The sequence below is a fragment of the Kineosporia sp. NBRC 101731 genome, from assembly GCF_030269305.1.
Classification (GTDB): domain Bacteria; phylum Actinomycetota; class Actinomycetes; order Actinomycetales; family Kineosporiaceae; genus Kineosporia.
Genome location: NZ_BSTC01000013.1, coordinates 57,672 through 114,009 on the forward strand (window position 1 = coordinate 57,672; position 56,338 = coordinate 114,009).

The 56,338-nt window shown below is 69.3% G+C and carries 54 protein-coding genes (2 of these 54 only partly in view); 42 read left to right on the top strand and 12 right to left on the bottom strand.

Going from position 1 to position 56,338, the window contains the following annotated elements; all coding sequences use genetic code 11:
• Nucleotides 1–429, bottom strand: partial view of a hypothetical protein gene (locus QSK05_RS28395; protein ID WP_285600425.1) — the 5' portion only. Its footprint begins 45 nt before the window's first position; 429 of the gene's 474 nt are visible here — the first part of the coding sequence; it begins with the start codon at nt 427–429; the stop codon falls past the left edge of the window.
• Nucleotides 430–553: 124 nt separating this feature from the next.
• Between QSK05_RS28395 and QSK05_RS28400 the strand changes: the two genes are divergently transcribed.
• On the top strand, nt 554–1,675 hold the full coding sequence (locus QSK05_RS28400) for a calcium:cation antiporter (protein ID WP_285600426.1): 1,122 nt from the start codon (nt 554–556) through the stop codon (nt 1,673–1,675).
• Here QSK05_RS28400 and QSK05_RS28405 read toward each other — a convergent pair.
• Both QSK05_RS28405 and QSK05_RS28410 read right to left on the bottom strand, forming a co-directional pair.
• Entirely contained in the window at nt 1,666–2,301 is a 636-nt protein-coding gene (locus tag QSK05_RS28405; protein ID WP_285600427.1) for a response regulator, read from the bottom strand. The genes QSK05_RS28400 and QSK05_RS28405 overlap by 10 nt on opposite strands.
• Complete coding sequence (locus QSK05_RS28410) at nt 2,289–3,443, bottom strand: sensor histidine kinase (RefSeq protein ID WP_285600428.1); 1,155 nt, start codon at nt 3,441–3,443, stop codon at nt 2,289–2,291. Before QSK05_RS28410 ends, QSK05_RS28405 begins: the two co-directional genes overlap by 13 nt.
• 111 nt (nt 3,444–3,554) lie before the next feature.
• Between QSK05_RS28410 and QSK05_RS28415 the strand changes: the two genes are divergently transcribed.
• The 4 genes from QSK05_RS28415 to QSK05_RS28430 all read left to right on the top strand — a co-directional run bounded on the left by QSK05_RS28415 (nt 3,555) and on the right by QSK05_RS28430 (nt 9,463).
• The gene (locus tag QSK05_RS28415; RefSeq protein ID WP_285600429.1) at nt 3,555–4,724 is read left to right on the top strand and encodes a serine hydrolase domain-containing protein; all 1,170 of its coding nucleotides are present in this window, start codon (nt 3,555–3,557) and stop codon (nt 4,722–4,724) included.
• Nucleotides 4,725–4,820: 96 nt separating this feature from the next.
• Nucleotides 4,821–5,216 (top strand): hypothetical protein, encoded by a 396-nt coding sequence (locus tag QSK05_RS28420; RefSeq protein WP_285600430.1) that lies wholly within the window; start codon nt 4,821–4,823, stop codon nt 5,214–5,216.
• 369 nt (nt 5,217–5,585) lie between these two features.
• The gene (gene dnaE, locus QSK05_RS28425) at nt 5,586–9,140 is read left to right on the top strand and encodes a DNA polymerase III subunit alpha (protein ID WP_285600431.1); all 3,555 of its coding nucleotides are present in this window, start codon (nt 5,586–5,588) and stop codon (nt 9,138–9,140) included.
• On the top strand, nt 9,137–9,463 hold the full coding sequence (locus tag QSK05_RS28430) for a DUF6300 family protein (RefSeq protein ID WP_285600432.1): 327 nt from the start codon (nt 9,137–9,139) through the stop codon (nt 9,461–9,463). Before dnaE ends, QSK05_RS28430 begins: the two co-directional genes overlap by 4 nt.
• 93 nt (nt 9,464–9,556) lie before the next feature.
• Here the strand turns inward: QSK05_RS28430 and QSK05_RS28435 are convergent, their stop codons facing one another.
• Complete coding sequence (locus QSK05_RS28435) at nt 9,557–10,444, bottom strand: LysR family transcriptional regulator (RefSeq protein ID WP_285600433.1); 888 nt, start codon at nt 10,442–10,444, stop codon at nt 9,557–9,559.
• Nucleotides 10,445–10,540: 96 nt separating this feature from the next.
• Here QSK05_RS28435 and QSK05_RS28440 point away from each other — a divergent pair, with 96 nt between their 5' ends.
• Nucleotides 10,541–11,326 carry an inositol monophosphatase family protein gene (locus QSK05_RS28440; protein WP_285600434.1) on the top strand — a complete coding sequence of 262 codons (786 nt, stop codon included), beginning with the start codon at nt 10,541–10,543 and terminating at the stop codon, nt 11,324–11,326.
• 2 nt (nt 11,327–11,328) lie between these two features.
• A complete protein-coding gene (locus QSK05_RS28445; RefSeq protein WP_285600435.1) occupies nt 11,329–11,925 on the top strand; it encodes an NAD(P)-dependent oxidoreductase in 597 nt (198 codons plus the stop codon).
• Between the two features lie 60 nt (nt 11,926–11,985).
• Here QSK05_RS28445 and QSK05_RS28450 read toward each other — a convergent pair whose 3' ends face one another.
• Both QSK05_RS28450 and QSK05_RS28455 read right to left on the bottom strand, forming a co-directional pair.
• Entirely contained in the window at nt 11,986–12,801 is an 816-nt protein-coding gene (locus tag QSK05_RS28450; protein ID WP_285600436.1) for an alpha/beta fold hydrolase, read from the bottom strand.
• A gap of 38 nt (nt 12,802–12,839) precedes the next feature.
• A complete protein-coding gene (locus QSK05_RS28455; protein ID WP_285600437.1) occupies nt 12,840–13,256 on the bottom strand; it encodes a MarR family winged helix-turn-helix transcriptional regulator in 417 nt (138 codons plus the stop codon).
• 121 nt (nt 13,257–13,377) lie between these two features.
• On the opposite strand from QSK05_RS28455, the gene QSK05_RS28460 reads away from it, so the two are divergent.
• Together QSK05_RS28460 and QSK05_RS28465 are read left to right on the top strand one after the other, a co-directional pair.
• On the top strand, nt 13,378–14,235 hold the full coding sequence (locus QSK05_RS28460) for an oxidoreductase (RefSeq protein ID WP_352302991.1): 858 nt from the start codon (nt 13,378–13,380) through the stop codon (nt 14,233–14,235).
• Between the two features lie 183 nt (nt 14,236–14,418).
• Nucleotides 14,419–15,255 (top strand): patatin-like phospholipase family protein, encoded by an 837-nt coding sequence (locus QSK05_RS28465; protein ID WP_285600439.1) that lies wholly within the window; start codon nt 14,419–14,421, stop codon nt 15,253–15,255.
• Here the strand turns inward: QSK05_RS28465 and QSK05_RS28470 are convergent.
• Together QSK05_RS28470 and QSK05_RS28475 are read right to left on the bottom strand one after the other, a co-directional pair.
• The gene (locus QSK05_RS28470; protein ID WP_285600440.1) at nt 15,252–16,280 is read right to left on the bottom strand and encodes a TIGR03617 family F420-dependent LLM class oxidoreductase; all 1,029 of its coding nucleotides are present in this window, start codon (nt 16,278–16,280) and stop codon (nt 15,252–15,254) included. The genes QSK05_RS28465 and QSK05_RS28470 overlap by 4 nt on opposite strands.
• Nucleotides 16,281–16,346: 66 nt before the next feature.
• Entirely contained in the window at nt 16,347–16,877 is a 531-nt protein-coding gene (locus QSK05_RS28475; RefSeq protein ID WP_285600442.1) for a YceI family protein, read from the bottom strand.
• 149 nt (nt 16,878–17,026) lie between these two features.
• Here QSK05_RS28475 and QSK05_RS28480 point away from each other — a divergent pair, with 149 nt between their 5' ends.
• From QSK05_RS28480 to QSK05_RS28525, 10 genes are read left to right on the top strand one after another with little or no spacing between them, the layout of a single operon-like run.
• Nucleotides 17,027–17,692 (top strand): response regulator transcription factor, encoded by a 666-nt coding sequence (locus tag QSK05_RS28480; protein ID WP_285600443.1) that lies wholly within the window; start codon nt 17,027–17,029, stop codon nt 17,690–17,692.
• A gap of 42 nt (nt 17,693–17,734) precedes the next feature.
• A complete protein-coding gene (locus QSK05_RS28485; RefSeq protein WP_285600444.1) occupies nt 17,735–17,983 on the top strand; it encodes an acyl carrier protein in 249 nt (82 codons plus the stop codon).
• Entirely contained in the window at nt 17,980–19,074 is a 1,095-nt protein-coding gene (locus QSK05_RS28490) for a beta-ketoacyl synthase N-terminal-like domain-containing protein (protein WP_285600445.1), read from the top strand. The genes QSK05_RS28485 and QSK05_RS28490 overlap by 4 nt, the downstream gene beginning before the upstream one ends.
• Before the next feature lies 1 nt (nt 19,075).
• The gene (locus tag QSK05_RS28495; RefSeq protein WP_285600446.1) at nt 19,076–20,284 is read left to right on the top strand and encodes an MFS transporter; all 1,209 of its coding nucleotides are present in this window, start codon (nt 19,076–19,078) and stop codon (nt 20,282–20,284) included.
• A 16-nt stretch (nt 20,285–20,300) separates the two neighbouring features.
• A complete protein-coding gene (locus QSK05_RS28500) occupies nt 20,301–21,467 on the top strand; it encodes a nucleotide disphospho-sugar-binding domain-containing protein (protein WP_285600447.1) in 1,167 nt (388 codons plus the stop codon).
• Between the two features lie 48 nt (nt 21,468–21,515).
• The gene (locus QSK05_RS28505) at nt 21,516–22,109 is read left to right on the top strand and encodes an NADPH-dependent FMN reductase (protein ID WP_285600448.1); all 594 of its coding nucleotides are present in this window, start codon (nt 21,516–21,518) and stop codon (nt 22,107–22,109) included.
• Between the two features lie 5 nt (nt 22,110–22,114).
• Entirely contained in the window at nt 22,115–22,867 is a 753-nt protein-coding gene (locus QSK05_RS28510; RefSeq protein ID WP_285600449.1) for an NAD-dependent epimerase/dehydratase family protein, read from the top strand.
• On the top strand, nt 22,864–23,835 hold the full coding sequence (locus QSK05_RS28515; RefSeq protein ID WP_285600450.1) for a Gfo/Idh/MocA family protein: 972 nt from the start codon (nt 22,864–22,866) through the stop codon (nt 23,833–23,835). Before QSK05_RS28510 ends, QSK05_RS28515 begins: the two co-directional genes overlap by 4 nt.
• Nucleotides 23,832–24,779: a 3-oxoacyl-[acyl-carrier-protein] synthase III C-terminal domain-containing protein gene (locus QSK05_RS28520; RefSeq protein WP_285600451.1), complete on the top strand. Its 948-nt coding sequence runs from the start codon at nt 23,832–23,834 to the stop codon at nt 24,777–24,779. The genes QSK05_RS28515 and QSK05_RS28520 overlap by 4 nt, the downstream gene beginning before the upstream one ends.
• The gene (locus QSK05_RS28525; protein ID WP_285600452.1) at nt 24,779–25,435 is read left to right on the top strand and encodes a hypothetical protein; all 657 of its coding nucleotides are present in this window, start codon (nt 24,779–24,781) and stop codon (nt 25,433–25,435) included. Before QSK05_RS28520 ends, QSK05_RS28525 begins: the two co-directional genes overlap by 1 nt.
• A gap of 10 nt (nt 25,436–25,445) precedes the next feature.
• Here the strand turns inward: QSK05_RS28525 and QSK05_RS28530 are convergent, their stop codons facing one another.
• Nucleotides 25,446–26,249, bottom strand: a complete 804-nt coding sequence (locus QSK05_RS28530) for a TetR/AcrR family transcriptional regulator (RefSeq protein ID WP_285600453.1) — start codon at nt 26,247–26,249, stop codon at nt 25,446–25,448.
• Between the two features lie 122 nt (nt 26,250–26,371).
• Here QSK05_RS28530 and QSK05_RS28535 point away from each other — a divergent pair, with 122 nt between their 5' ends.
• The 17 genes from QSK05_RS28535 (at nt 26,372) to QSK05_RS28615 (ending at nt 44,166) form a co-directional block, all read left to right on the top strand.
• Entirely contained in the window at nt 26,372–27,805 is a 1,434-nt protein-coding gene (locus tag QSK05_RS28535) for an MFS transporter (RefSeq protein WP_285600454.1), read from the top strand.
• Between the two features lie 213 nt (nt 27,806–28,018).
• The gene (locus tag QSK05_RS28540; protein ID WP_285600455.1) at nt 28,019–29,278 is read left to right on the top strand and encodes a beta-ketoacyl-[acyl-carrier-protein] synthase family protein; all 1,260 of its coding nucleotides are present in this window, start codon (nt 28,019–28,021) and stop codon (nt 29,276–29,278) included.
• The gene (gene fabG, locus QSK05_RS28545) at nt 29,275–30,006 is read left to right on the top strand and encodes a 3-oxoacyl-ACP reductase FabG (protein WP_285600456.1); all 732 of its coding nucleotides are present in this window, start codon (nt 29,275–29,277) and stop codon (nt 30,004–30,006) included. Before QSK05_RS28540 ends, fabG (QSK05_RS28545) begins: the two co-directional genes overlap by 4 nt.
• The gene (rfbB, locus tag QSK05_RS28550) at nt 30,003–30,980 is read left to right on the top strand and encodes a dTDP-glucose 4,6-dehydratase (protein ID WP_285600457.1); all 978 of its coding nucleotides are present in this window, start codon (nt 30,003–30,005) and stop codon (nt 30,978–30,980) included. Before fabG (QSK05_RS28545) ends, rfbB begins: the two co-directional genes overlap by 4 nt.
• A gap of 4 nt (nt 30,981–30,984) precedes the next feature.
• Entirely contained in the window at nt 30,985–32,334 is a 1,350-nt protein-coding gene (locus tag QSK05_RS28555) for an NDP-hexose 2,3-dehydratase family protein (protein WP_285600458.1), read from the top strand.
• A 22-nt stretch (nt 32,335–32,356) separates the two neighbouring features.
• On the top strand, nt 32,357–33,841 hold the full coding sequence (locus QSK05_RS28560) for an FAD-dependent monooxygenase (protein WP_285600459.1): 1,485 nt from the start codon (nt 32,357–32,359) through the stop codon (nt 33,839–33,841).
• A 20-nt stretch (nt 33,842–33,861) separates the two neighbouring features.
• Nucleotides 33,862–34,188 (top strand): TcmI family type II polyketide cyclase, encoded by a 327-nt coding sequence (locus QSK05_RS28565; protein WP_285600460.1) that lies wholly within the window; start codon nt 33,862–33,864, stop codon nt 34,186–34,188.
• Nucleotides 34,185–35,453 (top strand): beta-ketoacyl-[acyl-carrier-protein] synthase family protein, encoded by a 1,269-nt coding sequence (locus QSK05_RS28570; RefSeq protein ID WP_285600461.1) that lies wholly within the window; start codon nt 34,185–34,187, stop codon nt 35,451–35,453. The genes QSK05_RS28565 and QSK05_RS28570 overlap by 4 nt, the downstream gene beginning before the upstream one ends.
• A complete protein-coding gene (locus QSK05_RS28575) occupies nt 35,450–36,652 on the top strand; it encodes a ketosynthase chain-length factor (RefSeq protein WP_285600462.1) in 1,203 nt (400 codons plus the stop codon). The genes QSK05_RS28570 and QSK05_RS28575 overlap by 4 nt, the downstream gene beginning before the upstream one ends.
• A 25-nt stretch (nt 36,653–36,677) precedes the next feature.
• Nucleotides 36,678–36,944, top strand: a complete 267-nt coding sequence (locus QSK05_RS28580; protein ID WP_285600463.1) for an acyl carrier protein — start codon at nt 36,678–36,680, stop codon at nt 36,942–36,944.
• Nucleotide 36,945: 1 nt separating this feature from the next.
• Nucleotides 36,946–37,728 carry a 3-oxoacyl-ACP reductase FabG gene (gene fabG / locus QSK05_RS28585; RefSeq protein ID WP_285600464.1) on the top strand — a complete coding sequence of 261 codons (783 nt, stop codon included), beginning with the start codon at nt 36,946–36,948 and terminating at the stop codon, nt 37,726–37,728.
• Between the two features lie 29 nt (nt 37,729–37,757).
• On the top strand, nt 37,758–38,720 hold the full coding sequence (locus tag QSK05_RS28590; RefSeq protein WP_285600465.1) for an aromatase/cyclase: 963 nt from the start codon (nt 37,758–37,760) through the stop codon (nt 38,718–38,720).
• An 11-nt stretch (nt 38,721–38,731) separates the two neighbouring features.
• Nucleotides 38,732–40,252 carry an FAD-dependent monooxygenase gene (locus QSK05_RS28595; RefSeq protein ID WP_285600466.1) on the top strand — a complete coding sequence of 507 codons (1,521 nt, stop codon included), beginning with the start codon at nt 38,732–38,734 and terminating at the stop codon, nt 40,250–40,252.
• Between the two features lie 375 nt (nt 40,253–40,627).
• A complete protein-coding gene (locus QSK05_RS28600) occupies nt 40,628–41,392 on the top strand; it encodes an SDR family oxidoreductase (RefSeq protein ID WP_285600467.1) in 765 nt (254 codons plus the stop codon).
• A gap of 4 nt (nt 41,393–41,396) precedes the next feature.
• A complete protein-coding gene (gene fabD / locus QSK05_RS28605; protein ID WP_285600468.1) occupies nt 41,397–42,338 on the top strand; it encodes an ACP S-malonyltransferase in 942 nt (313 codons plus the stop codon).
• Nucleotides 42,339–42,388: 50 nt separating this feature from the next.
• Nucleotides 42,389–43,960, top strand: coding sequence for an acyl-CoA carboxylase subunit beta (locus QSK05_RS28610; protein ID WP_285600469.1), 1,572 nt, complete (start codon nt 42,389–42,391; stop codon nt 43,958–43,960).
• Nucleotides 43,957–44,166, top strand: a complete 210-nt coding sequence (locus QSK05_RS28615; RefSeq protein WP_285600470.1) for an acyl-CoA carboxylase subunit epsilon — start codon at nt 43,957–43,959, stop codon at nt 44,164–44,166. Before QSK05_RS28610 ends, QSK05_RS28615 begins: the two co-directional genes overlap by 4 nt.
• Here QSK05_RS28615 and QSK05_RS28620 read toward each other — a convergent pair.
• Together QSK05_RS28620 and QSK05_RS28625 are read right to left on the bottom strand one after the other, a co-directional pair.
• The gene (locus QSK05_RS28620; RefSeq protein WP_285600471.1) at nt 44,161–44,895 is read right to left on the bottom strand and encodes a response regulator; all 735 of its coding nucleotides are present in this window, start codon (nt 44,893–44,895) and stop codon (nt 44,161–44,163) included. The genes QSK05_RS28615 and QSK05_RS28620 overlap by 6 nt on opposite strands.
• Before the next feature lie 3 nt (nt 44,896–44,898).
• Nucleotides 44,899–45,969, bottom strand: a complete 1,071-nt coding sequence (locus QSK05_RS28625; protein WP_285600472.1) for a sensor histidine kinase — start codon at nt 45,967–45,969, stop codon at nt 44,899–44,901.
• Between the two features lie 408 nt (nt 45,970–46,377).
• Between QSK05_RS28625 and QSK05_RS28630 the strand changes: the two genes are divergently transcribed.
• From QSK05_RS28630 to QSK05_RS28645, 4 genes are all read left to right on the top strand, one after another.
• Nucleotides 46,378–47,160 carry an AfsR/SARP family transcriptional regulator gene (locus QSK05_RS28630; RefSeq protein ID WP_285600473.1) on the top strand — a complete coding sequence of 261 codons (783 nt, stop codon included), beginning with the start codon at nt 46,378–46,380 and terminating at the stop codon, nt 47,158–47,160.
• Nucleotides 47,161–47,162: 2 nt separating this feature from the next.
• The gene (rfbA, locus tag QSK05_RS28635) at nt 47,163–48,065 is read left to right on the top strand and encodes a glucose-1-phosphate thymidylyltransferase RfbA (protein WP_285600474.1); all 903 of its coding nucleotides are present in this window, start codon (nt 47,163–47,165) and stop codon (nt 48,063–48,065) included.
• The gene (locus tag QSK05_RS28640) at nt 48,062–49,810 is read left to right on the top strand and encodes an acetyl/propionyl/methylcrotonyl-CoA carboxylase subunit alpha (protein ID WP_285600475.1); all 1,749 of its coding nucleotides are present in this window, start codon (nt 48,062–48,064) and stop codon (nt 49,808–49,810) included. The genes rfbA and QSK05_RS28640 overlap by 4 nt, the downstream gene beginning before the upstream one ends.
• A gap of 165 nt (nt 49,811–49,975) precedes the next feature.
• Entirely contained in the window at nt 49,976–54,217 is a 4,242-nt protein-coding gene (locus tag QSK05_RS28645) for an AAA family ATPase (protein ID WP_285600476.1), read from the top strand.
• 111 nt (nt 54,218–54,328) lie between these two features.
• Here QSK05_RS28645 and QSK05_RS28650 read toward each other — a convergent pair whose 3' ends face one another.
• Entirely contained in the window at nt 54,329–54,931 is a 603-nt protein-coding gene (locus QSK05_RS28650; RefSeq protein WP_285600477.1) for a dihydrofolate reductase family protein, read from the bottom strand.
• 302 nt (nt 54,932–55,233) lie between these two features.
• Here QSK05_RS28650 and QSK05_RS28655 point away from each other — a divergent pair, with 302 nt between their 5' ends.
• Nucleotides 55,234–55,989: a histidine phosphatase family protein gene (locus QSK05_RS28655; RefSeq protein WP_285600478.1), complete on the top strand. Its 756-nt coding sequence runs from the start codon at nt 55,234–55,236 to the stop codon at nt 55,987–55,989.
• A gap of 115 nt (nt 55,990–56,104) precedes the next feature.
• Nucleotides 56,105–56,338, top strand: the beginning of a protein-coding gene (locus QSK05_RS28660; RefSeq protein ID WP_285600479.1) for a phosphatase PAP2 family protein. Its footprint extends 1,623 nt past the window's final position; the window shows 234 of its 1,857 coding nt (coding positions 1–234); the start codon lies at nt 56,105–56,107; its stop codon lies off the right edge, out of view.

The following is a 56,338-nucleotide window of genomic DNA, read 5'->3' on the forward strand; positions in this document are numbered from 1 at the left end:
GAGATCCCACTGGCCGTTGTTGTCTTCCCAGGTGGTCACGACCTCGCCCACGGCTTCCTGGCCCAACACCACCGGATTCCTCTGCGGCGACCGGTCGGCGTAGTAGTCGTCCACGTCTTCGATCTTCCCGGTGATCCGCAGCGCGTCCTGGAGGGTTCCGTCGGTGGCGACCCGGATGTACGCCACTCTCCAGGACGTCTGGCTGAGGTCGCGGTCGACCAGTTGGGAGCCCAGCACCAGCTCGTCGTCCACCTCGAAGATCGTGTTCGGCCCGTCGACGAGCAAGGGCCCGCTCCCGTCGTCCACGATGAGCAGGTGATCGCTCACCACATCATGCTCACCGCGAAGAAGGGCGGGTGTCACCCAGCCCGGCTCGCGGTCGAGGTCGACCTCTTGGATGAAGTTCCCCCAGGCATACAGTGCATACATGCCAGTGGATCTTAGTCCGGGCGGAACCGCGGCACCGACCGGTTCGGCGCCGAGACGGCACCTTCCGGTCCCGGTCCGAACGGATGACCTGGGGTTCTGGACCGCGACTCGATAGGTTGACCGGATGAGCGCCGCTACCGTCCGAGAGCGTTTGCAGTGGCCGCTGCTGACGCCGCTCCTGGCCCTGCTGGTGCTGTGCCTGACCTGGTTCTGGCACGACGACTGGCCGGCCCTCACCCTGGTGACGGTGGCGCTGATCGGCTCGATCGTCGCCGCCGTGCACCATGCCGAGGTGGTGGCCCACAAGGTGGGTGAGCCGTTCGGGTCGCTGATCCTCGCCGTGGCCGTCACCGTCATCGAGGTCGCGCTGATCGTGCTGCTGATGACCGGGGGAGGGAAGGGCGCCAGCACCTACGCCCGCGACACCGTGTTCGCCGCCGTGATGATCACGTTCAACGGCATCGTCGGCCTTTCCCTGGTGGTCGGCGCGCGCAAGCACAACATCGTCAGCTTCAACGCCTCGGGCACCGGATCCGCCGTGACCACCGTCGTCACCCTGGCCGGAGTGGCCCTGGTTCTGCCCAGTTTCACCACCTCGGCCGCCGGCCGGGAGTATTCGCCGTCCCAGCTGGCCTTCGCCGCGGTCGCTTCCCTGGCTCTGTACGGCGCGTTCGTCTTCACCCAGACCATCCGCCACCGCGACTTCTTCCTGCCGGTCTCCAGCGACGACACCGGCCAGGCCACCGGTCTGCTCGACCTGGACGGCGACGGTCACGCCGACCCGCCCCCGGCCCGCCAGGCGTGGACCAGCCTCGGCCTGCTGATCGTCTCGCTGGTGTCGGTGGTCGGGCTGGCCAAACTGCTGTCACCCACGATTGAGGACGTCGTTGCTGACTTAGGGCTCCCGTATACGGTTGTCGGGGTGGTCATCGCACTGTTCGTGCTCGCCCCGGAGTCGATTGCCGCCACCCGCAACGCCGCCCGCGATCGGGTACAGCTCAGCCTGAACCTGGCCTACGGTTCGGCGATGGCGTCGATCGGGCTGACCATCCCGGCCGTCGCGCTGGCGATGATCTGGCTCTCCGGGCCGCTGGAACTGGGTCTCGAACCGATCCAGATGGTGTTGTTCGTCCTCACCATCGTGGTCACGGTGTTCACCGTGGTGCAGGGCCGGGCCTACGCGCTGCAGGGTTTCGTTCACCTGGTGCTGCTGGGGGCGTGGCTGTTCCTGTCGGTTCATCCCTGATCGTCGAGATACCGCAGCACTGCCAGGACCCGCCGGTGACCACTGTCGGTGGGGGCCAGGCCGAGCTTGGTGAAGATCCCGCCGATGTGTTTGTGCACGGCGTTGTCGGTGATGAAGAGCCGGCCGGCAATGGCCTGGTTGTCCATCCCTTCGGCCATCAGCGCGATCACCTCACGCTCGCGCGGGGTCAGGGCCGTGATCGGGTTGCGGGCCAGCAACTGTGACACCACCTCCGGATCCATGACGGTGCCACCGCCCGCGACCCGTAGGAGGGCGTCGGTGAACTCGCTGACCCGGCTGATCCGGTCTTTCAGCAGGTAGCCCAGGCCGCCTCCGGCGCTCAGGAGCTCGCCCGCGTACTGCTGCTCGACATACTGGGAGAGAACGAGAATCGGCAGACCGGGATGACGTCTGCGGGCCTCGAGCGCCGCGCGGATCCCTTCGTCCCGAAACCCGGGTGGCAGACGGACGTCCACCAGGGCCACGTCCGGATTCTGCTCATCGACCGCCCGCAGAAAGGCAACGGCGTCGACGGTGAGCGCGGCCACCTCGAAACCGGCTTCGGCCAGGAGGAGTTCGAGCCCGCTCGCGAGCAGGACGTTGTCCTCGGCGATCACCACGCGCACGGCAGGTCCACCTCGATCAGGGTCGGGCCGCCGGCCGGGCTACTGATCGCGAACCGGCCGTCCAGCGCCTGAACCCGGTCGCGGATCCCGCTCAGGCCGCTGCCCTTGGACGGATCGGCAGATCCCGCCCCGTCATCCCTCACCCGCACCTTCAGGTGCCCGGCGAGGGTGACGGCGACCTCGGCCGAGGCGGCGCCGCTGTGCCGGACGATATTGGTCAGGGACTCGGCCACCACGAAATAGACGACCGACTCCACCGCGGCGGGAAGGCGTCCCAGATCGTCGAGAGTGAGCCGGGTGGGCACCGAGCATCCGGCGGTGAGTGCCACCAGGGCGCCGTGCAGGCCGCGGTCGGACAGAATCGGCGGATAGACGCTCCGCAGAACCGTGCGCAACGACTCCATGGCGATCCTGATCTCGTCGTGCGCCTCCCGCACGAGCGCACCCAGCCGTTCGTGATCGTCCCGTGCGTGGGCCTTCTCCGCCACACCCAGACGAACGGCCACAGCCACCAGGTGAGCCTGGGCGCCATCGTGCAGATCCCGCTCGATCCGGCGCAACTCACTCACGTGCGCGTCGAGCACGTCGGCCCGGGTCTCGGTCAGTACCGCCACCCGCCGGGTCAGTTGCTCGGTGGCCGAGGGCGTCAGGATCTTCAGGCAGCAGCGGGCGTAGATCCGTCCCACCGGCCCGAACGCAGCTGTCGCAACGGCGGCGAGCAGCACGAACTGGAGCGGGCCCAGCACCAGGGCGACCGACCAGCTCCGCACCGGAGTCTCGACGAACAAGCGCGGTGGGTCCGAGGCCGGGAGAGCCCACCAGAATCCGGTGGCCACCACCGCCACCAGCGCATTACCGACCACGAGCAGGGCCGCCAGCCCGGTCGCGGTGCCCGCGGTGGCCTGGACCAGGACCCAGGCCAGGACCCGCGACCGGCGCGGGAGCGTCATCGGCCCGTCCGGGGATCGCAGTAACCGACGTGCCCTGGTCTGCTGCCGGGCCGCCAGTTTCCGGGAGAAACCGTGATGCCGGAGCAGGGGGAGCGTGAGAGCACCGGCCGGGCCCTCCACCAGCTTCGTCTGCAGGTACACCCAGCCCCGTACGGTCTCGACGCACCCGCGCCGTATGTCGTCCCCCAGCACCTGCCCAGTGTGGGCCCACGATCCCGGTCGCAGCACTACAGCCAGCTGTAGCCCGCCCCCTACAGGCCGGGGTACTGCTCGGGCCGGATCCGGAAAACTACGGTGCAGAACATGAAATCACTGCAGAACAGAGGACGTCGAGGTCTGGTTGCGCTGGTCGTGGCACTGGCGTTCACCGCACTTGCGAGCAGACTGGCCGCGGCCGGCCCTTCTCCGCAGCAGACTCAGCCGCAGACTCAGTTGCAGAGGGATGCCGATGGCATCCGGGCCCTGGGCGTGATCGGCGTGCAGGCCGAGGTCCGGGACCGTGCCGGTTCCCGGATCGTGACCAGCGGCCGGGCCGATCGGCTCACCGGCGCACCCGTGCCGGTGCAGGGCCGGTTCCGGATCGCCAGCGTCCGTAAGGCCATGGTGGCGGTGGTGGCTCTGCAACTGGTCGGCGAGGGGCGGCTCGGTCTGGACGATCCGGTGGGGACATGGCTTCCGGACACCGTCCCGGGTGAGGAGGGCCGGAGGATCACGGTTCGGCACCTGCTGCAGAACACCAGCGGTCTGCACGACGACCAGCCCGGTTACGAGACTCCCCAGGGGTACCTCGAACAGCGCTACGACGTGCACACCCGCGACGAACTGATCGCCCGGGCGCTGCGGCACCGGCCGGACTTCGCCCCCGGTACCGGATGGGCCTACTCCAACACCGGATTCCTGGTGCTGGGAGCCGTCGTGGAGAAGGCCGGGAAGCGTCCGCTGGAACGACTGACCCGCGAGCGCATCGCCCAACCGCTGGGCCTGAAGACCCTCAGCTGGCCGGGGATCTCGCCGTTGCTACCCGCCCCGCACGCTCGTGCCCACCAGGTCTTCGGGAACGGCGCCGTGGTGGACGTGACCGAGCAGGTACCGAGCGATCCGGACGCGGTGGTCGGCTCCACACGCGACCTGACCATCTTCTTCCAGGCCGTACTCGACGGCCGTCTCCTGCCTCGTCCTCAACACGAGGCCATGCAGCGGACGGTTCCGGTCACGCCCGAGATCGACGCCTTCATGCCCGGTGCCCGTTACGGGCTGGGCCTGATCAGCCGCCCCCTGGCCTGCGGAGGTGTGTACTGGGGCCACGACGGGGGCGACGCCGGTTTCATCACGGTGACCGGGGTGACCCCCGACGGCCGGCGCAGCGCCGTGGTCAGTATGAACACCGCTCTGGGCGGTACGCCCACGGATCCGGTCCGGCAGCAGCGGGCCGCAGACACCCTCATCGCCCATGCCCTGTGCGGCCGGACCTGATCGCCCGGAAATCGCCCGGAAATCGCCCGGAACCAGATGCCCCGGCCTGCGTCCAAAGGGTGTAGAAGAAGTCCGGGGCTCACCGATGGAGGACGCATGTGGCGCTGGACGGTTGTGGGGATCGGGCTGCTCGTCGCCCTCGGCGGATGCGGTGAGCCGGAGACGGTCGAGGTCGTGACGGCCGCGGCCGAGACCTCCGCGATGACCGACTGCGGCACGGAGGTGCTGGATCAGAGCGCGCGGATCAGCGACCAGGGCGCCGACTGCTTCCTCGGCGCCGTGACCGCGGGCGATCCGGCCACCCTGGAGGTCACCTATCCCACCGTCGAGGGCGACCCGATCACGCAGGTGTTCCGGAACCTCGGGTCCGGCGAGATCCAGGTGGAGACCGACAGCACGAAAGACCGTTTCGGTTCAGGAGAGGTCGAGACGCAGGTCTGTACCGGACCGTCCCGCTCGTCCTTCGCCCTGACCTTCGACGAATGCCACTGACACCGTCCCGGTCGCCGAGGCAGGACCTGGTGACCGGAACGGGATCGGCAGGGTGCCAGCCCGTCCGGCTCGCGCTTGCGCCGCGGTGTCACGGTTCGACCGGTTGCTGCTCACCCTGCAGGCATGGCGATCGACCGCGGAGGCGCTCGCGTAGGGGTATACCCCCGATGACGAACTGATGTGGATCGACGAGCCGGTGAAGGTCGTGGACCCTCGTTTGATGAATCGTCCGCAGGCGGGTGGCCCGGGCAAATCGGGATGAGTCACCGGATCGGGGCGACTTGCCGGGGATCTGCTTCGAGGGCCGGTACGGAGCGCCTAAACTTGCCCCCGTTGAACCCCCGATCGAGCGCAGGAGCCTTACTCACCGTGAGCGACTTCGTCCATCTGCATGTGCACACCGAGTACTCCATGCTGGACGGGGCGGCCAAGAACAAGAAATTGTTCGCCGAGGCCGAGCGGCAGGGTGCGCCCGCGATCGCTATGAGTGACCACGGCAACATGTTCGGCGCCTACGAGTTCTTCCAGACGGCGAAGAAGGGCCCGGTCAAGCCGATCATCGGCATCGAGGCCTACGTCGCCCCGGAGTCGCGTCACCACAAGCGCAAGGTCTTCTGGGGCAAGGGCGGCCAGCGCGGAGCGACCGCAGACGGCGGCGAGGGCGGCAAAGACGTCTCGGGTGGCGGTCAGTACACCCACATGACGATGTGGGCGAAGAACCCCCAGGGCCTGCGCAACCTGTTCCGGCTGTCGTCGATCGCCAGCTACGAGGGCTTCTTCGGTAAGCCCCGCATGGACATGGAGCTGATCGCCCAGCACGCCGAGGGCATCATCGGCACCACCGGCTGCCCGTCCGGGGCCGTGCAGACCCGCCTGCGGCTGGGGCAGTGGGACGAGGCGGTCAAGGTCGCCGCGGCCTACCAGGACATGCTCGGCAAGGAGAACTACTTCCTCGAGCTGATGGACCACGGCATCGACATCGAGCACGAGGTCCGCGCCGACCTGCTCAAGCTGGCCAAGCACCTGGACATCCCGCTGCTGGCCACCAACGACTCGCACTACGTGCTGGAGTCCGAGGCGGACGCGCACGACAGCCTGCTGTGTATCGGTGTGGGTAAGAACAAGGACGACCCCAACCGGTTCAAGTTCAACGGCGCCGGCTACTACCTGAAGACCTCCGACGAGATGCGCTCGCTCTTCCGGGAGCTGCCGCAGGCCTGCGACAACACGCTGCTCGTGGCCGAGATGGTCGAGTCGTACGAAGAGGTCTTCACCTACGTCGACCGGATGCCGCAGTTCGACGTGCCGGCGGGTGAGACCCAGGAGTCGTACCTGCGCCAGCAGGTCGAGATCGGGCTCAAGAAGCGCTACGGCGACCCGATCCCGCAGAACGTCATCGAGCGGTACGAGACCGAGATGAAGGTCATCGGTCCGATGGGGTTCTCCAGCTACTTCCTCATCGTGTCCGACATCTGCCGGCAGGCCCGCGACACCGGGGTCCCCGTCGGGCCGGGCCGTGGTTCGGCCACCGGCTCGATCGTGGCCTACGCCACGCGCATCACCGAGCTGGACCCGCTGGAGCACGACCTGCTGTTCGAGCGGTTCCTCAACCCCGACCGCATCAGCCCTCCCGATGTCGACCTCGACTTCGACGACCGTCAGCGCGACAAGATGGTCAAGTACGTCACCGAGAAGTACGGTGCCGACTACACCTCCCAGGTCAACACTTTCGGCACCATCAAGGCCAAGGCCGCGGTCAAGGACGCGAACCGCATCCTCGGTTACCCGTTCTCCATGGGTGACCGCATCACCAAGGCCATGCCGCCGGACGTGATGGGCAAGGGCGTCCCGCTCGCCGACCTGTTCGACAAGAACCACCCCCGGTACGCCGAGGGCGGCGAGATCCGGACGCTGATCGAGACCGACCCCGAGGTCAAGCGGATCTACAACACCGGCCTGGGCATCGAGGGCCTGATCCGCGGCACCGGCGTCCACGCCGCGGCCGTCATCCTTTCCTCGGCACCGCTGCTCGACCTGGTGCCGATGCACAAGCGCACCTCTGACGGAACCCTGCTCACAGGCTTCTCCTATCCTCAGTGCGAGGAAATGGGCCTGATGAAGATGGACTTCCTCGGTCTGCGCAACCTCGGCATCATCGACCACGCCATCAAGATCATCGAGACCAACACCGGGGTGAAGCTCGACACCCTGACGATGCCCCTCGACGACGAGAAGACGTACAAGCTCCTGGCCCGGGGCGAGACCCTCGGCGTGTTCCAGCTCGACGGTGGGCCGATGCGCTCGCTGCTGAAACTGATGGAGCCGACCCGGTTCGAAGACATCGCGGCCGTGCTCGCCCTGTACCGGCCCGGCCCGATGGCCGCCAACGCGCACACCAACTACGCGCTGCGGAAAACCGGTAAGCAGGAGGTCGTCCCGATCCACCCCGACCTCGAAGAGGTCCTGGAACCGATCCTGGGTAACACGTTCCACCTGCTGGTCTACCAAGAGCAGATCATGGCGACCGCCCGGGCCGTGGCCGGTTACACCCTGGGCCAGGCCGACCTGCTGCGCCGGGCCATGGGTAAGAAGAAGAAGGAGATCCTGGAGAAGGAGTTCGTCACCTTCGAGACCGGGATGAAGGCCAACGGTTACCGCGACGAGGCGATCAAGGCGCTGTGGGACGTCATGCTCCCGTTCGCCGGTTACGCCTTCAACAAGTCGCACACCGCCGGCTACGGGCTCGTCGCCTACTGGACCGCCTACCTCAAGGCCAACTACCCGGCTGAATACGCCGCGGCCCTGCTGACCTCGGTCGACGACAGCAAGGACAAGGCCGCCATCTACCTGGCCGACGCCCGGTCGATCGGCATCAAGGTCCTGCAGCCCGACATCAACGAATCGGTCTCCGACTTCACCGCCGTCGGCGAGAACGTGCGCTTCGGCCTGCGGGCCATCCGCAACGTCGGCGACAACGTCATCGAGGCCATCGTCGCGGCCCGTACGGAGAAGGGCGCCTTCACCTCGTTCTCCGACTTCCTCGACAAGATCGACCTGCCCGCCTGTAACAAGCGCGCGATCGACTCCCTCATCCGGGGAGGCGCTTTCGACTCTCTCGGCCACACCCGCAAGGGTCTGGTCAAGGTCGCGGAAGCAGCGGTGGACGCGGTCATGGGGGTCAAGCGGGCCGCCGGCATCGGTCAGGACGACCTGTTCGGCACGCTCGACACCGGCCCCGACGAGACCTTCGGCCTGCAGCTCGACATCGACGAGAGCGAGTGGGGCCGCAAGGAACTGCTCGCCATCGAGCGCGACATGCTGGGCCTGTACGTCTCCAGCCACCCGCTCGACGGCACCGAGCGCATCCTGGCCCGTGAGCGCGATCTGTCGATTGCCGAGCTGCTCAACCTGGACGGCCCGCCGCAGGGCAACGTCACGCTCTCCGGTCTCGTCACCATGGTCGAGCGCCGGGTCTCGGCCAAGAGCGGAAACCCCTGGGCCAAGCTGATGGTCGAAGACAAGGACGCCGCCATCGAGGTGTCGTTCTTCGGTCAGTCCTGGATGGCCATCGCCCCCGAGGTCACCGAAGACCTGGTGGTGTCGGTCACCGGCATCATCCAGGACCGGGAAGGTGCCTTCTCCATGATGGGGAGGGAGATGAAGATCCTCGACGTCTCCACCGTCTCGGGGGGAACCGCGCCGATCATCCTCTCGATCCCGACCCACCGGGTCGTCCCCGACCTGACCGAGAAGATGCGCCAGATCCTCACCAACCACCCCGGTGACACCCCCGTCCACCTGTGTCTGCGTTCGCACAACCGGCGCGAGACCGTGATGGAACTACCCAACTACTCGGTGGCTATTAGCGGGGCCCTGATGGGGGAGCTGAAGGCACTCCTGGGTTCCACCGCGGTCACCCTGTGACCCGACCGGGCCCGGGTCCCGGCGGGGTCCCCGTCACGGTCGAGACGACGGCCGAAACCGTCGACTGCCCCGACTGTTCCCGGCCCGGGATCATGTCCGCCGTCGTACCGGACACGATCACCGGGTCGGGGGTCGCGGTGCTCTGCGAGACCTGCGACATCGACCATCCCGACGCCGGTCCGCTCATCACCTATTTCGCGGTGCACGGCCAGATCAACCTGGAGAACGTCGACCAGGGATCGGCCCTCATCGCCAGATGGCTGGTCACGGCGCAGGCCAAACGGTCGTCACCGGGCGGGTCCCACCGTGGGGACGGGTGCTGACGTCGCACCGTCCGAGGAGGCACGACGGCAGCACCCGGGTTGAGGTCCACGCCCGGCCGCTGATGCCGGTGGCGGGGAGAGGCCTGAGCGTTCTCAGGCGCTGAGGGCTTCCCGCACTTTCCCCCTCAGCCACGCATGGGCGGCATCCGTCTCGTAGCGCTGATGCCAGACAGCAATGATGGACGCGTCGGGCACGGCGAGGGGGAGAGGGGCGGTGACCAGCCCGAACGCCTCGATCAGGGGCCGGCAGGTGAGGGACGGGGCGGTCATCAGGCTGTCGCTGCGGCTGACCACCAGGGCGGCGGCCGCGGTGGTGGCCACGGCGGCGAGCACCCGTCGGCGCAGACCGTGAGCGGCCAGGAGCTCGTCGATCGGATCGCTGAGGCGGCCGCGGCGGGAGACCAGCACGTGGGTCTGCTCGGCGTAGCTGTCCAGATCCAGGCTCTCGGCGTGGGGATGCCCTGGCCGCATCACGGCCACGAGCGGGTCGTGCCGGATCGTCTCGGACCGGAACTCCGGCAGCTGCGGTGCACTCCCGCCGAGCTCCAGATCGACCTTGCCGTGCCGTAGATCGTCCGTGTCCGTGGCGGTTTCGGCCAGGAAGCGCAGCTGTACGCCCGGAGCCTGATCGCCGACCTGCCGCAGCAGCTCCGGCGCCAGCGAGGTGACGAGCGCATCGTGGCAGCGCAGGGTGAAAGTCCGCTCCAGGGTGGCCAGGTCGAGCTCGCGCAGGGGTGTCAGCAGGGCTTGGGCCTGCCGCACCAGATCACTCACCGGCTCGCGGATGGCCAGGGCGTACGGCGTGGGGGTCATGGTCCGCCCCGTCCGCACCAGGATGTCGTCGCCCGTGAGCCGCCGGATGCGCCCCAGCGTGCGGCTGACAGCCGGCGTGGACAGGCGCAGCCGATCCGCGGCGCCGGTCACGCTGCCCTCTTCCAGCAGGGCGTCCAGCGCCGTGAGCAGGTTCAGATCCAGTTGCATGAAAGTAAACTATCGGTTGTCAAGAGTGCACTGGACTTAATCCCAGGTTCCGTAGAGGCTGAAGGCACCTTCAGTCGTTCAAACGGAGTTAATAAAATGTCTGCAGAACTTCTCACCACCGTCAGCGAAGCCGTTCGGGCCGCCGGAATCCGCCTGCTGGAGCAGTATTCGCCGCAGTCGCGGCCCTCGACCGGCGAGGAGCTGATGGCCGCGATCCGCCGCAACGAAGATCTCGTGACCGATCAGTTGCGCCCCGCCCTGCTGGCGGCACTGCCCGGCTCGCAGTGGGACCAGGACGAGCACGGCACCGGCCCGATGTCCGCCGGTGACTGGTGGGTGGTCGACCCGGTCGGCGGCAACGTCAACACGGTGCACGGCATGATCGACTGGAATGTCGGCGTGAGCCTGGTGCGTGACGGCCGTCCCGAACTGGCCGTGCTCTACGCGCCGCTGGCCGACGAGCTGTTCACCGCCGTCGCGGGTGGGGGAGCCCGGCTCAACGGCCGGCCCCTGGCGGTCTCGGCCAAGACCGATCTGACCATGGCTCTGGCCGGGACCGGCCAGGCCAAGCCCTCCCGCGAGCCGGCGCACGCCCGGCGGGTCGGTGCCGGGATCACCGCCATGTTGCAGGCGGCGCTCTACGTGCGGATGTCCGTCCCCGTCACCCACCAGCTGCCGCAGGTCGCGGCCGGGCGCATGGACCTGCACTGGCAGTTCGACAACGTCCGCTCGCACATCGGCCCCGTGCTCATCGTCCAGGAGGCCGGTGGCGTGGTCACCCACCTCGACGGCAGCCCCTGGCGCATCGACGGTGGCGCGTACCTCGCGGCGGCCCCCGGCCTGCACGCGGCGGCCCTCGACGTGCTCAGTGAGGTGAAGTGATCATGCGGGTGGCGATTCTGGGTGCGACCGGCAAGGTCGGTTCCCTGCTGATGGACGACGCGCTGGCACGCGGCTTCGAGGTCACGGCACTGGTGCGTGATCCCGCTGGTGTGGCGGCCCGACCGAACCTCGAACGGGTCGCCGCCGATGTCAACGACGCGGGGTCGGTGGCGAGGGCCGTCAAGGGCAGCGACGTGCTGGTCTCGGCGCTGGGTGGGCCGCCCGGCACGCTGGTGGCGGGTGCGAAGGCGGTGGTGGCGTCCGGTATCGGCCGGATCGTCTGGCTCGGTGCCTACGGAACCGGGGAATCAGCCCAGGCCGCGGGCCTTCTCACCCGGTCGATGCTCTCCCTGTTCATGCGCCAGGAGCTTCCCGACAAGACCGCCGCCGATGCCCTGATCCTGGCGGCGGGGGGCACGGTCTTCCACGTCGGCCCGATGGGCGACGGACCCGCGTCCCACCGCACCCTGCTCCTGGAAGATGCTCCGAAGCGCCTCTTCCCGGCCGGGATCAGCCGTGCCGCGGTGGCAGCGGCCATGCTCGACGAAGTCCAGGAACCGTATTTCCCCGGCCGGACCGTGGTAGCCGTACCCGGCTGACTTCGTCCCCAGTTTCCTTGTTCGTGATCATGCAAAGTGTCCCCGGGGACACTTGCATGATCACGAACGGGATCGCTGGGTGATGAAGGTCCAGACCCGGTCGATCAGCAGGTCCGGAGTCTCGATCTGGGGCAGATGGCCGGTTTTCGGGAGTACCTCGAACTGCGCCCCGGGAATCGCGTGGGCGAGGGCCTTGCCGTACTCGGGGCCGGCGATCCGGTCGGCCTCGCCCCAGATAACGGCGGTCGGGGTGCTCACGGCGGCCAGGCGGTCCGCCAGCGTGGGGTCGGTCATCGTGGCTCCGGCGTAGAGGGCCAGGACCTGGGCGTTGGCCGCCATCTGGGCGCGTCGTCCGGGCGGCAGGGCGGTCGGGTCGATCCCGAACCGGGCCGGGTCGTAGTAGGCGTGCTGAGCGAGTTCGGCCGGGGAGAGACCGACCGCCACCGGATGCCCGGGCACCTCCAGCCCGACGCCGTCAACGATGACGAATCCGCTGACTCTCGAACTGGCAGCCAGGGTTGCCATTTCGGCGGTGATCCAGCCACCGATCGAGTTGCCGACCACGGTGACGCCGGTCAGGTCCAGGTGCTCGAGCAGGGCGATGTACAGGGAAGCGAGATGGGGGACGCCGGTCAGCGCGTCCGGGCGGGTGGTTCCGTCAAAACCCGGGTGGATCGGCGTGATCACCCGTGCCGGGCGGCTCGCGGCCAGCCGGTCGGCCCACGGGAGCACCGTGGCCGGGCCGCCTCCGCCGTGCAGCAGCAGAACCGGGCGGCCCGCTCCGGTGTCGGTCAGGGTCACGTCGACTCCGTTGATGGCGCCGAGGCCCTCGAGATCGTCGAGGGAGAGGTGAACGGTGTCGCTGGTCATCTTCATGTAAGGAACCTTAGATCTGCCTCTTGAACTAAGCAACCTTAGTAAGCGTCCGGGGTGGCCTTCCGCAGCAGCTTCTCGAGCGTGGCACGCTCCCGGTCGGAGAGCTGCCCCACGGTCTCCTCGAGTACGTCGTCCAGAATTCCGCTGCCCTTCTCCCGCAGGTCCGCACCGGCATCCGTGATTTCGTGCCGCACGGCCCGGCCCGGCCCGCTCAGGCGCCGCAGCAGTCCCCGGTCGATCATCCGGGTCGCGAGTGACCCCATGGACTGGTCGGTCTGAAAGGTGAGCAGGGCCAAGGTGTGGAGCGAGGCCTCCGGCTGGTCGTGGAGATGCCGGAGCACGTCCCACTGCGCCAGGGAGAGACCCAGGGCGGCCAGCCGGGTGTTGGCCTCGCGGTGGTGCCGCCACTGAAGGCGTTTCACGGCCAGGCCCACGTCCTGGAGGGAGGAAGTCATACGCCCACTCTAATCTCCTGATCCTTATCTAAGGGTGCTGATCAAGCAGGGTGGGTACTGGCGGTCCACCGGCTGGTCCGAGTACTGCCTGGGGTCCCGCAACCGCCGCAGGGTGGAGGGCATGACGCAGAACAGCACTTACCCGATGGGCGACCTCACGGTGACCCGGATGGGTTACGGCAGCATGCAACTCACCGGCCCGGGCGTGATGGGCCCGCCGCCGGACCGGGACGGGGCGCTGGCCGTACTGCGGGCCCTGCCCGAGCTCGGGGTCACTCACATCGACACGGCCGATTTCTACGGTCCGCACGTCACCAACGAACTGATCCGCGAGGCCCTGCACCCGTACGGCGACCTGACCGTCGTCACCAAGGTCGGCTACGACCGCGACGAGGCCGGCGGCTGGGTTCCCGCGAACGCGCCGGCGCAGCTGCGGCAGCAGGTGGAGGAGAACCTGAAGCGCCTCGGGGTGGAGGCTCTGGACGTGGCGAACCTCCGGCTCGGCGACCCGATGGCGAATCCGTCGCCGGGCTCGATCGCGGAACCGTTCGCGGCCCTGGTCCAGATGCAGGCCGAGGGCAAGATCCGCCATCTCGGCCTGAGCGTGGTGAACGCGGCGCAGGTGGCGGAGGCCCAGACCCTGGCCCCGGTCGTCACCGTGCAGAACCTTTACAACATCGCCCACCGCCGCGCCGACGACGCGCTCATCGATGCGCTGGCGGTGCAGGGTATCTCGTTCGTGCCGTTCTTCCCGCTGGGTGGTTTCAGCCCGTTGCAGTCGTCTGTGCTCAACGGCGTGGCCGAGCGGCTGGAGACCCGCCCGGCGGCCGTGGCCCTGGCCTGGCTGCTGCAGCGCTCACCCAACATCCTGCTCATCCCCGGCACGTCGAGCGTGGCGCACCTGCGCGAGAACGTCGCCGCGGCCGACCTGGTGCTGGACGAGACGACGGTGAAGGAACTGGACGAGATCGGCGCCTGACCGGAACCCCCCCAACCTCTCGTGATCATGCAAAATCTCCCCGGACTTCTAGAACTCTCGGTCGAAGAGTTCTAGAACGCCGGGGAGATTTTGCATGATCACGAACGAAGTAGGTGGGGGGAAGGGCTGGGGCCCAAGGGGGTGTGACTGGTGCGTATCGCCTACGTCGGGTGAAATGGGACCGTGACCAAAGCTCTTGTGCTCGGCGCCGGTGGCCCTCTCGGTATTGCCTGGCAATCAGGCCTGATCAGCGAGCTCGGCTCCCGGGGCGCTGATCTGTCCACCGCCGATTTCGTGCTCGGCTCCTCGGCCGGGTCGGTGGTGGGCGCCACGCTCGCCGCCGGGCGCGATCCCCGGGGCCTGGTGGAGCATGTCTCCGTTCCGCTGCCGGTCCCCGGTGGCGGGGCGGGCGACATCTTCGCCGAGCTCTCCGGCCTGGCCGCCGGTCGGCCCGACAACCCCCTGGCCGCGATCATCGACCACGCGTTCGCGGCCGACACCGTCGACGAGGCCGCGTGGGTGAAGCAGTCGCTGTTCGCGTCGCTGGCCGGGGTGCCGTGGCCGGCGGCATTCCACTGCGTGGCGGTCGACACCACCACCAGCAGCCTGCATGTGTTCCACGCCGGCTCCGGGGCCGACCTGCCGTCCGTGCTCGCCGCCAGCTGTGCTGTCCCGGGCATGTTCCCGCCCGTCACCCTGAACGCTGGGCCACACATCGACGGCGGTCTCTTCAGCCCTCTCAACGCGCAACTGGCCGTCGGTCACGACCAGATCGTGGTCATCTCCTGTTTCCCTCTCACCGACCTGCCCGCAGAGATGGCCCCGGTCGCCCAGGGGCAGCTCTCCGAGGTGGAGCATCTGCGGAACAACGGCAGCCAGGTGCGGCTCATCGACCCTGACCAGGAGTTCCGCGAGATCAGCGAATGGGGCGCGGCCGTCATGGACAGCTCCCGCGCCGCCCGCGCCTTCGAGGCCGGGGTGAACCAGGCCGGCCGCCTCGACCTCGAAGGGCTCTACTAAACCGGTACCGCGTCGAGGCGGCGTAGCTCGTCCATGATGGTGAGCCAGTGCCGGGGGTCGGTCACCACGGGTTCGTAGAAACTCATGCTGTCCACCACGCCGCCATAACTCTCGTGCAGGCGGCGGGCCACATCCTGTGGCTCGCCGACGAAAGCCAGCGTGTTGAGGGCGCTGTCGTCGACCGCCGCCGCCATGTCGGCCGTGCGACCCCGCATGGCCAACCGCTGCAACTCGGCCCCCATCTCGCTGAGACCGTGCAGTTCCAGCAGTTTCGCGTACGACGGGGTCGCCGTGTAGAAGGCCAGCTGCGCCCGGATCCGTTCCTTCGACGCCGCCAGCTGCTCCTCGTCCGAACCCGTTGCCACCATCGGGCTCACATGCAGCCGGAAACCCTCCATCGTGCGCCCGGCCGACTCCCGCCCCCGCTCCAGCGCGGGCAGGGTGACCTCCTTCAGAAACAGAGGGCTACTGATGTTGTGGCACAGGAACCCGTCCGCGACCTCCCCGGCGAGCTGGGTCATGCGCTCGCCGACACCGCCGAGCATCACCGGCGGACGGGGCAGGCCACTGGGGCCCGGGTTGAAGAAGGGCACCATGAGGGTGTGCCGGTAGATCTGGCCCCGGTACCGCAACGAGCCCTCGCCCTCGAACGCGTCCCAGATCGCGTGCAGGGCCTGCACGAACTCCCGCATGCGCGAGACCGGTTGCGACCATGGCATCGAGAACCGTTTGATGATGTGGGCACTCAGCTGGGTGCCGAGACCCAGCTGAAAACGCCCGCCCGACAACGTCTGTAGGTCGTGCGCCAGCATGGCCACGTTCATCGGGTTGCGGGCGAAGGCCACCGCCACGGCCGTTCGCAGGCCGAGGCGGTGGGTGGCTGTCGCGGCAGCGGTGAGCGACACGAACGGATCATGGTTCGCCTCCGCGACATCCACGCCCGCGAAACCGACTTCCTCCATCACCCGTGCGGTTTGGGCCAGCTGTGCCGGCGGTGCGGACAGCGCGAGGTACCTGATCTCCATGAAGGGCTCCCGATCAGCGACGGTGTGTCGGTCCGCTGAAACGGTGCGATCCTCAGGAGCGGTTTGTCAAGAAGCTTCCGGCAGCACCGCAGTTGCGGTCAGCTCGAGCTTCAGGTGCCGGCCGGCCATGCCCTTGGAGGCGTCGATGCCAAAGGCGTACCGGTCGACCGAGGCGGTGCAGACGGCCGTGAACGACCCTGCGGTGATAGTGGATTCGGTGACGGTCCACTCGATCGGGGCGGTCACCGCGCGCACCGTGAGCTGGCCCCGCAGCAGCCAGCCGGCCGGTGTCTCGACGACCTCGGTGGAGGTGAAGGAGATGGTCGGGTGCTCGGCCGCGTGCAGGAACTTCTCGGCCTTGACGTGCTGGTCGCGCAGATCCTGCCCGCTGGCGAAACTCTCGGTGGAGGCGACGGCCTGGGCGCTGGAGGCGGTGAGTGGGTCGGCGATCGTGACGGTGCCGGAGACCAGGGCGAAGGTGCCCTCGACCTTCTGCAGCCCGAACATGTGCCGGGTGCTGAAGCGGATGGCCGAACGATCGGTGTCGAGAACGTAGGTACCGACGGTCGGGAGCTGGACTTGACTGCTGGTGGTCACAGAAATCTCTTTCTGGAAGGGGATTCCCGGGCGGTCGATCGGGACGATCGTATCGCGACGTTCTCCCCAAGCGTTTCTCAAGCGCGTCTGGAGAAGGGCGTCGCATGCTCTCGGGACAAGCGACGGGCCGAGGGTGGGAGCTGGGGGACATGCGGGTTCTGCTGATGGCCGAGGACCGGGACTTCGTCACCGAGCTGACGACCGGCCTGCGAAGACTCGGCTGGCTGGTGGAGGTCGACGTACTGGGCACCGAGGCGGTGGATCGCTGCCACGAGGTGGACGCCGTGGTGGTCGACCTCATGCACACCGGGATCGACGGGCTGGCCCTGGTGCGGGAACTGCGCACCCGGTGCCTGGTGCCGATCGTGCTCGTGAGCAGCCACGACGACGAACTCGACCGGATCCTGGGCCTGAAGCTCGGCGCCGACGACTTCCTGGTGCGGCCCTTCGGCCTGCGTGAGCTGGGTGCCCGGCTGGAGGCCGTGGTGCGCCGCGTGACCGGTGACTGGGAGAGGGCGGTCGTGCCGGCCGGGAACTCCCGGGCCATCCGCATCGACGTGCGGGGCCGCAGCGTGCGGGTGCAGGACCGCCACGTGAACCTGACCCGCAAGGAGTTCGACATCCTGGCCCTGCTGGCCTCCGACCCGGGCCGGGTGTTCGGGCGCGAGGACATCATGACCGAGGTCTGGGGCCACGACGGTGCCGGTGACACCCGCACGCTCGGGGTCCACATGGTCGGCCTGCGCCGCAAGCTGGGCGAGCCCGACGCCATCGAGACCGTGCGGGGTGTGGGCTTCCGGCTCGCCGCGCACTGAAACACCCCCACGAAAACCACTGATGAATCGGAGTGTTCTGCCATGACCGCGATCCCCCTGGACGAGAAGCAGCAGATCAAGGACATCGTCTGCCGGATCCTCGAGGTCGAGGACGACGAGGTGACCGACACCAGCCTGTTCATCGACGATCACGACGCCGACTCGATGCGGCTGATCGAGATCCTCTCGGCGCTCGAGGTGAACCTCAAGGTCAGCATCCCGCAGAACGAGGTTCCGCGGCTGGTCAACCTCGCCGGGGTCTACGACGTCGTGGCGGAGTCGGGCCGGTGAGCACCAGTACCCCGACGGAGCACCCACGGGTGAGTATCGTCGGCTGGTCGGCCGTCTCGCCGTTCGGTACGGGCCGGGCCAGCTTCGCCGACGGGGTCGGTCAGGCGCGGGCCACCAGCGCGGTGATCGACCGGGACCACTGGCAGGTGCCGGACGGCCGGGCCTGCCTGGTGCCGGACTTCGACGTGCGGGCGGTGCTGGGCAAGAAGGGCACCCGCACCATGAACCGGATGACCGGCCTGGCCGTGACCACGTCGGGCAACCTGCTGAAAGAACTGGGCGAGCCCTTGGGGGCGCAGGACACGTTCGGCCTGGTGCTCGGCACCACGCTCGGAAGTGCCCAGAGCGCCATCGATCTCACCCGCAGCGGGCTCACCGGCGACAAGCCGTTCCACATCGAGTCCGGGGCGATTCCCTATGCCGTGATGAACGGCGCCGCCGGTCAGTGCGCCATCTGGCACGGGCTCAAGGGGCCGAACGCGACCGTGGCGGCGGGCCGGTCTTCGGGTCTGCTGGCGCTGAACTACGCCCGTCGGCTGTTGCTCACCGAACGAGCCGCGTCGGTGCTCTGCGGCGCGGCCGAGGAGTACTCCGCCGCCCGCTCGTGGATCTCCCATCACAGCCGTGACACCGGAACCGATGAGCAGGTGCTGGGTGAGGGGTGTGCGATGTTCGCCCTCACCACGCAGCCCGCCGTCGAGCCGCTGGCCGAACTGCTGACGATCCGCACCGAGATCCACTCCGGCCCCGACTGGTCCCGCTCTGTCCGGCGATGTGTCGAGAAGGCCCTGGCAACGGCCCATCTCGATGCCTCACAGGTCTGGGTGGTGAGCCCGTCGGGTGGTGACACCCCGGCCGCCGCGGACGAGATCCGGGTGCTGCGGGAACTCTTCGGTGAGGACTCGGTGCTCGACCCGGTCACCGATCTGGTCGGGGAGACGCACGCGGTCTCGGCCTCGTTCCAGCTGGCCGGCGTGCTGAGTCTGGCCGGGCAGGACCCCGCGGCCGCCGGGCGGATCGCCCTGGTCTCCTCGGTCGACCCGGTCGGGAGCGTGGCGGTGGCCGTGTTGCGACTGGGAGCGGCGGCCTGAGATGACCCAGCTGACGGCGGCCCGGACGGGGCTGCGTCTTCGGCCCCGCACCCTGCTGCTGGTACTCGCGGGGAACATGCTCGTGGACGCCCTCGAGGTGTCGGCGATGATCGTCGTGATGCCTTCCCTGGGAAGAGATCTGGACCTCTCGCCGAGCAGCCTGCAGTGGATGATGTCCGGGTTCGCCCTCGGCTTCGGGGGCCTGCTGCTGGTCGGGCCGCGGGTGGTCGGGCGTTTCGGCCGGCGGCGGGTGTATCTGGCCGCGCTGGTGGTCTTCGCCCTGGCCTCGCTGGTGGCGGCCCTCGCCTCGGGCCCGGCCGTGCTGACCCTCACACGCCTGGTCAAGGGCGTGTGCGCGGCGCTGACCGCTCCCACCGGGCTGGCGATCATCGGTTCGTCCTACCCGCAGGGGCCCGAACGCGACCGGGCGGTCTCCGTCTACACGTTCTGCGGGGCCTGCGGATTTCTCGTCGGTCTGGTCTCCACCGGCCTGCTCACCGAGGTCAGCTGGCGTCTGGCGCTGGCCTTCCCGGCCCCCGTGGTGCTGGTGCTGGCGGAGCTCGGCCGCCGGGTGATCCCCCGGGACGGCGACATATGGAGGACGCCCACCTCGCCCCGGCCGGGTCGCCGAAGGTTCCCGGACCCTCGCCTGGTGCGGGCCGCGCTGGGCGCGGCCGTGCTGAACGGCTCGTACCTGGGGCTGCTCTTCCTCCTGACGTTCCAGCTGCAGAACGGTCTGCGCTGGGGGCCCGGGCACACCGCGCTGGCCCTGCTGCCGGCCGGGGCGCCCCTGGCGCTCTCGGCGCTGACCTCCGGGCGGATGGTGCGCCGGTTCGGTCCGCCGCGGCTCATCGCCCTGGGGGCGGCGGTACTGCCGTTCGCTTCTCTGCTGTACCTGCGACCCGTTCTGCCGCACTCGTACGCGACCGACGTGCTCCCCACCCTGCTCCTGCTGGCCGTGTCCTTCGTCCTCGCTTTCGCCGCCCTGAACGTCCAGGCCACCCGGGGCCTTCCGGCCGGATCGAGCTCGATCTACCAGGCCACCGTGCAGGCCGGGGCGGTGGTCTCGGTGATCGTCGCCGGCGTGCTGGTCACCGCGGACGAGACCCGGACCCTGGTCGCGCTGATCGCGGCGGCCGGTGGGGTGGGACTGATCGTCGCCCTGATCGGCCTGCGCCCGAACCCGGGCCGCAACCAGATCCCGAGCTGAGGAAGGAAGACCCTCCATGCGCATCCTCTTCGTCGCCGGAGGCGGTCTCGCCACCGCCTACGCCCTGGCGCCGCTGGCCACCGCGGCCCGCAACGCCGGCCACCAGGTGGTGATGGCCGCCAACGACGACGTCGTGCCGGCGATCACCGGTTCCGGGCTGCCCGCGGTCTCCGTGAGCTCGGCCCCGATCACCCGGTTCATCTACGCCGACCGCTTCGGCGACCCGGTCGACATCCCCACCGACCCGGCCGGTCAGGTGGCCTTCACCGGGGAATGGTTCGCCCGGATGTCGGCCGAATGGCTCGGCCCGCTGGAGCGGATGGCCCGGGTCTGGAAACCGGACGTGGTGGTCGGCGGCACGATGTCGTACGCGGCCGGTTTGCTGGCCCGGCGTCTGGGGGTGCCCTACGTGCGGCACGCCTGGGACGCCATCGACGCCTCGGGCGTGGACGAGGGCGCGGTGCGTGAGCTGTTGCCCGAGCTGGCCGAGCTGGGGCTGGACACCCTGCCGGTGCCGGAGGTCTTCATCGACGTCTGCCCACCCGCCCTGGCCCCCGACCAGACCCTGCCCGCCGGGAGACGGGTACCGATGCGCTGGGTGCCCACGAACGGTCAGCGGGCCCTGGAACCGTGGATGTACACCCGTGAGGACCGGCCCCGGGTCTGCCTGACCACCGGCAGCCGGGTCCGCGCCGACGCCCCGCAGGGCGACTTCCGGCGCCACGGCTACGAACTGCTGCTGGCCGTGGCCGAGGTGACCCGCACGCTCGACGTCGACCTGCTGGTGGCGGCGCCGGACGAGTCGGCGCTGGCGATCGGAGCCGCGTTGCCCGGGGTGCAGGCCGGCTGGATCCCGCTGGACGTCATGGTGGGCAGCTGCGACCTGCTGATCCACCACGGCGGCGGCACCACCGCCCTGACCGGCCTGAGCGCGGGCGTGCCCCAGGTGATCATCCCGCAGGGCGCGGTGCCGGGCCTGGGCGCCGAGCGCATCGCCCGTCACGGTGCCGCCGTGTGCCTGACCGCATCGGAGGCGGCCGACGACCCGGGGGCGGTCGCCGATGCCTGCCAGGAGGTGCTCAAGCAGCCCTCCTACACCGAGCGGGCCCGCGAGGCGGCCGCGCAGATCGCCGCGATGAGCACGCCGTCCGCGGTGGTCTCCGTGCTCGAGAAGCTGAGCTGAGCGGCGTCCTCCATCTTTTTGTGAACCGAACACTCGGGAAGGTGAACCATGTCGCAGGAGCCGATCCAGCTCGCCGTCATCATCGGGAGCGTGCGCGCAGGGCGTTTCGGCCCGGCCGTGACGCAGTGGTTCGCCGGGCAGACCCGCGATCACAGCGCCGTCACGGTCGATGTGATCGACCTGGAGCAGTACCCGCTGCCGTTGCGGATGCCCGACTTCGGCGAGGAGCCGCCGGTCGAGGTCGCCCCGGTGAAGAACGCGCTGGGCGAAAGACTGCAACGGGCAGACGCTTACGTGGTGGTCACGCCGGAGTACAACCACGCCCCGCCGGCCGCGCTGAAGAACGCGATCGACTGGTACCGCTCGGAGTGGGCGGCCAAGCCGGTGGGCCTGATCTCGTACGGCGGGCTGAGCGGTGGTCTGCGGGCCGCGGAGCACCTGCGGCAGATCTTCGCCGAGCTGCACGCCATGACGGTGCGTGACGCGGTGAGTTTCCATCACGCCTGGAACGACTTCACCCATGAGGGTGAGCCGTCCAGCCCGGAGGGCAGCGAGGCCGCGGCCAAGGTGCTGCTCGATCAGCTGGTCTGGTGGGGCGTCGCGCTGCGCGACGCCCGCCGCGCCCGGCCGTACAACGTCTGAGTCCCGTGGACGTCATCGGAACCGGATTCCTGGCCCGGCATCTCGCAACCCTCGAGAACCGGCACCGGGACGTGATCGCGCTGGCGGCCGGGGTCTCCTGGGCCAGCGGCACGTCTGCCGCGGACTTCGCCCGGGAAGAGGCACTGGTGCGCCGCACGGCCGAACGCTGCCGCAACACCGGCCGCACCCTGTTGTTCTTCTCGACCGCGTCCGCCGGGGTCTACGGATCGGAGAAACCCGGTCTGGAGAGCGATCCACCGCACGCGCGAAGCCCTTACGGGGCGCACAAGCTCGGGCTGGAAGAGGTCGTGCGCTGTTCGGGCGCCGATCATCTGGTACTGCGGCTGGGGCATCTGGTCGGCCCGGGGCAGCCGGAGCACCAGTTGCTGCCCACCCTGACGCGCCGGTTGCGCTCCGGGTCGGTCACCGTGCAGCGCCACGCCACCCGCGACCTGGTCGACGTGACCGACGTGGTCGGCGTCATCGACGCGCTGCTGTCGGCGGGGGCGCGCCAACAGATCGTGAATGTCGCCTCCGGGTATGCGGTTCCGGTCGGACTGGTGATCGATCACCTGGAGCTGCGGCTCGGCACCCAGGCCCGGCGCGAGTTCCAGGACGCGGGCGCCTCGCACCGGGTGGGTATTGGCAAACTGCGCACGCTCGTGGCGGCGGACCGGTTGCCGGCCTTCGGGCCGGACTACTTCCGCCGGGTGCTCGATGATTTCGTGGCGGCCGAGACCACCCGGACGCCGACGTGACGCCCCTGCGGATCGGGGTGCTGGGGGCGGCGGGGATCGCCCGCCGCCGCATGCTGCCCGCGATGGAGGCCGATCCGGGGATCCGGGTGGTCGCGATCGCCAGCCGGAGAGCCTCGAGGGCCGAGGGCCTCGCGTCCCGCTACGGGGCCCGGGCCTTCGGGGACTACGAGATGCTGCTGGCCGACGCGGAGGTGGAGGCGGTCTACGTGCCGCTCCCGCTGGCCCTGCACGCCCCGTGGGTGGAGGCGGCACTGCGGGCCGGAAAGCATGTGCTGGCCGAGAAACCGATCGCCATGGACGCCGCGACCAGCCGCCGGCTGATCGCCCTGGCGGCCGGTCGCGGGCTGGTGCTGATGGAGAACGTCTTGTTCGTTCATCACTCCCAGCACGGGGCGGTGCGCCGCCTGGCCGCCGAGATCGGCGAGCTGCGCTCATTTCAGGCTTCTTTCGCCATTCCCCGGCTGCCGGCCGACGACATTCGCTACGACCCCGACCTGGGTGGGGGCGCGTTGTGGGACGTCGGGGTCTATCCGGTGCGCGCGGCGATCCACTTCCTCGGTCCGGAGCTGAGGGTGGTGGGTGCCGCCCGCCGGAGCGATCACCGGGTCGATCTGGGTGGGGCAGCTCTGCTGCGTCGCCCCGACGGGGTGAGCGCGCAGCTGGTCTTCGGCCTGGACGACGCCTATCAGAACAGCTATGAGCTGCGGGGGAGTACGGGCCGGATCACGGTCGACCGGGCGTTCACACCCCCGGCCGGCCATCTGCCGGAGGTGACCCTGGAGCGGCACGGCACCCGCGAGCGCGTCACCCTGCCCGCCGATGACCAGACGGGCCGATTGCTGAAGACGTTCGTCACGGCGGTGCGCTCGGGTGCGGCGGAGAGCGCCGACAGCCTGCGGCAGATCGAACTGCTCGACGAGATCCGGAATTTCTCGCACCACTCGCACCCGGAGGTGCCGGTCGGATGATCACACTTGAATCCGTCGAGTTCCACGTGCCGGAGCGCGTGGTCACGGTGGCGGACCGCGCGCAGGAGCTCGGGCTGAGCGCCGAGCAGATCCACATGTTCGGGCGGGTGCACGGCCTGGACCGGATGCACTACGACCCGGACGTGTCTCTGCTCGACCTGATGGTGCCCGCCGCGAGAGCCGCGCTGGGCGACACCGATCCGCGGTCGATCCGCTATGTGATCTACGGGCACGCGATGCACGGCACCGCGGACGCCCGGGCCGGTATCGCCGGTCAGGTCCGGCAGGTACTGGGACTGAACGGCGCGCAGGTGATCTCGCTGACCCAGCAGAACTGTGCGATCTCGCTGAGCGCGATCGACGTGGCGGGCACGCTGTTGCGGGCCGGTGGTGACCCTCTCGCCCGGGCGCTGGTGGTGACCGGTGACAAGCCGGTCTCGCCCGACGCGAAACTGGTGATGAACTCGTGCATCGTCGCCGACGGGGCCGCCGCCTGCCTGGTCGCCTGGAACGGGACCGGTGTGCCGGTGACCTCGTTCGCGACCCGGACGACCGGCGAGCACTACCGCGGGATGCTCACCAATGCGGCGGGTTTCCGGGCCGCCGCGGCCGCGAGGCCGGGAGCGATGGCCGCCGCGATCGAGGGCGCCCTGGCCGGGGCGGGCTGCACCATGGACGACATCCAGGTGATCATCCCGCCGAACCCGAACGTCGTGTACTGGAACGACACGATCACCAGTGATGCGGTGCGGGAGAAGTTCTTCTTCGACAACATCCCCCGCTACAGCCACGCCCTGGCCGCGGACGTGTTCATCAACTACGTGACCCTGCGCGACGACAAGCGCCTGGAGCCCGGTCGGCCGCTGATGTTCGTCGCCATCGGGGTCGGGATGACCTTCTCCGCCATGGTTCTCGTGCCCGGAGCAGAACAGGGGAAGATCTGATGCGGCTGCACGCCACGGCGAGCATCGAGAGTTCGGGGGAGGCCGGGCACGTCGAGCTGATCGACCGGCTGCTCCAGGAGAGGAGCGAGGGCCCGGGTGATCCGCTGAGCCCGGACCTGGTGATGCTGGCCTACCCCGATCACGACCCGAGCGGATACCTCACCGCTGCCTCGTACCTGAACATGCGCACGGGTGGACGCGCGCACAGTTTCGCGGTCTCCGGTGAGGGGGCGGCGGGGGCCACCACGGCCGTGGGCATCGCCCAGGCGTACGGCGAGGCCGGGCGCAGCACGTCGTCGCTGCTGGTGCTGGCCCAGGTCCCGGGGCCCGGGCAGCCGGTGGGCAGCGCGGTGATGCTGCACTTCGACGGCGGCCCGGGATCGGGAACCGTCGAGATCGACGAGCAGGGCGGCGAACTGACGACGCGCCTGGCGGCGCTGTCTCCCGGGGGCCCGGTGCTGGTGGTCACCGGGGAAGAGCCGTCCGGCCGGCCGGACGGCGTCACGGTGCACCGCCCGGCCGGGTCACCGGGCTACGGCGGGGAGTGGCTCGACCTGGCCCGGCACTGGTCGCGGTGGCAGCACGAGTACGCGGTGGTCGTGGTGCACCCGGCCGCCGACACCGGGCGGATCGTCGTCCTGCGCAATCGACCGTGAGGTGAATCGTTCAGGACGGGGCGCTCTCGGGCAGCCAGGCCTGGATGGCGTCCATGACCCGTTCCAGGCCCTCGTGGAACCGGGCGTCGGGTTCCAGGTGGGCCGTGACGGTCTCGTGCAGCATGCGGGAGAACCGCGGGTACCGGCCCGAGGCGACGAGCTCCCGGGCGTAGGGGGCGGAGCGGCGCATCCACTCACGCATGTCGACGTGCGTGTGCAGGGCCTCCTGATCCCAGCCCACCTCGTCCCGGGCGAACCCCTCGACGTAGCTGCTGAGCAGGGTGTACAGGCCGGTCAGCTCGTCGACGGGCAGGTCGTGGCCGTCGAACACCGAGAGCGTGAACTCCAGCTGCCGCAACGTGTTCGGACCCCAGATCGGATGCCCGGGCATGCGCGTGGCCAGCCAGGGGTGCTTCAGCCACAGGGCGCGCCGCTGCACCGCGATCTCGGTCAGGGCCTCGCGCCAGCCGCCGAAGCTCTTCCCGTCGAAGTCCATCTCGCCGGCCACCTCGTCGATCATCAGCTCGACGAGGTCTTCGCGGTGGGGCACGTACCGGTACAGCGTCATCGCTCCCGCGCCGATGTCCGCGGCGATCCGTCGCATCGATGCCGCCTCCAGCCCCTCGGCGTCGGCGATCCGAATGGCGGCGGCCGTGATCTGCGACCGGCTGAACGACCGGTTCGGCCCCGGCGAGCTCCGTCGCGACGCCCGCACCGGCCGCTCGGGCCGGGCCCAGATACTCACCGGCTCGACAACCTCGACGGCCTCGCCCGTCTGGCCCACGTCTACGGGCTCGCCGACCTCGTCCTTCATGAACCGCCCTTTCCTGCGCCTGCCCACTTGTTGCGTACACCGTACTTAGTCAGTATCGTCGAACCAATCGCGTACGCCGTACTCAAATACATCAGTTCACTACCAACCCCGCGGGGGCCGTCATGACCGAGAGCGTGAGAACCCAGCAGGAGAGTGGGCCGGAGGTCGCGCGGCCGTCCCTGCTCATACCCGTGAGCGCCCTGGTGCTGGGCCTGGTGATGGCGGCGCTCGACCAGGTGATCGTCGGTACGGCGCTGCCCACGATCGTCGAGGACCTGGGCGGGCTCGACCTGCTCGCCTGGGTGGTCACGGCCTATGTGGTCACGAGCGCGGCGACCACGCCGGTCTGGGGCAAGCTCGGCGACCTGTACGGGCGGCGCATCACCTTCACCACGTCGATCTCCATCTTCGTCGTCGGTTCCGTGCTCGCCGGCGCGGCGCAGACCATGGAGCAGCTGATCACCTTCCGGGCCGTGCAGGGCATCGGCGCGGGCGGGCTCATGGTGGGTGCCTTCGCGCTGGTGGGCGACCTGGCCTCCGACCCGCCGACCCGGGTGAAGCTGCAGACGGCCATCGGGGCGGTGCTCACGGCGGCGCTTGCCAGCGGCCCGTTCGTGGGCGGCGTGCTCACCGACCAGCTGAACTGGCGCTGGGCGTTCTACATCAACATCCCGATCGGCGCGCTCGCCCTGACGGCCGCCCTGGTCGGCCTTCCCCGCGGAAAGCGGCGGGGCAACGCCCGGTTCGACTACCTGGGCGCGCTCGCGCTGGCTGTCGGTATCGTCGGCCTGACCCTGACCCAGTGGGTGGGGCCGGAATACGGCTGGGGTTCCTGGCCGATGCTGATCCTGCTGGTGGTGTCGGTGCTCTCGATCGCCTCGCTCCTGCGCATCGAGAGCCGTGCGGCCGACCCGGTGCTGCCGCCGGTGCTGTTCACCGAGCGCGACTTCAACGTCGCCCAGGTGCTGGGCCTGTTCAGCGGGGCCCTGATGCTCGTGGTGATGGTCTACCTGCCGCAGTACCTGCAGAACGTCAAGGGCGTCACACCCACCACCAGCGGCCTGCTGGTGCTGCCCTTCCTGTTCGGCATGATCGGCGCGCAGATGCTCAGCGCGCCCTACCTGACCCGCACCGGGAAGTACTGGCCGTTCCCCATCGCCGGCGGCATCGTGCTGCTGATCGGGGTGCCGCTGCTGCTCCTGCTCGACACCGGCACCCCCACGGCGGTCGCGTCGTTGCTGCCGTTCGTCACCGGGGTGGGGGCGGGCCTGGTGCTGCAGAGTTCCCTGCTGCTCACCTTCGCCAGCGCCCCCATCGAAGACCTGGGCGCCGCCAGCGGAATGATCAACCTGTTCCGGGGTCTGGGCGGCTCCCTGGGCGTCGCCGTGCTGGGCTCGTTCTACACCCACCGCGTGGAGGACCAGATCGCCACGAGCGGCTTCCCCAGTGCCGTGGTGTCCGGATTCCACGGCGTGGTCCTCGGTTCCGTGGTGCTCAGTGCCCTGTTGCTCGTCACCGGCTTCTTCGTGACCCGGCGCATCATCGCCGGCGACTGACCCGTACGACCACCCGAAGGCGCCGTTCCCGTTGCGGGACGGCGCCTTCGTCGTTTGCTCTAAGCCGGCGTGAGTGAAGACCTAGCGAAAACCTAGAGGGTGCAACCCTTGAGGCGCCGCCTGGCGGTACGGAAGATGGTGATGTCCAGGGCGCCGGACTCGTCGGCCCCGCAAGGGCTCCCGGCCATCAGCCTCCGACAGGGGAACATGCCAATGAACAGCGCCACGGAATCCGGAATCTCGCGAGCAGACCGTCGCCATCCGTCCCGCCGCGTCGTCATCACCGGCATGGGCGTCTTCTCGAGCATCGGGATCGGCACCGAGGAGTTCGCGCAGGGCCTGCGCACCGGCCGCAACGGCGTCTCGCCGATCAGTGCCTTCGACCCGGCCGGCTTCGAATGGTCGAACGGCTGCGAGGTGCGCAATTTCGAGCCGGAGAAGTGGATCGAGCGGCTCGACCCGGACGAGCTGGGCCGGGCCGAGCAGTTCTCCGTCGCCGCCTCCCGGATGGCGGTGCAGGACGCGATGCTCACCGAGGACGACCTGCGCGAGAAGACGGTGCACATCTCGATCGGCACCACCGACGGGGAGTCCCGCGACCTGGACGAGCTGGCCGCCGACTGGGTCACCGGCGGCCCGGAATCGATGAACCCGGCCCTCACCCGCCGGGTCGCGGCCGGCCTGCTCTCCCACGCCGTCGCCCGCGAGCTGGATCTCGTCGACGTCGAGGCGATCACCCTGGCCACCGCCTGCTCGGCCGGGAACTACGCCATCGGCAACGGTTTCGACGCGATCCGGATCGGCGACGCGGACATCGCCCTGTGCGGCGGCGCCGACGCCATGTGCCGCAAGTCGTTCACGTCCTTCTACCGGCTGGGCACCATCGCCCCCGACTTCTGCCGCCCGTTCGACCGTGACCGGCAGGGCATCCTCACCGGCGAGGGCGCCGGCGTGCTGGTGCTGGAGAGCCTGGAGTCGGCCTGGGCCCGCGGCGCCCGCATCCACGCCGAGGTGCTCGGCTACGGCCTCAGCTGCGACGCCCACCACCCCGTGCAGCCGGAGCAGTCGAGCATCGCCCGCTGCATGCGCACCGCCCTCGACGACGCCGGCGTGCGACCCGACGAGGTCGACCTGATCTCCGCCCACGGCACCGGCACCAAGACCAACGACGTCACCGAGGTCCGCGCCATCCGCGACGTCTACGACGGCGACCCGCCCCGCACCATCTCGCTGAAGTCGATGCTCGGCCACACCATGGGCGCCGCGAGCGCCCTCGGCGCGATCGCTTGCTCCCTGGCCATCACACACGGCTTCATCCCGCCGACCATCAATCACCGGGTCACCGACCCCGAGTGCGAGATCGACTGCGTCCCCAACGAATCCGTGGAGGCTGAGCTGAACGTGGTGCAGAACAACGGCCTGGCGTTCGCCGGGAACAACGCCGTCGTGGTGCTGGGCAAGGTGGCGGCATGACCCGCCCGATCGCCCTGGTCAGCGGCGGAAACCGCGGCATCGGGCGGGCCACCGTGCTGCGCCTGGTCAGCGACGGCTACGACGTGGCCTTCTGCTACCGGCGCGACGCCGACTCGGCGCGCTCGCTGGAGAAGGAGGTGGCCGAGGCCGGGGCACAGGCGATCGGCCGGCAGGTCGACGTCACCGACCCGGCCGCGGTGAACGAGTGGGTCGCGGCCGTGGAGAAGGAGATCGGGCCGATCCAGGTGGCCGTCACCAGCGCCGGGATCATCAAAGACGCCCCAACGATCCTGATGAAGGACGAGGACTGGCACTCGGTCATCGACATCAACCTCAGTGGCACCTTCAATGTCTGCCGGGCGGCGGCGTTCCCGATGGTGCGGCGCCGTTCGGGCAGCATCGTCAACATCTCCTCGGTCGTCGGCATCCACGGCAACGTGGCGCAGAGCAACTACGCCGCCTCGAAGGCCGGCATCTTCGGCTTCACCAAGGCCCTCTCCAAGGAGGTCGGCCGGTTCGGTGTGCGGGTCAATGCGATCGCGCCGGGCTTCATCCAGACCGACATGGTGTCGGGCCTGACCGAGGCCCGGAAGAACTCCGCGCTGGAACGTCTTTCGCTGCAGCGCTTCGGTGTCGCCGAAGACGTGGCCCACGCGGTCGGCTATCTCGTCGAGGCGGGGTACGTGACCGGCTCGGTGCTGGTCGTGGACGGTGGCCTGTCGCTATGAGGATCCTGGTCACCGGCGGCGCCGGGTTCATCGGGTCGCGGTACGTGCGCGGGCTGCTCGCCGACGAGTACGCCGGGTACGAGGGTGCGCACGTGACCGTACTGGACAAGCTCACCTACGCGGGCAATCGTTCCAGTCTGCCGCCGGACGGCCCGCGGCTGACCTTCGCCGAGGGTGACATCCGCGACCGGGAGCTGCTGGACCGGCTGCTGCCCGGGCAGGACGCCGTGGTGCACTTCGCGGCCGAGTCGCACGTGGACCGGTCGCTGCGCAACCCCTCGGAGTTCGCCCTCACCAACGTGGTCGGCACCCAGAGCCTGCTGGACGCCTGCCTGGCCCACGACGTCCACCCGGTGGTCCACGTCTCGACCGACGAGGTCTACGGCTCGATCGACTCCGGCACCTGGGACGAGAACGAGCCGCTGCTGCCGAACTCACCCTACGCGGCGTCGAAGGCCGGCAGTGACCTGATGGCCCGGGCCTACTGGCGCACCCACGGCCTGGACGTGCGGATCACCCGCTGCTCCAACAACTACGGCCCGTATCAGCATCCGGAGAAGCTGATCCCGCACTTCATCACGCAGCTGCTGTCGGACGGCACGGTGCCGCTGTACGGCGACGGAGGCAACCGCCGCGAGTGGATCCATGTCGACGACCACTGCCGGGCGGTGCATCTGGTACTCACCGGCGGGGTGGCGGGCGGTGTCTACAACGTGGGCGGCGGCACCGAGCTGTCGAACCGGGAGATGACCGAACGGCTGCTGGCCCTGTGCGACGCGGACTGGGACCGGGTGCGGAACGTGCCGGACCGCAAGGGGCACGACCTGCGCTACGCGCTCGACGATTCGAAGATCCGCGATGAGCTGGGGTTCGAGCCGGCGGTGCCGTTCGGGCCGGGCCTGGCCGCGGTGGTGCAGTGGTACCGCGACAACCCCCTCTGGTGGAAGGGGCACGACGATGATCGGGAACCCTGATCAAATGGGTCGTTTCACCACCTCCGCGGAAATGGTGGACGACGGGGTCACCAGCGGTGACGAGTTCGTCCTCTGGCTCAAACAGCAGCGCGAGGAGCACCCGCACGAGGTGACCCGGATTCCGTTCGCCGACCTGGACGGCTGGGATTTCGACGGGCGCACCGGGAACCTGGCCCACCGCAGCGGCCGGTTCTTCACGATCGAGGGCGTGCGGGTGCAGACCGATCACGCGACCTGGGAGCAGCCGATCATCGATCAGCCCGAGATCGGGATCCTCGGCATCCTGGTCAAGGAGTTCGGCGGGGTGCTGCACTGCCTGATCCAGGCCAAGGCCGAGCCGGGCAACCCGGACGGGTTGCAGCTGTGCCCGACGGTGCAGGCCACGCGCAGCAACTACACCGGGGCGCACGGCGGCCGGGCGGTGCCCTACCTGGAGTACTTCCGCGGCGAGGGCGGCGCCCGGACGCTCGTCGACTCGCTCCAGTCGGAGCAGACCTCGTGGTTCCTGGGTAAACGCAACCGCAACGTGGTCGTCGAGGTGAGCACCGACGTCCCCTTGCTGGAGGGCTTCTGCTGGCTGACCATCGGTCAGCTGCACCAGCTGCTGCTCACCGACAACCGGGTGAACATGGACACGCGAACGGTGCTGTCCTGCATCCCCTTCGGGGTGCCCGGCGGCCCGGCCCGGGGCGACGCGCCACCGGAGTACCGCGAGGGCCTGCTGCGGTCGATGGCACCGGCCGCCCCGTCGCTGCACACCGACGGGGAGGTGCTCGGCTGGCTGACGGAGATCCGCGCCCGGCGCGAGTTCCGGCGCCGGGTGGTGCCTCTGGCCGACATCGGGCACTGGCACCGGTCGGACGACGAGATCGCCCACGACGAGGGCACGTTCTTCCGGGTGATCGCCGTCGACGTGCGGGCCGGCAACCGGGAGGTGACGCGGTGGACCCAGCCGTTGCTGGCGCCGGTGGGTCCCGGGCGGGTGACCCTGCTGGTGCGCCGCATCGGCGGGGTGCTGCACCTGCTGCTGCAGGCCCGCTCCAGTGCCGGGGTGTTCGATCTCGCCGAACTCGCGCCGACCGTTCAGTACCGGCCCGGGAACTACGCCGAGGATCCACCGTTCGCCGGTTTCTGCGGTGGGCAGACGCGGTACGACACCGTGCAGTCCGAGGAGGGCGGCCGGTTCCATCACGCGCTGAACCGTTACCAGATCATCGAGATCGACGACGAGGTCGAGGCTCCTGAGGGATTTCGCTGGCTGACCGTGCACCAGGTCACGCGTCTGCTCGAGCACGGCAACTACGTCAACGTCGAGATGCGCAGCCTGCTGGCCGGTCTGCACGTCACGTGGTGAACACGGTGGAGGGGAGAGGCAGATGAACAGCGAAGAAGTCGTCGCAACCGAAGTGCTGATCGCGGGAGCCGGGCCGGTCGGCCTGATGCTCGCCGGGGAGCTGCGCCTGGCGGGCGTCGAGGTGATCGTGCTGGAACGGCTGGACGAGCCGACCGGGGAGTCGCGAGGGCTCGGCTTCACCGCCCGCACCCTGGAGGTGTTCGACCAGCGCGGCCTGCTGTCGCGCTTCGGTGACATCCAGGTCACCGACCTGGGCCATTTCGGCGGTCTGCCGGTTGATTTCAGCGTGCTCGGCACGCCCCACGCCGGTGGGGCCAAGGCCGTGCCGCAGTCCGACACCGAGGCCATGCTCGAGGCATGGGCCGGTGAACTGGGCGCCGGCATCCGCCGCGGTCACAGCGTGGTGGGGCTCGAGGAAGACGCCGACGGCGTCACGGTCGAGGCCGAGAACGCCTCCGGCAGGATGCGATTCCGGGCGAAGTACCTCGTCGGCGCCGACGGTGGGCGCAGTTTCGTGCGCAAGGCAGCCGGTTTCGACTTCCCGGGCACCGCGTCCACGCAGGAGATGTTCCTGGGCGACGTGAAGGGCGCCGACATCCAGACCCGGATGATCGGGGAGACCCTGCCCGGCGGCATGGTGATGGCCGGCCCGCTGGGCGACGGCGTCTTCCGCATCATCGTCTGCGAGCGCGGCACCGAGCCGAAGAAGCGGGACGCGCCGCCGAGCTGGGACGAGGTGTCCAGCGCCTGGGAGCGGCTCACCGGGCAGGACATCAGTGGTGGGACACCGCTGTGGCTGAGCGCTTTCGGTAATGCCGCGCGGCTGGCCACGGAGTACCGCCGGGGCCGTGTGCTGCTGGCCGGCGACGCCGCGCACATTCATCTGCCCGCCGGTGGGCAGGGCATGAACACGGGTGTGCAGGACGCGGTGAACCTGGGCTGGAAGCTGGCCGCGGTGACGAAGGGCACGGCCCCGGACACCCTGCTGGACACGTACCACGACGAGCGCCACGCCGTCGGGGTGCGGTTGCTGATGAACACCCAGGCCCAGGGCCTGCTGTTCCTCAGTGGCGACGAGGTGCAGCCGCTGCGTGACGTGATGAAGGAGCTGATCACCTTCGACGTGGTCAGCAAGCATCTCGCGGGCATGGTCAGCGGCCTGGCCATCGACTACGGCTCCGGTCCGGGCGAGCATCCGCTGGTCGGGCTGCGGATGCCCGACGTGGAACTGGTCGGGGCCGAGGGCAAGACCCGCACCTCCACGCTGCTGCGCAGCGGGCGCGGGGTGCTGCTGGACCTGGGGGAGGGCCTGGCCGCGCAGGGCTGGGCCGACCGCGTCGACGTCGTCGTGGCCTTCCCGCACGAGCTCGGGCCGGACAACGCGCTGGAGGGCATCGGCGCCCTGCTGATCCGGCCCGACGGTCACGTGGCCTGGGCGGCGCCCGGCCCGGTGGCGCTCCCGCAGGCCCTGGAGCGCTGGTTCGGCCCGGCCATCCCCGAGAACTGATCATCACCGAGGAGATTCCCATGCACAGCACCCTGATCGTGGCCCGGATGCTCCCGCAGTCCGGTGACGACGTGGCCCAGCTCTTCGCCGACTTCGACGGCACCGACCTGCCGCACCGGATGGGCACCGTCCGCCGGCAGCTGTTCTCCTACCGCGGCCTGTACTTCCACCTCCAGGACTTCGCCACGCCGACCGGTGGCGAGGCGATCGAGGAGGCCAAGACCGACCCGGCGTTCGTGCGGATCAGCGACGACCTCAAGCCGTTCATCGAGGCCTACGACCCCAGCACCTGGCGGTCGCCGAAAGACGCCATGGCAAGCCGCTTCTACCACTGGAGCCAGTCGTGAGCCGCAGAGTCGTCATCACCGGGGTCGGGGTGCTGGCCCCCGGCGGGGTGGGGGTGAAGAACTTCTGGAGCCTGCTCAGCGAGGGCCGCACGGCCACCCGGGGCATCACGTTCTTCGACCCCAGCCCCTACCGGTCGCAGGTGGCCGCCGAGATCGACTTCGACCCCGAGTTCCACGGCCTGGGGCCGCAGCAGATCCGCCGGATGGACCGGGCCGCGCAGTTCGCCGTGGTCGCCGCCCGGGAGGCCGTGGCCTCCAGCGGCCTGGACCTCTCCAGCACCGACCCGGCCCGGGTCGGCGTCACGATCGGCAGCGCGGTCGGCGCCACCATGAGCCTCGACCAGGAGTACCGGGTAGTCAGTGACGACGGCCGCCTCGACCTGGTCGACCACCAGTACGCCACCCCGCACCTGTACGACTACTTCGTGCCGAGTTCGTTCGCGGCCGAGGTGGCCTGGGAGGTCGGCGCCGGGGGCTCCACCACGGTGGTCTCCACGGGCTGCACCTCGGGTCTGGACTCGGTCGGGCACGCCGTCGAGCTGATCCGGGAGGGTTCGGCCGACACGATGATCGCCGGCGCCACCGACGCGCCGATCTCCCCGATCACCATGGCCTGCTTCGACGCGATCAAGGCGACCACCCCGCGCAAGGACGACCCGGAACATGCGTCCCGGCCGTTCGACGCGACCCGCAACGGTTTCGTGCTCGGCGAGGGCGCCGCGGTGTTCGTGCTGGAGGAACTGGGGGCGGCCCGCCGCCGGGGCGCGCACATCTACGCCGAGATCGCCGGTTTCGCCAGCCGCTGCAACGCCTTCCACATGACCGGCCTGCGCGCCGACGGCCGGGAACTGTCCGAGGCCATCAGCACCGCGATGGCCGAGGCCCGGATGGCCCCCGGGCAGCTCGACTACATCAACGCCCACGGCTCGGGCACGAAGCAGAACGACCGGCACGAGACCGCCGCGTTCAAGACCAGCCTGGGGCAGGACGCGTACCGGCTGCCGATCAGCTCGATCAAATCGATGGTGGGGCACTCGCTGGGGGCGATCGGCTCGATCGAGATCGCCGCCTCGGTGCTGGCGATGGAGAACAACGTGGTGCCGCCGACAGCCAACCTGCACACCCCCGACCCGGACTGCGACCTCGACTACGTGCCGCTGACCGCGCGCGACTGGAAGACCGACGCCGTGCTCAGCGTGGGCAGCGGTTTCGGTGGCTTCCAGAGCGCCATGGTGCTGGCCCGTCCCGACCGGAGCGAAGGATGAACGCCGTCGCGGTCACCGGCCTGAGCGTCGCCGCCCCCAACGGCCTGGGCACCGACAACTTCTGGGAGGCGACGAAGAACGGCGTCTCCGGCATCGGCCCGGTCACCCGGTTCGACGCCACCCCCTACCCGGCCCGTCTGGCCGGGGAGGTGCCCGGGTTCGTCGCCGCCGACCACCTGGCCAGCCGCCTGCTCCCACAGACCGACCACATGACCCGCATCGCGCTGGTCACGGCCGACTGGGCCCTCGACGACGCCGGCGTGAAACCCGGCGACATCGACGAGTTCGACATGGGCGTGGTCACCGCCAGTTCGGCCGGCGGCTACGAGTTCGGGCAGAACGAGCTCCAGGCCCTGTGGAGCAAGGGCAGCCAGTACGTCAGCGCCTACCAGTCGTTCGCCTGGTTCTACGCCGTCAACAGCGGCCAGATCTCCATCCGGCACGGCATGCGCGGTCCGAGCGGTGTGGTGGTCAGCGACCAGGCCGGTGGTCTCGACGCGATCGCCCACGCCCGCCGCCAGATCCGCAAGGGAAGCAAGCTCATCCTCTCCGGCGGTGTCGACGCCTCGATCTGCCCGTGGGGCTGGGCCGCCCAGCTCGCCGGTGGTCGCCTCAGCACGGTGAACGACGCCACCACGGCGTTCCTGCCCTTCGACGCCGCCGCCGGCGGTCACGTCTCCGGCGAGGGCGGTGCCCTGCTCGTGCTGGAAGACGCGCAGGAGGCCGGTCGTCGCGGCAGCCACGTCTACGGGGAGATCGCCGGGTACGGATCCACGTTCGACCTGCGCACCGAGTCCGGAGGCTCGTCCGGGCTGGAACGGGCCGTGCGCGTCGCGCTCGCCGATGCCCGGGTGGGCGCCGACGCGGTGGACGTGGTGTTCGCCGACGCGGCCGCCGTGCCGGAACTCGACCGGGCCGAGGCCCAGGCGATCGGGGCGGTCTTCGGTGCCCGGGGCGTTCCGGTGACGGCGCCCAAGACCATGACGGGCCGCCTGAACTCCGGTGGTGCGCCGCTGGACGTGGTGGCGGCGCTGCTGAGCATCCGGGACGGCGTCATCCCGCCGACCGTGAACGTCACGGCCGCGCCGGAACTCGAGCTGGACCTGGTGACGCAGGCCCGGGCCGTCCCGGTACGTACGGCCCTCGTGCTGGCGCGGGGCCAGGGCGGGTTCAACTCCGCGCTCGTCGTTCGTGGCTGACCTCTTCTCCGTGAAAGGGAAAAACATGTCTGACAAGGCTTTCCATCTGAACGACCTGCGCCGCATCCTGCGCGCCGGGGCCGGTACGCCCGAGGGCGTGGACCTCGACTCCGACATCCTCGACACCGAGTTCGAGGTGCTGGGTTACGAGTCGCTGGCCCTGCTGGAGACCTGCGGCCGGATCGAGCGGGAGTACGGCATCAGTCTCGACGACGACCTGGTCGTCGACGCGACCACCCCCCGGGCCGTGATCGACCTGGTGAACGAGCAGCTGTCCGTGGGGAGCGTCTGACATGGCTCAGCCACAGCGTGTGGCCCTGGTGACCGGGGCGACCAGCGGGATCGGGCTCGCCGTGGTGCGGGCCCTGGGTGAGCAGGGCCACCAGGTGTTCTTCTGCGCCCGCAACGCCGACGACGTCGCCACCACGGTGAAGGAACTGCGCGAGGAGGGCCTGGACGTCGACGGCACCACCTGTGACGTGCGCTCGCCCGACGACATCCGCACCCTGGTCGCCGCGGCCGTGACCCGGTTCGGCACCATCGACGTGCTCGTCAACAACGCCGGCCGCAGCGGTGGCGGGGTGACCGCCGACATCACCGACGACCTCTGGCTCGACGTGGTCGCCACCAACCTCAACAGCGTGTTCATGGTGACCCGCGAGGTGATGAACGCCGGTGGCATGCGCCACAAGTCGTTCGGGCGCATCGTCAATATCGCCTCCACCGCGGGGAAGCAGGGCGTGGTGCTGGGAGCGCCGTACTCGGCGTCCAAGCACGGCGTGGTCGGCTTCACCAAGGCCCTGGGCAACGAGCTGGCCCCGACCGGCATCACCGTGAACGCGGTCTGCCCGGGCTACGTCGAGACCCCGATGGCCGAGCGGGTGCGCCAGGGCTACGCGGCGGCCTACCACACCTCGGAGACGGCGATCCTGGAGAAGTTCCAGGCCAAGATCCCGCTCGGTCGGTACTCCACCCCGCAGGAGGTCGCCGGGCTGGTGGGCTACCTGGCCTCCGACACGGCCGGGTCCATCACCGCACAGGCGCTGAACGTCTGCGGCGGACTCGGCAACTTCTAGGGGCTCGCTCACTTCCGATGGGAGAGAACATGTCAGACGAAGGTTTCCGGCAGGTCGAGCACGCCGTCGAGATCGCCGCGCCGGCCCCGGCCGTGTACCGGCTGATTGCCGAGGTGGAGAACTGGCCCCGGCTGTTCCCGCCGACCATCCACGTGGAGCACCTGGAGCGGGGCGAGGGCTCCGAGCGCATCCGGATCTGGGCCACGGCCAACGGATCGGCCAAGACCTGGACCTCCCGGCGGGTTCTCGACCCGAAGGCGATGAGGATCGAGTTCCGCCAGGAGGTCTCGGCGCCGCCGGTGGCCACGATGGGGGGCACCTGGATCGTCGAGGCGATCTCCCCGGCCACGTCCCGGGTGCGGCTCCTGCACGACTACCGCGCGGTCGACGACGACCCGGCCGGCCTGGAGTGGATCGAGCAGGCCGTCGACCGCAACAGCCGCTCGGAGCTGGCGGCGCTGAAGAAGAGCGTCGAGCTGGTCACGGACGGCTCACTGGTGCTGTCGTTCGAGGACACCGTGCACATCGACGGTTCCGCGCAGGACGTCTACGACTTCCTCAACGAGGCCCAGCGGTGGACCGAACGGCTGCCGCACGTGGCCGCGGTCAAGCTCTCCGAAGATGTGCCCGGGCTGCAACTGCTCTCGATGGACACCCGCACCAAGGACGGTTCCACCCACACCACCACCTCGGTGCGGGTCTGCTTCCCGGGTGAGCGCATCGTCTACAAGCAGATCGTGGTGCCGGCCCTGATGACGCTGCACACCGGTTACTGGCGGCTGGAGGAGGACAGCACCGGCACGTCCGCCACCTCGCAGCACACGGTGATCATCAACACCGAAAACATCACGAAGATCCTCGGGCCGGACGCCGGCGTCGAGGAGGCCCGGACGTTCGTCCGTACTGCCCTGAGCGGCAACAGCACCGCAACCCTGATGAAGGCGAAAGCGTTCGCCGAGGGTGCCCGCAAGCTCGCCGGGAACCGAGTCTGAGAGGGTCACAGATGCCGGATCACCCCTGCGTCCTCATCGTCGGCGCCGGCCCGACCGGGCTCATGCTGGCCGGTGAGCTACGGCTTCAGGGCGTGGCGGTGACGGTGATCGAGCAGCTGGCGAGCCCGAGCGCCGCCAGCCGGGCGATGACGGTGCACGCCCGCACGATGGAGGTGTTCGACCAGCGCGGTCTGCTGCCGCGGCTGGGCACGCCGGGTCAGGAGCCGGTCGGGCACTTCGGCGGGATCCGGTTGCGGCTCGACCGGGCGGCGAGCCCGTTCCCGGGCCAGTGGCTGATCCCGCAGACCCGTACCGAGCAGGTCCTGGAGGCATGGGCGGCCGGGCTCGGGGCCGATGTGCGCCGGGGTGTGCGGCTGGTCGGTCTGGGCCCCGGTGGCCCCGGGGCCGGACCGGCGTGGGCGACCGGGGTTGGCGGGGCCGGCTTGGTTGCCGAGGTTGCCGAGGTTGCCGAGGCGGTCGAGGCGGACATGGTGGACGCGTCCGGCGCCTCGGTGCGGATGGTCGCCGATTGGGTGGTCGGCTGCGACGGGGAGAACAGCACGGTGCGCCGGCTGGCCGGGTTCGAGCTGGACGGGCCGGAGGCCGACCGGGTGCTGCTGCGGGCCGACATCACCGGGATCGACCTGCCCGAGCGCCGTTTCGTGCGGCTGTCGGGAGGGCTGGTGACCTCGGCGAAGCGGCCGGGGGGCGTCACCCGGATCATCGTGCACGAGTTCGGCGCGAAGGCCTCGCTGGAGCCGGACTTCACCGAGGTGACCGAGGCCTGGTTCCGGGTCACGGGCGAGGACATCTCCTCGGGTGAACCGGTCTGGGTGAATGCCTTCGGCAATGCTCAACGCCAGGCCACGAGCTACCGCCGGGGCCGGGTGCTGCTGGCGGGCGACGCCGCCCACCAGCAGATGCCGATCGGCGGCCAGGCCATCAACATCGGCCTGCAGGACGCCGTGAACCTGGGCTGGAAACTCGCGGCCCAGGTGCAGGGCTGGGCCCCGCCCGGCCTGCTGGACAGCTATCACGACGAACGCCACCCGGTCGGGGCCGCGGCCCTCACCGAGATCGGCGCCCAGGCCATGATTCTGCTCGGCAGCCGGGACCTGGACGAGGTGCGCTCGGTGCTGGGCGACCTGCTCGACCTGCCGGCGGTGCAGGAGTACCTGTCGGGCCGGATCACCGCGCTGGACGTGAGATACCCCGTGTCCGATCTCCCGCACCGGCTCCTGGGGGCCAGGCTGCCGCCCACTGATCTGGTCACCCCCGACGGCCCTACCCATACCGCCGAACTGTTGCGATCGGGCCGGGGTCTGCTCCTGGAACTCGGCCCCGACCAGGCCCGGCAGAAGGCCGGGAAGTGGCGCGACCGCGTGGATCAGGTCGTCGCCCGCGCGGTACCCGATCTGCCGGCCGCCGTGCTGATCCGTCCCGACGGCCATGTGGTCTGGACCGATGAGAGCCCGGAGCCCGTGGAAGTGGCGCTGGCGCGCTGGTTCGGTCAACCTCGCGAAACCCACTGAAATACCTGGTGCGACGGACATGAAGGGACGTCGGATCAAGAGGACTCGGAACCATGGGGTTCGAAACTATGGGGCTCGGAACAAGGGGCACAGTCCTGGGGCCGCTACGGCCCAGAGACCACCGACGCGTTGTGTACACCTGGTACATCCGGTACCGGATGTACCAGGTGTACACAACGCAGACCGTCCGGCTCCGGGTCTGTCAGAGCGTGTTGTGAACCATGCCTACTGCGGGCACCGGGCACTTCCTCGGCACGGCAGCGACTTCCACAACACGCACTGGCCGGCCCGGTCCCGAGCCCGTGAACCTTCGCGTCCACCCACTGGACGCACCAGGAACCGTCAGTCAGAACGTCCACAACAATGGAGGATTCGATGGGCACTCTGGAGAACAAGACCGCACTGGTGACCGGTTCCAGCCGGGGGATCGGGCGGGCCACGGCCCTGCGCCTGGCCGCCGAGGGCGCCGTGGTCGCGGTGCACTACGCGAGCAACGGCACAGCGGCCAAGGAGACCCTGGTCGCGATCGAGTCGGCCGGTGGCAAGGGCTTTCTCGTGCAGGCCGAGCTGGGGGTGCCCGGTGACGTCGACACCTTGGTCACGGCGCTGACGGCGGGACTGGTCGAGCACACGGGTGAGGCGCGGCTGGACATCCTGGTGAACAACGCCGGGATCATGGGCGGGGTCAAGCCCGAAGACCTGACCGGGGAGATCTTCGACCGGCTGATGGCGGTCAACGCGAAGGCACCGCTGTTCCTCACGCTGAAGGTGCTGGAGTTCATGCCCGACGGCGGCCGGATCGTCAACATCGGTACCGGGTTGCTGCGGTACGCCAACCCGGAGGAGATCGCCTACTCGATGAGCAAGGGGGCGCTCGACCAGACCAGTCTGCACCTGGCCCGTCTGCTGGGGCCGCGCAACATCACGGTCAACACGGTGTCGCCGGGCGTCACCAACAACGGCACGCCGATCTTCGAGGTGCCCGAGGCCCGCGAGTTCATGGCGAACATGACGGCTTTCAAGCGCATCGGGGAGCCGGAGGACATCGCCGACGTGGTGGCGTTCCTGGCCTCGAACGACGCCCGGTGGATCACCGGCACGTTCGTCGACGCCAGCGGCGGCACGCTGCTGGGCGGCTGAGGGCATGGACGACACGGCCTTCGTCTTTCCCGGGCAGGGCTCGCAGCAGGTCGGGATGGGTCTCGACCTGCTGCGGCAGTACCCGGACCGGGTGCGGCCCTACTACGAGAGCGCCGACGAGATCCTCGGGATGAAGCTGTCGCGGCTGTGCTGGGAAGGGCCGCAGGAGGCCCTGCAGTCGACGTCGGTGACGCAGCCGGCCGTGTTCCTCACCAGCGTCGTCACTCTCGCGGTGCTGACCGAGCACGGCCTGCGGCCCGGCGTCGTGGCCGGGCACAGTCTGGGGGAGTACGCGGCCCTGGTCTGTGCCGGGGTGCTGGAGTGGACCGACGCGCTGCGGCTGGTGCGGCTTCGGGGGCAGCTGATGGAGGCCGTCAACGAGCGCACACCGGGGCGGATGGCGGCCGTGCTGGGGCTGGACCTGGCCGAGGTCGAGGACCTGTGCCTGCTCACCGAGAGGGTCGTGGAGGTGGCCAACGACAACGCTCCCGGACAGGTCGTGGTCTCCGGCACGGTCGACGGGGTCGAGGCGCTGAGCGAGGTGGCCCGGGCGGCCGGTGCGACCCGGGTGGTCGCCCTGCCGGTCGGGGCGCCGTTCCACTGCAGCTTGATGGCCGAGGTCGAGGACGAGTTCGCCCTGGCCCTGGACGGCACGACGTTTCGGGATCCGGTGCTGCCGGTGATCTCGAGCGTCACGGCCGCGCCGCTGACCACCGCGGCCCAGACCCGGTCGGTGCTGCGGCGTCAGCTCACCGGCCGGGTGCGCTGGACCGAGGCGGTCCGGGCGATGGCGCGCGAGGGCGCCGGCCGGTTCGTCGAGGTGGGCCCGGGAAAGGTGCTCGGCGGTCTGTGCCGCCGGGCGGTCCCGGGTTCGGCCGCCCACGCGACCGGGACGCTGGAGTCCCTGAGCCGCACCGTGGAAACGTCAAGGCCGGCCCTACGTTGAGACCGGCACTGCGACTTGGGATCGGCACTGCGATGAGAGGTGCTCCAGACATGCTCGATATGCATCCCACCCGCCGGGTGGTCCATCACCTGGTCGAGGAGCTCGACGAGATCAAGCGGTCGGCCCGGGCCGTGAACCCGAAGGCGACCGAACGTCAGCGGTCCAAGGGCAAGCTGACCCCGTACGAGCGCATCGAGCTGCTGCTGGACGAGGAGTCGTTCACCGAGATCGAGCCGCTGCGACGGCACCGGGCCACCGGGTTCGGCCTGGAAGACCGCCGCCCGCACACCGACGGTGTCGTGACCGGCTGGGGAACGATCGAGGGGCGAACGGTTTTCGTCTACGCCCACGACTTCCGGATCTTCGGCGGGGCGCTCGGTGAGGCCCACGCTCAGAAGATCCACAAGGTGATGGATCTGGCCCTGAGCGCTGGGGCGCCGCTGGTCTCGCTGAACGACGGGGCCGGTGCGCGCATCCAGGAGGGCGTGACGGCCCTGGCCGGCTACGGCGGGATCTTCGTGCGCAACACCCGGGCCTCGGGGGTGATCCCGCAGATCTCGGTGATGCTGGGCCCGTGCGCGGGCGGGGCGGCCTACTCGCCGGCCCTGACCGACTTCGTCTTCATGGTGCGGGACACCTCGCAGATGTTCATCACCGGGCCGGACGTGGTGCAGGCCGTGACCGGTGAGCAGGAGACCCTGGACGGGCTGGGCGGTGCCGACGTGCACGCCGGCACCTCGGGGGTGGCGCACTTCGTCTACGAGGACGAGGAGTCGTGCCTGGCCGACGTGCGCTACCTGGTCTCGATGCTGCCGCAGAACAACCGCGAGCTGCCGCCGGTGACGCCCACCGACGACCCGGCCGACCGCTCGGGCGACGGCCTGATGGACCTGGTGCCGACCGACCCGAACCGGGCCTACGACATGACCGAGGTGATCGGGCAGGTCGTCGACGACGGTGAGTTCTTCGAGGTGCACGAGGCCTGGGCCCAGAACGTGATCTGCGCGCTGGCCCGGCTCGACGGTCACGTCGTGGGCATCGTGGCCAATCAGCCCAGCCGTCTGGCCGGGGCCCTCGACATCCAGGCCAGTGAGAAGGCCGCGCGGTTCGTGCAGTTCTGCGACGCGTTCAACATTCCCCTGGTGACGCTGGTCGACGTGCCCGGGTTCCTGCCGGGTGTGCAGCAGGAGCACTCGGGCATCATCCGGCACGGGGCGAAGCTGCTGTACGCGTACTGCAACGCCACGGTGCCGCGGATCTCGCTGGTGTTGCGCAAGGCCTACGGCGGCGCGTACATCGTGATGGACTCCCGGTCGATCGGGGCCGACCTGGCCCTGGCCTGGCCCACCAACGAGATCGCGGTGATGGGCGCGGAGGGCGCGGCCAACGTCATCTTCCGGCACGAGATCAAGGCCGCGGGCGACCCGGTGGCCACGGCCGCGCGGATGGCCAAGGAGTACCGCACCGCTCTCATGCATCCCTACTACGCGGCCGAACGCGGCCTGGTCGACGACGTGATCGATCCGGCCGACACCCGCCGTACCCTGATCCGCTCGCTGGACATGCTCCGCCAGAAGCACGCGGAGCTGCCCTCGCGCAAGCACGGGAACCCGCCCCAGTGAGCGAGTTACGGGTCACCGCGGGAAATCCGGACGCGGACGAGCTGGCGGCGCTGGTCGGGGCGCTGCTGATGCTGGCCGTGGCGCCCGGCGGTGACGCCCGCCGGGCCTCGGCCGGGTGGCACCGGCCTGAACGCCCCGCCCGGTTCGTCGCGGCCTCGTCCTGGACCGGTCGGTCGGGTCGTGCAGGTCGTGCAGGCCGGTCATGAGACGGCGCGTGGTGAACCGGTCTCGTGGATGATGCGGTGCGGGCCGGTCGCGGGGGCGGGGGACCCGATGAGTCCGGCCGCCACCGCCCGGTTCACCGCGTCGATGCGCGAGACCGCGTCGAGCTTGACGAAGATGTTGCGCAGATGACGTTTGATCGCCGGCTGCGGAACGCCCAGCCGGGTGGCGATCTGGGCGTTGCTCAGGGCCTCGGCGGTGAGCCGGAGCACCTCCAGTTCGCGTTCGGTCAGGGCGGAACGATCAGTGGACGCGTCGGGCACCAGGGAGGAAGCGCTCAGTTTCTCCAGGGTGGGCCGGGAGACCGACAGCACGCAGCGGTTGCTGTCGGGCCGGGCGGCCCGGACCACGCCGATCAGCTCGTACTTGCTGGTGGTCTTCAGCAGGTAGGCGTGGATCTGCAGGTCGATGAGCTCCCGGATGAGCTGCGGGGAGTCGAACATCGACAGCACGACGACCATGGTCAGCGGGGAGACCTCGCGCATCTGCTGCACCGTGACCGTGACGTGGTTGCCGGGGATCTCGACGTCGAGCAGCACCACGTCGGGCTGGGTGCGCTCGACCAGGCTGACGGCCTCGGGACTGCTCTCGGCCTCGCCCACGACCTCGAAATCGTGCTGTGTCTCGAGGATCTGCCGCAGTCCCTCGCGCAGCAGGGAATGGTCGTCGACCAGGGCGATCCGGGTGTTCTCGGAATCTGCGAAGACGGTCACGGATCAGCTCCTGACCAGATCGGCGGGCGGCAACGGCACGATCAGGTCCAGGCGGGTGCCGTAGCGGCGCTGGCTGTGGATCCGCAGCCGCGCGCCGACCAGCTGGGCCCGTTCCTGCATGGACCGCAGCCCGGTGCCGGCGAAGACGTTCCCGTCACCCGGAGGTGGGCCGGTGTCGAAACCCGAGCCGTCGTCCTCGATCGTGGCCCGCAACTCGCGGGGCAGGATCTCGATGGAGACGAACAGGTGGTCGGGGTCGGAGTGGGTCAGGGCGTTGCGCACCGCCTCGTTGACGATGAGGAACACCTCGCCGCGCAGGTCGTCCGACAGCCAGCTCTCGTCGCCGTTCACCGTGACCTCGGTGCGCACCTCGTGCTGTGCGAGCTGGCCGATCTGACTGTCCAGAGCGGCCTTCAGTGATTCCTTGGGAGACTGCAGACGTAGCCCGGCCAGCACGTGGCGGGTCGTCTCCATCGCTTCGCTGACCTGCTGCTGCGCCTGTCTCAGCACCTGTCTCGCCCCGCCGCCGGGGGGCGTGATCTCCTGCGCGGTCTCGATCTGGCGCAGGGCCAGACTCAGGGTGTTGCCGACCCGGTCGTGCAGCTCCCGGGAGATCCGCAGGCGCTCCTCCTCGTTGGCCAGCCGGATCTCCTCCAGGCGCTGGTTGGCGTAGGCCTGCGAGGTGGCCAGGATGTGCGCGAAGGTTGTCTCGTTCAGCAGGACGGTGAAGTCAGCCGTCACCCGGGCGGAATCGGGTAGCTGCGCGAGGCAGGCGGCCATCGTCTCGGTGACGGAGCGGATCAGCTTGCCTGCGGCAACCAGCGAGTCGGTGGGATGGATGACCTCCGAGCCCGGGAGGGTCGTGATCCGGCGCTCGACCAGCACCCCGTGTCGGTTGGTACGTGAGAAATGGCCGGACATCGATTCTTTCATCTCGTCCAGCACCACCCGGGCCTCGGTCATGATGAGATGGCGGATCGGGGCATCGGCGAGCTGGAAGCTGTCGATCTGGTCGAGATATCTGCCGTACCGGCTGAGAATCAGCTCTTGATTATCGTGAAGCAGTTGCGCCACAACATGTCTCGCGCTTTCAGGGCTGCCGTTCACGATCCTCCCCAGTCGTCGTACAGGCGGCAAACGGACACGCCCTTGTGTCGGCATCGCGCGCGAAGCTGCGTACCTCCCTTATTACCGCAGCGTCGCTTGCGGAGCATAGGTCAAAAATGTAAAAGCTCAACGAACCATCTGTAAGTGCTACAAAAACGGCACCAAGGTGCACCGGTGAGCGTTCAACTTACTGTTCCGTGGAGGGTCGCCCGAACGGGCACTTCGGAACCCGGTTCGGTCCGATTGATCGCGACGGTCGTTCCAAAGGATCGTCACGCGCCCCAAAGATCGCCTTCCCTTCTCGGTTTCACCACGCCCTTCCGACTTAGCATCGACCCGAGTCAACGTCACGGCAACGGGGCCGGGGGGCGAACCGTGACCGAGCTCGTGGGAGGGATCGTGACCTTGTTCCGTCTTCTCGGCTGCCTGGAGATCACCGCGGACGAGGGGGAGGACGCGCCGGCCCGGCCGTCCGCCCCGCCAAAGGTGAGGCAACTGCTCGTCTATCTGCTGCTGCGGGCCAACCAGGTGGTGCTCACCGACGACCTGATCGAGGAACTGTGGGGCGAACGACCCCCACGCAGTGCCATGGCCACCCTGCAGACCTACATGTGTCACCTCCGCAAGGATCTGGGCCGCACCTGGGGTGACGGCGTCCGCATCGAGACCCAGCCCGCCGGATACCGGCTCCATCTGGCTCCCGACGCCATCGACGTCCACCGGTTCCGCTCCCTGGTCGAACAGGCCGAACGGGTCTCCCGGGCCGGCCGCCACGAGTCCGCCCTCGCCCTGCTCGACCAGGCCCTGACGCTCTGGCGCGGCCCCGCGCTCGCCGACGTCACCCGAGGCCCCCTTCTCGACGCCTACGCCGTGCACCTGGAAGAAGAACGGCTGCGCGCCCAGGAACTGCGCTTCGACGCCGCCTTCGCCCTCGGCCTGCACCGCGACCAGATCGCCCCGCTGCGTGCCCTCGTCCGCATGCACCCCCTCAACGAGTGGCTGCACGGCCGGCTCATCGAGGCGCTCGTACACACCCATCGCCGGGGCGAGGCGCTCGCCGCCTACCACAGCCTCGAGGAGATCCTGGATCGCGAGATGGGGGTGCCGCCGTCCGAAGACGTCCGGCAGCTCCAGCGACAGATGCTGAAAGTGGGCTGAGCATGCGAGGAATCATTCTGGCCGGGGGCACCGGCAGCAGGCTCTTCCCGATCACCAAGGCCATCAGCAAGCAGCTGATGCCGATCTACGACAAGCCGATGATCTACTACCCGCTCTCCACCCTGATGATGGCCGGTATCCGCGAGATCCTCGTCATCACCACCCCCTGGGAGCGCTCGCAGTTCGAGCGGCTGCTCGGTGACGGCTCCGAGCTGGGCATCCACATCGAGTTCGCCGACCAGCCGCAGCCCGACGGCCTGGCCCAGGCCTTCATCATCGGCGCCGACTTCATCGGCGACGAGCCGGTCGCGCTGATCCTGGGTGACAACATCTTCTACGGCCGGGGTCTGGGCGCTGCTCTGCGGGACTGCGTCGATCCAGTAGGGGCAAGGGTTTTCGCCTACCACGTGTCGGATCCGGGGGCCTACGCGGTGGTCGACTTCGACGACGCCGGGCAGGTGCTCTCGATCGAGGAGAAGCCCGCGGCGCCGAAGAGCAACTACGCCGTGCCCGGCCTCTACTTCTACGACAACGACGTGGTCGACATCGCCCGGTCGGTGCGCCCCAGCCACCGCGGCGAGCTGGAGATCACCACCGTCAACGAGCACTACCTGGAGCGGGGACTGCTGCGGGTGAACGTGCTGGAGCGCGGCACGGCCTGGCTCGACACCGGAACCTTCGGGTCGATGATGGACGCCGGCGAGTTCGTGCAGGTCATCGAGACCCGGCAGGGTCATCTGGTGGGTTGCCCGGAAGAGGTGGCCTGGCGCAACGGCTGGATCGACGACTCCGGGCTGATCACCCTGGCCGCGGCCATGGAGAAGTCCGGGTACGGCACCTACCTGATGAATCTTCTGGCGGCCCGCACCTGGAGCGCCGGATCCCAGCCGGAAGGAGCGAGATGAGCATCAGCAAGGTCCTGATCGCCAACCGGGGTGAGATCGCGGTGCGGATCGCGCGCGCCTGCCGGGACGCCGGTATCGCCTCGGTGGCCGTGTACGCCGAGCCCGACCGGGACGCCCTGCACGTCACGGTGGCCGACGAGGCGTACTCGCTGGAGGGTGTGACGGCGGCGGAGTCGTACCTGATGGTCGACAAGCTGCTGGACGTGGCCTCGCGTTCGGGGGCGGATGCGGTGCATCCGGGGTACGGGTTCCTGGCCGAGAACGCCGATTTCGCGACGGCGGTGCTGGCTGCGGGGCTGACCTGGATCGGCCCGCCCCCGGAGGCGATCGATGTGCTGGGTGACAAGGTCAAGGCCCGCCACATCGCTCAGCGCGCGGGAGCACCCCTGGTGCCGGGCACGAGGGATCCGGTGCAGACGGCGGACGAGGTGGCCACCTTCGCCCGTGAGCACGGGCTCCCGGTGGCGATCAAGGCCGCCTTCGGTGGTGGTGGGCGGGGCTTGAAGGTCGCCCGCACGCTGGAGGAGATCCCGGAGCTGTTCGAGTCCGCGACCCGTGAGGCGGTGGCCGCGTTCGGGCGGGGTGAGTGTTTCGTGGAGCGGTTCCTCGATCACCCGCGGCACGTGGAGACCCAGTGCCTGGCCGATGCCCACGGGCACGTGGTGGTCGTCTCCACCCGGGACTGCTCGCTGCAGCGCCGCAACCAGAAACTGGTCGAGGAGGCACCCGCCCCGTTCCTGACCCACGACCAGACCGCCGAGCTGTACCGCGCGTCGAAGGCAATCCTGACCGAGGCCGGATACGTCGGCGCCGGCACCTGTGAATTCCTGATCGGCCCCGACGGCACGATCTCGTTCCTGGAGGTCAACACCCGCCTGCAGGTCGAGCACCCGGTCTCCGAGGAGGTCACCGGCCTGGACCTGGTGCGTGAGCAGCTGCGGGTCGCGGCCGGGGAGCCGCTGGGTTACGACGATCCGCCGGTGCGGGGGCACTCGATCGAGTTCCGGATCAACGGTGAGGACGCGGGGCGCAACTTCCTGCCCCAGCCGGGCACCGTGGTGGTGTTCGAGCCTCCGTCCGGGCCGGGTGTGCGTCTGGACTCGGGTGTGGTGGCGGGTTCGGTGATCGGGGGCGGGTTCGACTCGATGCTGGCCAAGCTGATCGTCACCGGTGCCACCCGCCGTCAGGCGCTGGAACGGGCCCGGCGGGCGCTGGGCGAGTTCGTGGTGGAGGGTCTGCCGACGGTGCTGCCGTTCCATCGGGCGGTCGTGGCGGACCCGGCCTTCACCAGTGAGCCGTTCACGGTGCACACCCGCTGGATCGAGACCGAGTTCGACAACACCATCCCGCCCTGGACCGGGGTCGCCTCCGACGGGGAGTCACTCGGTGACCCGCGCGAGAAGATGGTGGTGGAGGTCGGCGGTAAACGGCTGGAGGTCGTTCTGCCGGCCGGTCTGGGGTCGTCCGGCACCCCGGCCGTCCGTAAGGCGCCGCGCCGGGCGAAGGGAAAGGTTTCGGCCGGGGCCGGTGGCGACGCCCTGACCTCACCGATGCAGGGCACGATCGTCAAGGTCGCCGTCGAGGAGGGGCAGCGCCTGGAGGTGGGCGACCTGGTCGTGGTGCTCGAGGCGATGAAGATGGAACAGCCCCTCACCGCCCACAAGGCCGGGATCGCGACCGGCCTGACCGCCCAGATCGGTCAGACGGTCACGTCGGGTGCGCTGATCTGCGAGCTCAAGGACTGAATCACGAGGGCGATCGGGTGCGAGGTGAACGACGTCGGGCTCCCCGGGAGCCCGACGTCGCCTTCACATTCGGGCGGATACCGGGAAACCGGTTCTGGCGGGCATCCTCCAGCGGGACAATGCGGTGCGCGACGGTCGGGGGATCGGCGCCGTACGGGAGGCGCCATGAGCCAGGAGACCGATCCGATCGACGGGTTGAGCCTGATCCGCGACAGCCTGGCGAAGGGCATCGTCGACGACGACAAGAGCAAGGCGCGCGACGGCATCCGGCGCTGGGTCCAGCGTGCCGGTGGCATCAGCCGCACCGCTGCCCCCTGGGGACTGGTCGCGTCCCTCGCCGCCTCCGCTCTCGCACCCCTGGCGGTCGCCGCGGCCGGCGGAAACCTCGGGGCGGTCTTCGGCGAGGTCGCCGGGCTGAGCGGCAACTTCCTCCCCGACGCCCTGACCCTGGCCGCCGGCCGGGTGGAAGACGAGACGTCAGAACCCGAATGGCGTGCGGCGATCGCCGAGGCGATCGCCGAGAACCTGGAGCACTCGCAGGCCCTGCAGGCCGACGTGGCGCTGCTGCTGGAATCGGTCGGAGCGGTGGACGCGACGGTCGCGGCGGCCTCGGGGGCGTCGGCCGACGTGGTGGCCTCGGCCCGCGAGGTGCTGGAGGCCATCAACCGGATCGGCGGCTTCTTCGAAGGGTTCCAGGACGAAACCGTCGACACCCTCCAGCGATTTCAGGACGAGCTCGCCGTGCGCAGCGCCGAGCACCGGCAGCAGAACGACCGGGCGCACGAGCAGCTGGTGACCATGACGGGGCTGCTGGCCGACGTGGTCTCGGGGCTGCGGACCGGCAGCCCCGAGACCACGGTGCCGCCCGGCGCCGAGGTCTGCCCGTACCCCGGGCTGAACAGTTTCGAGGTGCAGGACGCCGACTTCTTCGTCGGTCGGGCGGAGGCCGTGCACGAGCTCGTCGGCCGTATCACCCAGGCCGCGCACACCCGGCGCGGACCCCTGGTGCTGGTCGGGGTCTCCGGGGTCGGCAAGTCGTCACTCGTACGGGCGGGCGTGGTGCCGGCCCTACGGCGCGACGAGGCCCGGCGCACCGGGACCGGGCAGTGGCAGGTCGTCGTGATGACCCCCACCGGTCGGCGGTCGGACGTCGGCGCAGCTGCTCCTGCGGATCGTCGGATGGTCCGTCCCCTGGTCGAACTGGCCGGGCGCACCGGCGCTCTGGCGGGTGTCCCGGTCACCGGTGTCCTCACCGACCCCTGCGCGTTCGGTGCGCTGGCGGCGCAGGCAGCAGGACCGACGGGGCATCTGCTGATCGTGGTCGATCAGTTCGAGCAGATCTTCGACGCCGGGACGGTGGGAGAACAGCACCGCCAGGAGTTCGTCACCGCGCTGGTGAACGCGGCGCCCGCGGTGGTGCTGATCTCGGTCCGGGCGGACTTCTACGACCGCTGCATCCGGATGGACGAGCTGGCCGGGTATTTGCCCCACGACCAGGTGGTGCTGGGGCCGATGTCCCCGGAAGGCCTGCGGCAGGCCGTGCTCCATCCGGCTGGGCGGGCCGGCCTGGTGGTGGAACCGGCGCTGGTCGAGCTGCTCCTGGCCGATCTCGGTGTCGGGGGTGGTGGCACCTACGACCCCGGGTCGCTGCCCTTGCTGGCCCACGCCCTGAAGGTCACCTGGAACCGGCGGGAGGGCCGCGAACTGACGGTTGACGCCTACCGCGCCGGCGGGGGCATCAGCGGGGCGGTGGCCCAGGAGGCCGATGAGCTCTACGGCCGGTTGAACCCTTCGGAGCAGAACGATTTACGCCGGCTTCTCCTGCGTGGGGTGGCGGTGACGGGCCACGAGGTGACGAGGCGCCCGGTGCCCCGTCCGGAGGTGATGGGCCGGGGCCTGACCTGGATGATCGAGCGGCGCCTCATGACCGCCGACCACGAGAGCGTCCAGATCTCGCACGAGGCCCTGTTGTGGGCGTGGCCGAGACTGGCCGGATGGGTGGCGCAGGAGCGCGAAAGCCTGCAACTGCACCAGCAACTCGCTGCATCGGCCGACTACTGGGCCGCGAACACCGAAGACCCGGGCGCCTTGCTGAGGGGTGCCCGGCTGACGGCGGTGCAGGACTGGGCCGCAGAACGCGACGACCTCACTCCCGGCGAGCGCGCCTTCCTCGACGCGTCCCTGGCGGCAGCGCAGGAAGAACTGGCCACCGAACGCCGCCGCAGCCGTCGACTGCGCCGGCTGGCGGGGGCGCTGGTGGTTTTGCTGATGGTGGCGGTGGGGGCCGGGGGAGTGGCCTATCGCTCGGCCCGGACAGCGCGGGAGCAGACGGCGGTGGCGCAGTCACAGCGGTACGCGGTCCAGTCCGCGCAGATGGGGGTCGAGGATCCCCGGCAGGCCATGCTGCTGGCAGTTCGGGCCTGGCACGAGGCGCAGTCGCCGGAAGCGCTCGGTGCACTGCTGAGCGGTCAGGGATTCGCGCATGCCGGGCTTCTGGATACTCCGGCTGAGCAGTCCACGGTCACTCTCAGCGCCGACGGACGGTGGGCGGCCGTCGGCGGGATCAGCGGAAAGGTGCAGATCTGGGATACGCAGAAGCACACAATGGTCCACGAGATGTCAGAATTCAGCAGTCAGATCGGACAGATGGGGTTCTCGCCCAACGGCCGGATGCTGGCCGCGGCGAACAAGGAAGGAACCCGCGTCTGGGAGGTGGCGAGTGGCAAACCGGTGCGACACCTGACCGGGATATTCGTCGTGGCCTGGGCCTCTGACACATCGGTCGTCACGACCGACATGGAGCAGCCCGGTGCCACGCTCGGCGTCGCGACCTGGGATGTGACGAATGGCCGACGTATTCGCCAGTACCTGACGTCGAGCCCATGGGCGCCGTCCCGGATCGCCATCAGCCCGGACCGTTCCCGTCTGGGTGTTACTCGTCTCGACGGATCGTCGGTGCTGCTCGATCTGCGCACCGGTCGCAGTATCCCGTTGGAACCGGCGTCGAAAGAACCGCCGAAGTTCCCTACCCAGATCGTCTTCTCCACGCGGAATGAATTGGCGGTCGCCCATGATGAGATCGGGGAAATTTCTTTCTGGGACGGTGTGACCGGGAAGTCGCACGGTCGTACCGGCAGGTCTGAGCGGAGTCGCAACATGGTGTCGGCGATGACATTCAGTCCGGAAGGCAATGACCTCATCGTCTCGTCCGCCGGCACCCTCATGATCTGGAGCTTGCGGGAACGTCATTGGATCGAGTATTACGTCGGTGCTTTCGATTCCTCCGGAGAGGGTGCGATTCTGTCTCTGTCGGCTCCGGCGAATGGGCATCTCCTGGCCGTGGCGGGTATTCGCGCCACGGCACTGTTGCCCTGGCACAATTCTGTGCTGAGTCCCTCCGGGGACGGCATCATCGCGTTGGCTGTGGATCAGTCTTCACCCGGGGTCACCTTCGGCGATAATCAAGGTGTGCTCTGGCGCCAGGACCGTCGGGGCGTGGAACCTCACCAGTTGTTCCAGACCAAGGAGAGCATCACGTCCGCGGCCGGGAGCCCGGACGGCTCCATCGCGGCGGGCAGCGTCGGGGGTGAGGTCGTGGTGCTGGACCCGGACGGGAAGAAACGTCGAACACTATCTTTCGGCGTTGACGAGGATGCGACCGATATGACGTTCTCCGGAGACGGAGCCCGCTTGGCCATCGCGGTCCAGCCCGCGGACGGGATGTCGAAGGGCTCCCGGATCGAGATCTGGGACACCCGGACGTTTCAGCGTCTGGCGCGGGTGGATTATCCGGGGCAGCCTTTCGTCAGCATGACCGCAGATGCCGGTGGCGGCCGTCTGGCCGTGGTGACGCGCGACAACGACGAGCAGACTCCTGCTCAGCTCTTCCTGTATCAAGAGGCGGACCTCCTCACGTCGGCCCCGAAGCCGTTTCGTCATATCGAGATGGATCCTCAAGGCTTCCGGTCGGCATTCAGCCCGGATGGTGTCACTGTTGCGGTGGGTAGTGCGGACGGCAGCATCAGAGTCTTCGACATCCGTATCGGGCAGCTGATCAGGACATTCGGGCGGCATCCGGGAGAGGTGCGCGACCTGGTGTTCTCGCCCGACGGACAGACCTTGGCCACTGCCGCCAGCAAGGACGACGTCGTCCACCTCTGGGACGTCTCGAAGGGCACGCTCAAGGCCGATCTGGTCGGCCACATCGGTGAGGTCAACCGGGTCGGGTTCTCGCCGGACGGGCAGACTCTCTTCAGTACCGGTACGGACGGCACTGTCGGCGTGTGGAACCTCGACCCGCAGAAGGCCGTCGACTCGATCTGCACGGCTCTGTCCGGCAGCTTTGCCGAGGCGGACTGGCGGGCCTACGGTCTCGATCTCGCAGAGTCGCCCTGTGCGGTTCAGTGATGAATCGATGAGTGGGGCCGGTCCCGTTTCCCCCGGCCGGCCCCACCTGACCACGTAGACGCCGGATCAGGTCATGAGGTTGTCACCAGGGCCCAACATTTTTTCCCGGCCTCACTCGCCCATGGTGCCGTGACCCGGGGCGGTGCCCAGCGCGTCGTAGGTGAGCTGGACAGCGCCGCTGGGGTAGCTGACGGCTTCGGTCAGCCGGAGCGCGGCGGGAACGGTGCCCTCGCCGAACACCCGGGTGCCGGTACCGAGCAGAACCGGGTACTGCCAGAGGTTGAGTCGGTCGACGAGGCCCCCGCGCAGCAGGGACTGCAGCAGACCCAGACTCCCGATGACGTGGACGGCCTCGTACCGCTGCTTGACCTGCTCGACGGCCGCCTCGAGACCGGGGTCCAGCAGGTGGGAGTTCTGCCAGGTCAGCGGTTCTTCCAGGGTCTGACTGGCCACGTACTTGGGGACGCGGTCAAGTAGTTCCTTGAACGGGCTGTCCACCGGGGTGGTGGGCCAGTAGGCGGCGAAGATGTCGTACGTGCGCCGGCCCAGGAGCAGAGCGTCCATGGTGCGGGCCTGTTCGAAGATGGCTTCACCGGATGCCTTTTCGGCGAATGGAGCCTGCCAGCCACCGTGCGTGAAGCCACCCGCGGTGTCTTCGTCCGGCTGTCCGGGCGCCTGTGCCACCCCGTCCAGCGTCACGAAGAGCCGGCCCATGGATCTCTCCTCGACGTCGGTGATGCGGTCGCAGAGTAGACCGCGACACCCCGCGGAATTCATCGCCCCGGGGACCCCACCAGGATTCGCCCAGCGATCCCGGGATGACCACTGACGCGTTGTGTACACCTGGTACACCCGGTACCGGGTGTACCAGGTGTACACAACGCAGACCGTCCGGTTTCCTCAATAGCCCGGTGATGATCATCGGCGTTCCCCACCCGGAGTCGCCGCGGCCGACCCGGCGAAGATCATCTTCAAAACACGTCCTGAGGCGTGCCGGTGGTGCTTGACTGATCGGCATGCAGCTCGTTCTGGTCCGTCATGGTCAGTCGACCAACAACGCCCATTTCGCAGCCGAGATCGCCCGGCAGCAGGCGCGCGAGAAAGCGGCGTCCGAGGGTGCGCAGATCGTCGAGGAAGTGGTGGGCTATCCGGCGCGGGTTCCGGATCCCGCCTTGACCGACCTGGGGGTCAGGCAGGCCCAGGCGCTGGGTAAGGCGTTGGAGGCCGGGCGTCTTCCCTTCGTCCCGACCCATCTGTACGCCAGCCCGACGCTCCGCGCGGTCGCGACGGCACGCCCGGTGTCCGAGGCGAGTGGCCTACCGGTGGTTTTGCAGCCTGACGCCTACGAGGTCGGCGGTATCCAGAGCATTGACGAGGACACCGGCGACCGGGTAGCTCATCCCGGGGCGACCCTGGAGGAACTCCAGCGACACGGCGGCGAGCTGCGGGCGCCGGCCGGCCTGTTCCCCGGGACCGGTCAGCCGTGGCACGGCGGCTTCGAGCCGGACTTGGAAGGGGCCCTGCCGCGTGCCCGGCGAGTGCTGTCCAGCCTGCTCGCCGCCCACCGCATGGACGACGTGGTGGTTCTGGTCAGCCACCAGTTCTTCGCCCAGTTCCTGCTCGCCGCCGCCCTGGGCTGGGATTCCCCTCCTTGGATGCGTTTTCGCGTGCACAACACCGGGCACCTGTCGCTCCGGCTGGAGCACGGGCGGGTCGTGACGGAGTGGGTGAACCGGGCCGATCACCTCGAGACGGCAGATGTGACCAACTGAGGGGGTGGCCGGGCTCCGGGAGACGCGCACAAGGGCGGAGGGGTTCACGGGCATTTCACCGGCCCACTGCTCGACGTTCGCAGAAACCCGACCGGACCTGTGCACAATCGGTGCAATGCCTGCGTCCCCTGCTCTGAACCGCCGCACCCTCCTGCGCGCCGCTCTCGCCGGCTCGGCCGGTCTGGCCGCCGGGCCCACCCTGCTCTGTGGCCCGGCCTCCGCCGCCCCGCTCACGGCGACCGCCAACGCCCCGGCGTTCGTCGACTCCTACACGACCAACATCACCGCGAACGTCACCGCCGAAACCAACGCCGCCGTGCGCATTCTGGCCGGTATGAGCCAGCTCTGG

Bases quoted from the DNA above. Each gene is read 5' to 3' on its own strand.
- QSK05_RS28460 (WP_352302991.1), top strand. From the start codon at position 13,378: ATGACGCAGAACAGCACTTACCCGATGGGCGACCTCACGGTGACCCGG.
- QSK05_RS28655 (WP_285600478.1), top strand. From the start codon at position 55,234: ATGCAGCTCGTTCTGGTCCGTCATGGTCAGTCGACCAACAACGCCCAT.
- QSK05_RS28450 (WP_285600436.1), bottom strand. From the start codon at position 12,801: ATGAAGATGACCAGCGACACCGTTCACCTCTCCCTCGACGATCTCGAG.
- QSK05_RS28640 (WP_285600475.1), top strand. From the start codon at position 48,062: ATGAGCATCAGCAAGGTCCTGATCGCCAACCGGGGTGAGATCGCGGTG.
- QSK05_RS28525 (WP_285600452.1), top strand. From the start codon at position 24,779: ATGCGGCTGCACGCCACGGCGAGCATCGAGAGTTCGGGGGAGGCCGGG.
- QSK05_RS28455 (WP_285600437.1), bottom strand. From the start codon at position 13,256: ATGACTTCCTCCCTCCAGGACGTGGGCCTGGCCGTGAAACGCCTTCAG.
- QSK05_RS28485 (WP_285600444.1), top strand. From the start codon at position 17,735: ATGACCGCGATCCCCCTGGACGAGAAGCAGCAGATCAAGGACATCGTC.
- QSK05_RS28530 (WP_285600453.1), bottom strand. From the start codon at position 26,249: ATGAAGGACGAGGTCGGCGAGCCCGTAGACGTGGGCCAGACGGGCGAG.
- fabG (WP_285600456.1), top strand. From the start codon at position 29,275: ATGACCCGCCCGATCGCCCTGGTCAGCGGCGGAAACCGCGGCATCGGG.
- QSK05_RS28480 (WP_285600443.1), top strand. From the start codon at position 17,027: ATGCGGGTTCTGCTGATGGCCGAGGACCGGGACTTCGTCACCGAGCTG.
- QSK05_RS28445 (WP_285600435.1), top strand. From the start codon at position 11,329: ATGCGGGTGGCGATTCTGGGTGCGACCGGCAAGGTCGGTTCCCTGCTG.
- QSK05_RS28650 (WP_285600477.1), bottom strand. From the start codon at position 54,931: ATGGGCCGGCTCTTCGTGACGCTGGACGGGGTGGCACAGGCGCCCGGA.
- QSK05_RS28505 (WP_285600448.1), top strand. From the start codon at position 21,516: ATGTCGCAGGAGCCGATCCAGCTCGCCGTCATCATCGGGAGCGTGCGC.
- QSK05_RS28520 (WP_285600451.1), top strand. From the start codon at position 23,832: ATGATCACACTTGAATCCGTCGAGTTCCACGTGCCGGAGCGCGTGGTC.
- QSK05_RS28435 (WP_285600433.1), bottom strand. From the start codon at position 10,444: ATGCAACTGGATCTGAACCTGCTCACGGCGCTGGACGCCCTGCTGGAA.
- rfbA (WP_285600474.1), top strand. From the start codon at position 47,163: ATGCGAGGAATCATTCTGGCCGGGGGCACCGGCAGCAGGCTCTTCCCG.
- QSK05_RS28580 (WP_285600463.1), top strand. From the start codon at position 36,678: ATGTCTGACAAGGCTTTCCATCTGAACGACCTGCGCCGCATCCTGCGC.
- QSK05_RS28440 (WP_285600434.1), top strand. From the start codon at position 10,541: ATGTCTGCAGAACTTCTCACCACCGTCAGCGAAGCCGTTCGGGCCGCC.
- QSK05_RS28420 (WP_285600430.1), top strand. From the start codon at position 4,821: ATGTGGCGCTGGACGGTTGTGGGGATCGGGCTGCTCGTCGCCCTCGGC.
- rfbB (WP_285600457.1), top strand. From the start codon at position 30,003: ATGAGGATCCTGGTCACCGGCGGCGCCGGGTTCATCGGGTCGCGGTAC.
- QSK05_RS28590 (WP_285600465.1), top strand. From the start codon at position 37,758: ATGTCAGACGAAGGTTTCCGGCAGGTCGAGCACGCCGTCGAGATCGCC.
- QSK05_RS28535 (WP_285600454.1), top strand. From the start codon at position 26,372: ATGACCGAGAGCGTGAGAACCCAGCAGGAGAGTGGGCCGGAGGTCGCG.
- QSK05_RS28400 (WP_285600426.1), top strand. From the start codon at position 554: ATGAGCGCCGCTACCGTCCGAGAGCGTTTGCAGTGGCCGCTGCTGACG.
- QSK05_RS28575 (WP_285600462.1), top strand. From the start codon at position 35,450: ATGAACGCCGTCGCGGTCACCGGCCTGAGCGTCGCCGCCCCCAACGGC.
- QSK05_RS28610 (WP_285600469.1), top strand. From the start codon at position 42,389: ATGCTCGATATGCATCCCACCCGCCGGGTGGTCCATCACCTGGTCGAG.
- QSK05_RS28555 (WP_285600458.1), top strand. From the start codon at position 30,985: ATGGGTCGTTTCACCACCTCCGCGGAAATGGTGGACGACGGGGTCACC.
- QSK05_RS28595 (WP_285600466.1), top strand. From the start codon at position 38,732: ATGCCGGATCACCCCTGCGTCCTCATCGTCGGCGCCGGCCCGACCGGG.
- QSK05_RS28540 (WP_285600455.1), top strand. From the start codon at position 28,019: ATGAACAGCGCCACGGAATCCGGAATCTCGCGAGCAGACCGTCGCCAT.
- QSK05_RS28600 (WP_285600467.1), top strand. From the start codon at position 40,628: ATGGGCACTCTGGAGAACAAGACCGCACTGGTGACCGGTTCCAGCCGG.
- fabG (WP_285600464.1), top strand. From the start codon at position 36,946: ATGGCTCAGCCACAGCGTGTGGCCCTGGTGACCGGGGCGACCAGCGGG.
- QSK05_RS28415 (WP_285600429.1), top strand. From the start codon at position 3,555: ATGAAATCACTGCAGAACAGAGGACGTCGAGGTCTGGTTGCGCTGGTC.
- QSK05_RS28495 (WP_285600446.1), top strand. From the start codon at position 19,076: ATGACCCAGCTGACGGCGGCCCGGACGGGGCTGCGTCTTCGGCCCCGC.
- QSK05_RS28470 (WP_285600440.1), bottom strand. From the start codon at position 16,280: ATGGAGATCAGGTACCTCGCGCTGTCCGCACCGCCGGCACAGCTGGCC.
- QSK05_RS28500 (WP_285600447.1), top strand. From the start codon at position 20,301: ATGCGCATCCTCTTCGTCGCCGGAGGCGGTCTCGCCACCGCCTACGCC.
- QSK05_RS28645 (WP_285600476.1), top strand. From the start codon at position 49,976: ATGAGCCAGGAGACCGATCCGATCGACGGGTTGAGCCTGATCCGCGAC.
- fabD (WP_285600468.1), top strand. From the start codon at position 41,397: ATGGACGACACGGCCTTCGTCTTTCCCGGGCAGGGCTCGCAGCAGGTC.
- QSK05_RS28565 (WP_285600460.1), top strand. From the start codon at position 33,862: ATGCACAGCACCCTGATCGTGGCCCGGATGCTCCCGCAGTCCGGTGAC.
- QSK05_RS28560 (WP_285600459.1), top strand. From the start codon at position 32,357: ATGAACAGCGAAGAAGTCGTCGCAACCGAAGTGCTGATCGCGGGAGCC.